This window comes from Parvimonas oralis (assembly GCF_047608425.1).
GTDB lineage: Bacteria > Bacillota > Clostridia > Tissierellales > Peptoniphilaceae > Parvimonas.
In genome coordinates, this window is the sequence record NZ_JBLKRS010000001.1 from 518,498 (window position 1) to 576,168 (window position 57,671).

Annotated in this window: 51 protein-coding genes and 1 pseudogene (2 of these 52 running past the window's edge); 3 read left to right on the forward strand and 49 right to left on the reverse strand. The window is 26.6% G+C overall.

Annotation, left to right across the window (positions count from 1 at the left end; translation table 11 throughout):
• The 6 genes from ACMX2D_RS02550 to ACMX2D_RS02575 all read right to left on the reverse strand — a co-directional run.
• Positions 1-542, reverse strand: the 5' portion of a protein-coding gene (locus ACMX2D_RS02550; RefSeq protein WP_009448577.1) for a hemolysin family protein. Its footprint begins 817 nt before the window's first position; the window shows 542 of its 1,359 coding nt (coding positions 1-542); it begins with the start codon at positions 540-542; the stop codon falls past the left edge of the window.
• Positions 543-693: 151 nt separating this feature from the next.
• Positions 694-2,703: a sodium-translocating pyrophosphatase gene (locus ACMX2D_RS02555; protein ID WP_009448975.1), complete on the reverse strand. Its 2,010-nt coding sequence runs from the start codon at positions 2,701-2,703 to the stop codon at positions 694-696.
• Positions 2,704-2,722: 19 nt separating this feature from the next.
• The gene (gene secG / locus ACMX2D_RS02560) at positions 2,723-2,947 is read right to left on the reverse strand and encodes a preprotein translocase subunit SecG (RefSeq protein WP_009448672.1); all 225 of its coding nucleotides are present in this window, start codon (positions 2,945-2,947) and stop codon (positions 2,723-2,725) included.
• Between the two features lie 92 nt (positions 2,948-3,039).
• The gene (locus tag ACMX2D_RS02565; RefSeq protein ID WP_414972588.1) at positions 3,040-3,474 is read right to left on the reverse strand and encodes a hypothetical protein; all 435 of its coding nucleotides are present in this window, start codon (positions 3,472-3,474) and stop codon (positions 3,040-3,042) included.
• Between the two features lie 202 nt (positions 3,475-3,676).
• Positions 3,677-4,420: a peptidylprolyl isomerase gene (locus ACMX2D_RS02570; protein ID WP_414972589.1), complete on the reverse strand. Its 744-nt coding sequence runs from the start codon at positions 4,418-4,420 to the stop codon at positions 3,677-3,679.
• Between the two features lie 13 nt (positions 4,421-4,433).
• Positions 4,434-5,273: a CvfB family protein gene (locus ACMX2D_RS02575; RefSeq protein ID WP_009448810.1), complete on the reverse strand. Its 840-nt coding sequence runs from the start codon at positions 5,271-5,273 to the stop codon at positions 4,434-4,436.
• Between the two features lie 436 nt (positions 5,274-5,709).
• Here ACMX2D_RS02575 and ACMX2D_RS02580 point away from each other — a divergent pair, with 436 nt between their 5' ends.
• Positions 5,710-6,546, forward strand: coding sequence for a hypothetical protein (locus ACMX2D_RS02580; RefSeq protein ID WP_009448940.1), 837 nt, complete (start codon positions 5,710-5,712; stop codon positions 6,544-6,546).
• Between the two features lie 94 nt (positions 6,547-6,640).
• Here the strand turns inward: ACMX2D_RS02580 and ACMX2D_RS02585 are convergent, their stop codons facing one another.
• From ACMX2D_RS02585 to ACMX2D_RS02595, 3 genes are all read right to left on the reverse strand, one after another.
• Positions 6,641-7,156, reverse strand: a complete 516-nt coding sequence (locus tag ACMX2D_RS02585) for a hypothetical protein (RefSeq protein WP_414970686.1) — start codon at positions 7,154-7,156, stop codon at positions 6,641-6,643.
• A gap of 12 nt (positions 7,157-7,168) precedes the next feature.
• On the reverse strand, positions 7,169-8,152 hold the full coding sequence (floA, locus tag ACMX2D_RS02590; protein WP_009448555.1) for a flotillin-like protein FloA: 984 nt from the start codon (positions 8,150-8,152) through the stop codon (positions 7,169-7,171).
• 103 nt (positions 8,153-8,255) lie between these two features.
• Positions 8,256-8,657: an ATP-binding protein gene (locus ACMX2D_RS02595; protein ID WP_009448570.1), complete on the reverse strand. Its 402-nt coding sequence runs from the start codon at positions 8,655-8,657 to the stop codon at positions 8,256-8,258.
• Between the two features lie 124 nt (positions 8,658-8,781).
• Here ACMX2D_RS02595 and rodA point away from each other — a divergent pair, with 124 nt between their 5' ends.
• The gene (gene rodA / locus ACMX2D_RS02600; protein WP_414970684.1) at positions 8,782-9,882 is read left to right on the forward strand and encodes a rod shape-determining protein RodA; all 1,101 of its coding nucleotides are present in this window, start codon (positions 8,782-8,784) and stop codon (positions 9,880-9,882) included.
• Positions 9,883-9,958: 76 nt separating this feature from the next.
• Here the strand turns inward: rodA and alr are convergent, their stop codons facing one another.
• From alr to ACMX2D_RS02780, 36 genes are all read right to left on the reverse strand, one after another.
• Positions 9,959-11,140, reverse strand: coding sequence for an alanine racemase (alr, locus tag ACMX2D_RS02605; RefSeq protein WP_009449039.1), 1,182 nt, complete (start codon positions 11,138-11,140; stop codon positions 9,959-9,961).
• 4 nt (positions 11,141-11,144) lie between these two features.
• Positions 11,145-12,368, reverse strand: a complete 1,224-nt coding sequence (locus ACMX2D_RS02610; RefSeq protein ID WP_414972591.1) for an NAD(P)H-hydrate dehydratase — start codon at positions 12,366-12,368, stop codon at positions 11,145-11,147.
• On the reverse strand, positions 12,368-13,747 hold the full coding sequence (locus ACMX2D_RS02615; protein WP_414970680.1) for a GTP pyrophosphokinase: 1,380 nt from the start codon (positions 13,745-13,747) through the stop codon (positions 12,368-12,370). The genes ACMX2D_RS02610 and ACMX2D_RS02615 overlap by 1 nt, the downstream gene beginning before the upstream one ends.
• A 97-nt stretch (positions 13,748-13,844) precedes the next feature.
• Positions 13,845-15,035 (reverse strand): MalY/PatB family protein, encoded by a 1,191-nt coding sequence (locus ACMX2D_RS02620; RefSeq protein WP_414972592.1) that lies wholly within the window; start codon positions 15,033-15,035, stop codon positions 13,845-13,847.
• 29 nt (positions 15,036-15,064) lie between these two features.
• Entirely contained in the window at positions 15,065-16,243 is a 1,179-nt protein-coding gene (metK, locus tag ACMX2D_RS02625; RefSeq protein WP_414972593.1) for a methionine adenosyltransferase, read from the reverse strand.
• A 10-nt stretch (positions 16,244-16,253) separates the two neighbouring features.
• A complete protein-coding gene (ispF, locus tag ACMX2D_RS02630; RefSeq protein WP_414972594.1) occupies positions 16,254-16,727 on the reverse strand; it encodes a 2-C-methyl-D-erythritol 2,4-cyclodiphosphate synthase in 474 nt (157 codons plus the stop codon).
• Position 16,728: 1 nt separating this feature from the next.
• Positions 16,729-17,415 (reverse strand): 2-C-methyl-D-erythritol 4-phosphate cytidylyltransferase, encoded by a 687-nt coding sequence (gene ispD / locus ACMX2D_RS02635; RefSeq protein ID WP_009448657.1) that lies wholly within the window; start codon positions 17,413-17,415, stop codon positions 16,729-16,731.
• Positions 17,416-17,668: 253 nt separating this feature from the next.
• Positions 17,669-18,094, reverse strand: coding sequence for a rhodanese-like domain-containing protein (locus ACMX2D_RS02640; protein WP_414970674.1), 426 nt, complete (start codon positions 18,092-18,094; stop codon positions 17,669-17,671).
• Between the two features lie 100 nt (positions 18,095-18,194).
• Positions 18,195-19,406: a glycosyltransferase family 4 protein gene (locus ACMX2D_RS02645; protein WP_414972595.1), complete on the reverse strand. Its 1,212-nt coding sequence runs from the start codon at positions 19,404-19,406 to the stop codon at positions 18,195-18,197.
• Between the two features lie 156 nt (positions 19,407-19,562).
• Complete coding sequence (gene rpsT / locus ACMX2D_RS02650) at positions 19,563-19,835, reverse strand: 30S ribosomal protein S20 (protein WP_414972596.1); 273 nt, start codon at positions 19,833-19,835, stop codon at positions 19,563-19,565.
• A 177-nt stretch (positions 19,836-20,012) separates the two neighbouring features.
• On the reverse strand, positions 20,013-24,308 hold the full coding sequence (locus ACMX2D_RS02655; protein WP_414972597.1) for a PolC-type DNA polymerase III: 4,296 nt from the start codon (positions 24,306-24,308) through the stop codon (positions 20,013-20,015).
• 1 nt (position 24,309) lies between these two features.
• A complete protein-coding gene (ispG, locus tag ACMX2D_RS02660; protein WP_414972598.1) occupies positions 24,310-25,365 on the reverse strand; it encodes a flavodoxin-dependent (E)-4-hydroxy-3-methylbut-2-enyl-diphosphate synthase in 1,056 nt (351 codons plus the stop codon).
• Positions 25,365-26,396, reverse strand: coding sequence for an RIP metalloprotease RseP (gene rseP / locus ACMX2D_RS02665; protein ID WP_414972599.1), 1,032 nt, complete (start codon positions 26,394-26,396; stop codon positions 25,365-25,367). Before rseP ends, ispG begins: the two co-directional genes overlap by 1 nt.
• Positions 26,396-27,178, reverse strand: a complete 783-nt coding sequence (locus tag ACMX2D_RS02670; protein WP_009448641.1) for a phosphatidate cytidylyltransferase — start codon at positions 27,176-27,178, stop codon at positions 26,396-26,398. Before ACMX2D_RS02670 ends, rseP begins: the two co-directional genes overlap by 1 nt.
• Positions 27,178-27,894, reverse strand: coding sequence for an undecaprenyl pyrophosphate synthase (uppS, locus tag ACMX2D_RS02675; protein WP_414972601.1), 717 nt, complete (start codon positions 27,892-27,894; stop codon positions 27,178-27,180). The genes ACMX2D_RS02670 and uppS overlap by 1 nt, the downstream gene beginning before the upstream one ends.
• Positions 27,894-28,451 carry a ribosome recycling factor gene (frr, locus tag ACMX2D_RS02680; RefSeq protein WP_414972602.1) on the reverse strand — a complete coding sequence of 186 codons (558 nt, stop codon included), beginning with the start codon at positions 28,449-28,451 and terminating at the stop codon, positions 27,894-27,896. The genes uppS and frr overlap by 1 nt, the downstream gene beginning before the upstream one ends.
• A gap of 1 nt (position 28,452) precedes the next feature.
• Positions 28,453-29,166 (reverse strand): UMP kinase, encoded by a 714-nt coding sequence (gene pyrH / locus ACMX2D_RS02685; RefSeq protein ID WP_009448659.1) that lies wholly within the window; start codon positions 29,164-29,166, stop codon positions 28,453-28,455.
• Between the two features lie 193 nt (positions 29,167-29,359).
• Complete coding sequence (locus ACMX2D_RS02690; RefSeq protein ID WP_414972604.1) at positions 29,360-29,938, reverse strand: hypothetical protein; 579 nt, start codon at positions 29,936-29,938, stop codon at positions 29,360-29,362.
• On the reverse strand, positions 29,919-30,230 hold the full coding sequence (locus ACMX2D_RS02695) for a hypothetical protein (protein ID WP_414972605.1): 312 nt from the start codon (positions 30,228-30,230) through the stop codon (positions 29,919-29,921). The genes ACMX2D_RS02690 and ACMX2D_RS02695 overlap by 20 nt, the downstream gene beginning before the upstream one ends.
• Before the next feature lie 175 nt (positions 30,231-30,405).
• Positions 30,406-32,433, reverse strand: a complete 2,028-nt coding sequence (recG, locus tag ACMX2D_RS02700; protein WP_414972607.1) for an ATP-dependent DNA helicase RecG — start codon at positions 32,431-32,433, stop codon at positions 30,406-30,408.
• Between the two features lie 37 nt (positions 32,434-32,470).
• A complete protein-coding gene (locus tag ACMX2D_RS02705) occupies positions 32,471-34,093 on the reverse strand; it encodes a DAK2 domain-containing protein (RefSeq protein WP_414972608.1) in 1,623 nt (540 codons plus the stop codon).
• 9 nt (positions 34,094-34,102) lie between these two features.
• On the reverse strand, positions 34,103-34,456 hold the full coding sequence (locus tag ACMX2D_RS02710; RefSeq protein ID WP_009448525.1) for an Asp23/Gls24 family envelope stress response protein: 354 nt from the start codon (positions 34,454-34,456) through the stop codon (positions 34,103-34,105).
• Positions 34,457-34,526: 70 nt separating this feature from the next.
• Positions 34,527-35,891 (reverse strand): MATE family efflux transporter, encoded by a 1,365-nt coding sequence (locus tag ACMX2D_RS02715; protein ID WP_414972609.1) that lies wholly within the window; start codon positions 35,889-35,891, stop codon positions 34,527-34,529.
• A gap of 147 nt (positions 35,892-36,038) precedes the next feature.
• Entirely contained in the window at positions 36,039-38,063 is a 2,025-nt protein-coding gene (locus ACMX2D_RS02720; protein WP_414972610.1) for a bifunctional 4-hydroxy-3-methylbut-2-enyl diphosphate reductase/30S ribosomal protein S1, read from the reverse strand.
• Entirely contained in the window at positions 38,041-38,631 is a 591-nt protein-coding gene (locus ACMX2D_RS02725; protein ID WP_009449118.1) for a lysophospholipid acyltransferase family protein, read from the reverse strand. Before ACMX2D_RS02725 ends, ACMX2D_RS02720 begins: the two co-directional genes overlap by 23 nt.
• A complete protein-coding gene (gene cmk / locus ACMX2D_RS02730) occupies positions 38,624-39,280 on the reverse strand; it encodes a (d)CMP kinase (RefSeq protein ID WP_009449003.1) in 657 nt (218 codons plus the stop codon). Before cmk ends, ACMX2D_RS02725 begins: the two co-directional genes overlap by 8 nt.
• 2 nt (positions 39,281-39,282) lie before the next feature.
• A complete protein-coding gene (locus ACMX2D_RS02735; protein ID WP_414972704.1) occupies positions 39,283-40,503 on the reverse strand; it encodes a BaiN/RdsA family NAD(P)/FAD-dependent oxidoreductase in 1,221 nt (406 codons plus the stop codon).
• A 228-nt stretch (positions 40,504-40,731) separates the two neighbouring features.
• Positions 40,732-40,938, reverse strand: a complete 207-nt coding sequence (gene rpmB, locus ACMX2D_RS02740; RefSeq protein WP_009372827.1) for a 50S ribosomal protein L28 — start codon at positions 40,936-40,938, stop codon at positions 40,732-40,734.
• Positions 40,939-41,022: 84 nt separating this feature from the next.
• Positions 41,023-42,081 carry a hypothetical protein gene (locus ACMX2D_RS02745; protein WP_414972611.1) on the reverse strand — a complete coding sequence of 353 codons (1,059 nt, stop codon included), beginning with the start codon at positions 42,079-42,081 and terminating at the stop codon, positions 41,023-41,025.
• Positions 42,082-42,098: 17 nt separating this feature from the next.
• Positions 42,099-44,081 (reverse strand): NAD-dependent DNA ligase LigA, encoded by a 1,983-nt coding sequence (gene ligA, locus ACMX2D_RS02750; protein WP_414972612.1) that lies wholly within the window; start codon positions 44,079-44,081, stop codon positions 42,099-42,101.
• Between the two features lie 2 nt (positions 44,082-44,083).
• Entirely contained in the window at positions 44,084-46,336 is a 2,253-nt protein-coding gene (locus ACMX2D_RS02755) for an ATP-dependent helicase (protein WP_414970657.1), read from the reverse strand.
• Between the two features lie 58 nt (positions 46,337-46,394).
• Complete coding sequence (locus ACMX2D_RS02760; protein WP_414972705.1) at positions 46,395-47,639, reverse strand: CdaR family protein; 1,245 nt, start codon at positions 47,637-47,639, stop codon at positions 46,395-46,397.
• The gene (cdaA, locus tag ACMX2D_RS02765) at positions 47,614-48,576 is read right to left on the reverse strand and encodes a diadenylate cyclase CdaA (RefSeq protein ID WP_414972613.1); all 963 of its coding nucleotides are present in this window, start codon (positions 48,574-48,576) and stop codon (positions 47,614-47,616) included. Before cdaA ends, ACMX2D_RS02760 begins: the two co-directional genes overlap by 26 nt.
• A 188-nt stretch (positions 48,577-48,764) precedes the next feature.
• A complete protein-coding gene (locus ACMX2D_RS02770; protein WP_414972615.1) occupies positions 48,765-49,712 on the reverse strand; it encodes an ABC transporter ATP-binding protein in 948 nt (315 codons plus the stop codon).
• The gene (locus ACMX2D_RS02775; RefSeq protein ID WP_414972617.1) at positions 49,684-51,330 is read right to left on the reverse strand and encodes an ABC transporter permease; all 1,647 of its coding nucleotides are present in this window, start codon (positions 51,328-51,330) and stop codon (positions 49,684-49,686) included. Before ACMX2D_RS02775 ends, ACMX2D_RS02770 begins: the two co-directional genes overlap by 29 nt.
• 95 nt (positions 51,331-51,425) lie before the next feature.
• Complete coding sequence (locus tag ACMX2D_RS02780) at positions 51,426-52,472, reverse strand: ABC transporter substrate-binding protein (RefSeq protein ID WP_414972618.1); 1,047 nt, start codon at positions 52,470-52,472, stop codon at positions 51,426-51,428.
• 433 nt (positions 52,473-52,905) lie between these two features.
• Here ACMX2D_RS02780 and ACMX2D_RS02785 point away from each other — a divergent pair.
• Positions 52,906-54,279: pseudogene (locus tag ACMX2D_RS02785) on the forward strand (MATE family efflux transporter).
• A gap of 107 nt (positions 54,280-54,386) precedes the next feature.
• Here ACMX2D_RS02785 and tsf read toward each other — a convergent pair.
• The 4 genes from tsf to ACMX2D_RS02805 all read right to left on the reverse strand — a co-directional run.
• Positions 54,387-55,457 (reverse strand): translation elongation factor Ts, encoded by a 1,071-nt coding sequence (gene tsf / locus ACMX2D_RS02790; protein WP_414972619.1) that lies wholly within the window; start codon positions 55,455-55,457, stop codon positions 54,387-54,389.
• Positions 55,458-55,549: 92 nt separating this feature from the next.
• Positions 55,550-56,314, reverse strand: coding sequence for a 30S ribosomal protein S2 (rpsB, locus tag ACMX2D_RS02795; protein ID WP_009448745.1), 765 nt, complete (start codon positions 56,312-56,314; stop codon positions 55,550-55,552).
• 196 nt (positions 56,315-56,510) lie between these two features.
• Positions 56,511-56,789 carry an HU family DNA-binding protein gene (locus ACMX2D_RS02800; RefSeq protein WP_004833235.1) on the reverse strand — a complete coding sequence of 93 codons (279 nt, stop codon included), beginning with the start codon at positions 56,787-56,789 and terminating at the stop codon, positions 56,511-56,513.
• A 118-nt stretch (positions 56,790-56,907) separates the two neighbouring features.
• Positions 56,908-57,671, reverse strand: the 3' portion of a protein-coding gene (locus ACMX2D_RS02805; protein WP_414972620.1) for a peptidylprolyl isomerase. The gene runs 223 nt beyond the window's last position; only the last 764 of its 987 coding nucleotides appear in the window; its start codon lies off the right edge, out of view; it ends in the stop codon at positions 56,908-56,910.

A 57,671-nucleotide genomic window follows, 5' to 3' on the forward strand; every position in this document is an offset into this window, starting at 1 on the left:
ACCTTAGCTTCAACTCCAGTTGTAGGAACTGAAAAAATCTTTAATATGATATTTGTAGATAAAGATAGCAAATAAACAAATGGACTCATAACTTTATAAACTAAATTTATAGTTCCAACTGAAAATAATGCAAACTTTTCAGCATTTTGTAAAGCTATTCTCTTAGGTACAAGTTCTCCAAAAACTAAACTAAAATACGCTAAAATTATTGTTATTAAAATAAGAGAAACTCTATTTGCAAAAGGAATTGATAAACTTTCTAAAACGCTTCCAAATTTATCTGAAAGTCCTACTGCAGCAGAAGCTGATGTAAAAAATCCTGCAAAAGTGATACCAACCTGAATTGTTGATAAAAACTTTGAAGGTTCTTTTAAAAGTTTCTCAACTTTAATAGCCCTCTTATCTCCTTGTTCTGACAAAGCTAATAACTTCTTTTTATCCATAGAAACTATTGCCATTTCTGATGCAGCAAAGAAAGCATTAGCTAAAGTTAATAAAATTAAAATAATAATTTGAAAATAGACCTCGGGTCCACTATCCATAATAACCTCCTAAAAATTATTTATTTAGAAAAATTATACCAAAAAAATTTAAATTTTGCAAATTTACATATAAATTATTATATCTATCTAAATTTTTAAAAAAATAAAAAGTGTATAAAAATACACTTTTTATTAAAGTAATATATTAAATTTATTTTAATAACATTCCACCATAATTTAGAATAACTTGAGCAAATACTAATGCTACAACTGTCATTAACTTAATTAAAATGTTTAATGATGGTCCTGAAGTATCCTTGAAAGGATCACCTACAGTATCTCCAACAACTGCTGCTTTGTGTGGTTCTGAACCTTTTCCGCCATGATGTCCTTCTTCTATATACTTTTTAGCATTATCCCAAGCACCACCAGCATTTGACATAAATATAGCCATTAAAACACCTGTTACTAATGAACCTGCCAATAATCCACCAAGAGCTTCTGCTCCGATTAAAAGACCAACTAGCACAGGAACAACTACAGCTAATAATCCAGGAATAACCATTTGTTTTAAAGCTGCCATAGTAGAAATATCAACACATTTTCTATAGTCAGGTGTTCCAGTTCCTTCCATAATTCCAGGAATTGTTTTAAATTGTCTTCTAACTTCTTGAATCATTTCATTAGCAGCATTTCCTACAGCTTCCATAGTTAATGCTGAGAATAAGAACGGTAACATACCACCGATAAACATACCTGCTACTACTTGAGGTTTTGTAACATCTATTGAAGTTAATTTTACAGCTTGAGTATATGAAGCAAATAATGCCAATGCAGTTAAAGCTGCAGAACCAATAGCAAATCCTTTACCAATAGCTGCTGTTGTATTTCCAACTGAATCCAGTTTGTCAGTAATATTTCTAACTTCATGAGGTAATTCACACATTTCTGCAATACCACCTGCATTATCAGCAATTGGGCCATAAGCATCTACTGCGATTGTCATACCACATGTAGAAAGCATACCAATAGCTGCTACAGAAATACCATATAATCCTTGACCAGCATTTGAAAATCCATTTGAAGCCATATAAGATACTAAAATACCTATAGCTATTACTATAATTGGACCAGCTGTTGATTTCATTCCAACAGCTAAACCGGAAATGATATTTGTTGATGAACCAGTTTCTGATTCTTCTGCTATATGTTGAACTGGTTTTTTATCTCCTGAAGTATAATATTCAGTAAATTGTGAAATAATCAAACCAACTAAAATACCTGCAACTGATGAAACAAATGCAGAATTATTTCCTAAAATTTTATTACTTAAAAAGTAAGTTACTATAATAGTTAAAATTGAACTTACAATAGTTCCCATATTTAATGATTTTTGTGGATCTTTATCTCCTCTTACACAGAACAATCCAACTAATGATGCTAAAATACCAGCTGCAGCAAGTGCTAAAGCAAATATAATACCTTCTTTACCAAAAGCAATTGAACCAAGTGTGATACCAGATAAAATAGACCCTACATATGATTCAAAAAGGTCAGCACCCATACCAGCTACGTCTCCTACGTTATCACCAACATTATCAGCAATAACTGCAGGGTTTCTAGGATCATCTTCAGGAATTCCTGCTTCAACCTTACCTACAAGGTCAGCACCAACGTCAGCAGCTTTTGTATAGATACCACCACCAACTCTTCCGAATAAGGCAATAGATGATGCTCCAAAACTGAATCCTGTAACAATATTAACATCTCCAACTAAAAAGTAGCAAACTGTCATTCCTAAAATACCTAATCCAACTACAGAAAGACCCATTACAGCTCCACCTGAAAAGGCAGTTTGAAGTGCTTTCCCCATTCCATATTCTTTGGCGGCATTTGCAGTTCTAACATTTGCTTTTGTAGCAGCTTTCATTCCAAAAAAACCTGCTAAAATTGAACAAATTGAACCGGCTAAGAAGCAAACTGCAGTAAGTAGATTAATGGCAACCCCCAAAATAATTGCTACAACAATAACGAATATAACTAAATATTTATATTCACGAACTAAGAAAGCCATTGCACCTTCTTCAATATAACCTGAAATTTGTTTCATTCTTTCATTACCAGGTTCAATTTTTGTAATGCTTAAATATTTAATATAAGCAAATACAAGTGCAATAGCACCTACGGCAATTGCACTATAAAAAATTAAATTAGTATCCATTTTTTCCTCCTAAAATTTTTTATTTAATCGCAGCCATAGCAATAGCTACTATAAAAAACACAACTGATGCTATAATAGTAATTTGACTTAAAACAGCGTCTCTAGATTTTTTTCCACCTTTTCCTGAAATATTAGTTTCTGCAGTCAAAGATGCAACACCATCTGACTTAGATTCTTGCATAAGAACAGCAACTATTATTACAATACTAGTAATAAATAAAATTATTTCCATTAAAACTTGCATAACACACCTCCGTATATCTTAATTAACCTGCTAATAATAATATCATATTTGCATACAAAAATCAACTTAAAATATTGAATTTTGAGTTGATTTTAAAAATAAATTATAATTAAATAACTTATTAATATAAATGGAACCAATGGTATTTCATAATGTTTCAATTTTTTTAAATTTCTAACTATTAAAATTTTTACTAAATAAAAAATTCCTGCAACTATAAAAGTAAATAACCCTATATAAATAACTGTGTACCAATCTGATGAAAAACCAATAAAAGATAGCACATAAATATCTCCCGTTCCAAAAACTTCCGTTCCATAAATTAATTTAGAAATACCATATATACTCCCAAATAAAATCATTCCAGAAATCAATCCCCAAAAAGAAATAACAGAATAATTTCCATAGATATTTAATAATAAAATAGGTAAAGCAAATATCATAATTATATTTAAAAAAATATTTTTACAAATCATATCAGTAAATGCACAAATATATATACATAAAAAACAAAGTAAATTTATCATATATAATATGTCATTATTTAAAAACAAGTATATAAAGTATAAATTTACAAGAAATATAATTATAAAATTTAATATATTATAATATCTTTTTAAATAAGAAATTGATACCTTTATAACATCCTTTTTATTTAAAAGTTTAATATCGATTGATGAAACAAATAAAAAAACAAAAAAACTTAATATTCCACCTATAAAATACATATTAGTATTTTCTTTCTATTTTACTATCTTTCATCAATGCATCCATTTTTTTTACATAGGCTACTTGTTCTTTAGCTTTTATTATATTTTTCTCAATTTCATCCTTAACTGATTCTAAAGCTAATTGTTCAGGATTTCTTTTTGATTCTAATTTTATTAAATGATATCCAAATTGTGTTTTAACCGGGTTAGTAACTTTCCCTACTTCAGCATCTATACATGCATTTTCAAATTCTAAAACCATTTGACCTTGAGTAAATTCTCCTAAATCTCCACCTACCTCTTTAGAAGGACACATAGAATGTTCTTTTGCTAAGTTTTCAAATTTTTCTCCATTTTCACAAAGTGCTTTTAATTCTTTCGCTTTGTCTTCACTCTCTACTAAAATATGTTTGGCATTAAAAGTATATTTACTCATAAATAAATTTTTATTTTCTTCATAATATTTTTTTATTTCTTCATCACTGGCATGAATATTATCAAATAATTCATTTAAGAAATGTTTTGCTAAAATAGAACGTTTAATTTCATTAATCTCTTTAACAAAAGCTTCACTTTCATCTAACTTTCTATTATAACAATCTTGAATTATAAGTTCTTGTTTTACTAATTCTTCACATAATTGTTTTTTTCCTTCAGGATTTTTATAAGGTAATGCTCTGTTTCCCATTAATTCTATAAATCTGTCAACATCACTTTCTAAAATTTCCACTCCATTTACAATCGCCATTACTTTGCTTTCCATAAAAAATTCCTCCTTAAATTAATTTGATTCCATTTCCTTCAAATTTAATTTTTTTAGTCTTTAAAAGTCTTCCCACAGCCTTTTTAAAAGATGACTTGCTCATACCACAAATATCCTTAATTCTGTCAGGATCACTTTTATCATTCAAGTCTAAAAATCCACCTCTAACTTTAATAATATCAAAAAGAATATCAGCATTATCATTTATTTCAATATGAGATAAGTTTTTCAAAACTAAATTTAAACGTCCATCTTTTTTTACCTTTGAAATTCTAAAATTAATCGGCTCTCCAATTTCTAAAACTCCAACAATATCTTTATTCTCAATCATTGCATCATATTTTTTATCTACAGCAACAAAAGCACCATAATCTTTATGAATTGAATAGATAATTCCTTCAACCCAGTCACCTTCTTTGTAAGGTGAATCAGAAGTTAAATAATCTCTTATTTTCATTGTTGCACAAAGTCTCTCAGACTTGTCTATATATAAAGCAACTAAATATTTTCTTCCCTTTTCAAGTTTCATAGATTGTTCTTTGAAAGGTAAAAATAATTCTTTTTCAAGTCCCCAATCTAAAAAAGCACCAATTTTTGAAATATCCATTACTTCTAATGTTTCAAGCCTTCCCATAGAAATTTTTGGAATTTTCCTTGTAGCAACAAATCTAGCTTGATTATCTTTGTAAATGAAAACTTCAAGTTCATCGCCTATTTTATCTGTTTCTAAAACTTCTTTTTTTGGCAATAATATATCAAGTTTTTCATTTTTCACATCTTTTATACCGATATAAGCACCATTATTTTTAAAGCGTTTTATAATCAATTTTTGAAATTCTCCTAGATTATACATATTTTCTCCTTTATTTTATATTTTCTTAAAAAATTGTTATACAACTAATTATATTATAATTCCATTTTGATTATTAAATCAAAATTATTATAATGAAACATTTATAGCTTTACAATAGGTCGTAAAACTATAGATATTATACCATAATTTCTTTTTTATTGCTAAGATTAATGTTATTATGGTGAAATTACTTTATCTTTACCACTTGGCGTAAAGCTAAAGTAATTATACCTTAATTTCTTTTTTATACCTTAACTATTGTTATTATGGTGAAATTACTTTATCTTTGCCACTTGGCGTAAAGCTAAAGTAATTATACCATAATTGTCTAATTAATGTAACTATGAGAAATTAAAAAATTAATAGTTCATTTTGAAATATTATAAAAATGTAGTATAATATTTATATAAATACTTACTAAATAAGGAGTTTAAATATGTTTTATATAAAAAGAAGATACATTTTGATTTTATTTTCTGCTTTTTTACTAACATCTTGCAGTAAGACAGGGACTAAAAATGTTGATAAAGTAAATAATGAAATAAAAAATTCAACATCACAATTTTCTCTAAATACAGAAGAATTAACCGTATTGGAAAAACCCTATGGTGATTTTTCAGATGAAGACAAAAAATTATTTAATAAAATATTAGAAAAATATAATAAATTTAAAAATGAATCATCTAATGATATAGCATTTGAAACAAAAATATTGGAAAAACTTCAAGAAATTGAAAATTTTTATGGTAAAAAATATATAAATTTTAAAAATGAATCTTCTATTGATGTTAAAGTTGAAGAAAAACTACTTAATCAAAATTCAAAAACAGAATTAAATAAAAAAGATTTTCCTTACGACAACTATTTAATAAAACTTACTGGAAAAGGTAATTTTAGGTATATAGTAAATAATAGAACAATTTCTGATGAAGTTTTAAAAGAAAATGAAAAACCAAGATATATTAGAATCAAAATATTAGATAATTCAAGTGTAGAATTTAATGGTGATATAATAGGAATTATATTCAAAGATAACATACAGTACAATAAATTTAAAAATTTTCCAAGTGGAATTTTCGATGTAGATACTGATATTAAACATGGTAATTATAAACTGTCAAATACAACGAAAGATACTATTATAAAAACAATTTCAAAAAACAATGAAGTGAAAGTTATAAAATTAAAAGAATCGCACGAAATAAGATTGGAAGTCGGAATGAAATTTATAATTTCAGGAGTTGATTATATTACACTAGAAAAGATTGATTAAAAAGGAGACCTTAAATGGTCTCCTTTTAAATTATTGTTAAATAACAAACTCCAGATATCTAACCTAACACAAAGTGTCATTGAAAGGTGAGTTGTTATTTTAATGATTTAGGTTTTCCGATAATCTCTGAATAAAGTACAGCTTTCGATAAACTTTCCTTACCCTTTAGAACAAACTTTTTTGTTTTTCTTTCAATCAAATCGTCTAAAGTTAAAATATCCTTTCTCAGTGATACTCTCTCAGTTTTTCGAGAATTGTACATTTGACCAATTCCTTCAAAAGAAGTATTCATAATACTTTTACCTTCGATAGAAGTTGTCATAGCTGTCTTACCTTCATAAGAAAAATTTTCAATAGAATTTCCTTCAATACTAGAAGTCATAATAGTTGTTCCCTCAGGACTTTCATAATCTTCAAAATTATTAGTCTTATAAGTCTTGCTTTTTGAACTATTATTATTCTTATTTTTTTTAGTCTTAGACTTATTTGAAGTTTTTACAGTATTATTCTGATGTTTATCGTTTCCTACTTCATCAATTTGAGCTTTTATATTATTAATCTCAGATTTTAAATCGTCAATAAAAGACAAAAAGCTTTTTTCATTTTTCATAGAAATTCACCTCTATTCTGAAAGTGATTCTCTCATCTTAGTATCAGATTTTAAATTCTTTAACTTTTCGTATTCATATACAGAAATATTTCCTTCTTCAAATGCTTTTGCAATAGCAAGTGGAATTTTACTTTCTGATTCGACAACTTTTGCCTTCATTTCTTCAATCTTAGCTTTGTTTTCTTGTTCAACCGCAACTGCCATAGCACGTCTTTCTTCTGCTTTTGCTTGTGCTATTTTCTTATCAGCTTCAGCTTGATCTGCTTGTAATTGTGCTCCTATATTTCTACCAATATCAACATCAGCGATATCGATAGATAAAATTTCAAATGCTGTTCCTAAATCCAGTCCTTTTGCCAAAACCGTTTCTGAAATAGCATCAGGATTTTCAAGCACTAAACTATGTCTTTCTGCACTACCTACAGTAGTAACTATACCTTCTCCAACTCTGGCAATGATAGTTTCTTCACCGGCACCACCGATAAGTCTTGAAATATCGGCTCTAACTGTTACTTTTGCAATAACTATCACTTCAATACCATTCATAGCAACTGCTGCTATTTTTGGAGTATTGATAACTTTAGGATTTACACTGACTTGAACAGCTTCCAACACATCACGTCCGGCAAGGTCAATTGCTGTTGCCATTTCAAAAGTCAATTCAATATTTGCCTTTTGAGCTGCAATCAAAGCATCAACTACATTATTTACATTACCTCCTGCCAAATAATGTGCTTCTAATTCTGAAATGTTAATTCTAACATTAGCCTTTGTTGCTTTAATCAATGGATAAATAATTTTTGACGCTCTAACTCTTCTTAGTTTCATTCCTATAAGATTCGAAATCTTAACCTTAACTCCACTGAATAAAGCTGTAACCCAAAGACCTACGGGAACGAAATAAAAGAATCCGAACACCAAAACCACTGCTAAAATAACAATAATACTATTAGTTTTTGGTAACAATTTCATAACTGTTTGTGGTAACATTCTCATAATTAAACCCTCCATTTTTTATTTACACTAACGTGTATGCTTATATTATATCACTTTTTATAAAAAATTCAACAAAAAAGAAACCAATTTATAAAATTGATTTCTAAAAATCATTTCCCTCACATTTTATTTTTGCACTAATTTCATTATTATTTATCTCTAATTCATCAACTAAATGTTTAACAATTCTAAGTCCACGTCCTGAAGTTGTCATATTAATATCTCTATTTTCATTGAAAATATAATTTATTCCGTCTCCCTCATCTTTAACATTTATATGTATACAATCCATATTAACACAGACTTTTAAATTTATACCTTTTTCTTTATTACATTTATTACCATGTTCATAACTATTTATAACTATTTCATTTATAACAATTCGGATATTGAACATCAGTTCTTCATCTCTGATAACACTTGATAATTTTTCCAAAACAAAAGAAACAGCCTCATCAATATCATCCAAATCACTTTTAATAACCTTAATATATTCAAAGTCCATAATTTTCTCCTAATTATTAATATTTTTTATATACCCAATCAAAAATAATTGTTAACATTTTTTTATTTTTATTTGCATATTTAAAAAATTTCTAATATAATATATACATTATGAGGTGATTAAAATGTTTTTTAAAAATAAAAATTTATATAAAATAGACTTATTTATTCTTATTTCTTTAGTTTTAATAATTCTAATTGGATTGCTAAATTTATATAGTGCAACATTAAGTTTAAAGAGAAACTTTATGCTATCACAATCTATTGCAACTATACTTGGTTTTATCTTAATGTTTATATTAATTGCGGTAAATATACAATTTTTAAAAAGACTATATTTACCTATTTATATAATTTCAATAGCACTTTTAATTTTGGTACTTATTATTGGTACAGGAGATTCTGTTGGTGCAAGAAGTTGGATAAAATTAGGTCCTATTTCTTTTCAACCATCTGAATTTGTAAAACTTGGTATGATTATTTGTTTAGCAACTGTTATTGAAAATAACAGTGCAAAATTGAATGAACCTAAAACTTTAATTAAAGTTTTGATTTTCGCTTTTATTCCAGTTGGATTAGTCCTTATGCAACCGGATTTTGGAACTGCTTTTGTATTTATACTAGTAATAGGATCTATGCTTTTTGTGGCTGGAATTAGCTTAAGACTTGTAGTATATACATTAATTACTGCTATTGCAAGTTTACCTGTTTTTTATTTTAGCTTGTCTCCTTATCAAAAGAATAGAATCTTAAACTTTTTAAATCCTGAAAGAGACATAACAAATACCGGATATCAAGCAGTACAAGGAAAAATAGCCGCAGGTTCCGGAAAATTTATTGGAAGAGGACTTTTTAAAGGTCCCCAAAATCAATTTAACTTTATTCCAGAAAAACAAACAGATTATATATTTCCTGTCTTTGTTGAAGAAATGGGATTTGTTGGAGGAACAATTTTAATTGGTTTATACACAATTATGTTATACAGATTTGTAAGACTTTCCAAAAAAACAGCTAATAAATTTAATCAAATGTTAATTATAGGGATATGTGCAATGTTTTTAGCACATATTTTTGAAAATATTGGAATGACTATTGGACTTATGCCTATAACCGGTATTCCTCTACCATTTTTAAGTTATGGTGGAACTTTCCAATTAGTAAATTTAATAGCAATGGGAATTGTATTATCCATATCTTGTGAAAAAACTCCACTAGACTTTATGTAGTATATTTTTATTTTTTTCAATAATAATCTAATAGTTAAAATATATTTAAAAACTCAGTGCTAAAATGCACTGAGTTTTATAATTCATAGTAATTTTTTTCAGTTGATAGATAGTCTACTACTCTTACGACTTTATTTCCCTCAAGATAAACTCTTGGAATTCTCATATTTATTCTACAGATTATATCATAGACATTTGTGTTTGCCATTTCTGCAATTTCAAAGATATCAAGTTTCATATTTTTATATTCACCATAAAGTAAAACTGTATCTCCAATTTTTACATCTTCAATTTCAGAAACATCTATCATTGTTTGATCCATACATACTTTTCCTAAAATTTTAGCCTTTTTATTATTTATCATTACGTAACCCTTATTACTTAGTTCATAAGGATATCCATCTGCATAACCTACAGAAATTGTTGCAACTTTAATAGTCTTATCTGCACAGAAAGTTCTTCCATATCCAACTGTATCTCCTTTGTGGATATATTTTACATTACTAATAGTACTTACAAAACTTACAACTGTATCCATTTTTGTTTTAGAATTTTCTTTTACATATTTTGATGGATAATGTCCATATATTCCAATTCCAACTCTAACCATATCATAATAATAATCATGAAGCAAAGAGCCACCATCATTTGCTATATGTAACATAGGTATTTTAAGATTTTCTTCTTCTAATAATCTTTTAACTTTCTCAAATTTTTCTACCTGTAATTTGGTAAATGAAAAATCATCAATATCTGAAACACATAAATGAGAGTACATTCCTTTAACAACAATATGTTTCATAGAATAAATCTCTTTTAAATAATCTTTTAACTTATCATCAATTAGAAATCCAAGTCTATTCATACCAGTATCTATTTTAATATGAATTTTACATTTTTTTCTACACTTTTCTGAAATTTCATTTAATTCTCGTATCATTCCGATATTGTATACAGTTAATTCTACATTATTCTTTATTAGTTTCTCAAATAAAGCATTTGGAACATAACCTAAAATTAAAATAGGTAATTTAATTTTCTTTTTTCTTAGTTCCATAGCTTCTGAAAAGTTTGCTACACAAAAATAATCTGCACCTTGTTTTTGTAAAAATTCAGCGACAGTACAAGCTCCAAGTCCATATGCATTTGCCTTTAAAACTATTCCAACTTTTGCACCATTGCATTTTTCTTTTATTTTCAAAAAATTGTTTTTTAAATTATCTAAATCAACAAAAATCAATGACTGATTTTCATACATAATATCACTTCCTAATATATTTAATTGCTTTTGGTAAAAATTTAATTATATCTGAAGCTATTATAGAATCTTCACCAATTTCTTCTTTAGCAAAATCCCCTGCTAATCCATGTATAAAAACACCAAGTTTTGCAGAATTAAAAACACTTAATCCTTGTCCAAGTAAAGATAATATAATACCTGTTAAACAGTCTCCACTTCCTGCAGTAGCCATTCCACAGTTTCCAGTGTTATTTATGCATAATTCTTTATTCGACTTAACTATGGTATTTTTTCCCTTTAAAACAATAGTAAATTTATAATTTTTTTCAAAAAACTTATTTACAATCCCTAATCTATTTTTCTTAATATCTTCTAAATCATATAATGACATCCTGGAAAATTCAACTTCATGAGGAGTTATAATAATATTATCTCTATTCAAAATATCTGATTTAATATCTTTCAGGAAAAAAATAGCATCTGCATCAATAACTATAGGCTTTTGAAAATTTTTTATAATCATTTCTAAAATTTTTCTATTTTCTTCATTTCTTCCTAATCCACATCCAATAGCTATGGCATCTAAATTTTTTATTTTTTCAATTATTTCGTCTACATATCTAAGAATAAAACAGCCTCTATTGTCATCAGGAATAGATAAAACTATATTTTCAACAGCTTTTATTTGTAGAATATTAGAAATAGAATTAGGACAAATATTATATACAAGTCCACTACCGGTTCGAAGTGAAGCTTTAGCACACAAATCAACACTTCCACACATTCCTACACTACCACCAATTATTCCAACTTTACCAAAATCACCCTTATGTCCATCAACTTTTCTATTTGACATAAGATTTTTATAAGCTAAAATGTTTTTAGTATCTAATTCTATACTTAAAAATTTAACATCCACTACTGCAATTGCATATTCAGAATCATGGGAAACAGAGCAAGAAATTTGTTCTATTATTTTAAATATTTCATTATGAATTATTAAATCAGGTTTACCGGAAAAATTATGTATAACTTCCACATCAATAGGTGAAATATTTCCAAATCCTGTACCTATTGCCTTAACAAATGCTTCTTTTAAGCAAAAAATACCAGCTATTGTCTCATCCCTTTTCCCAGTAGATAAAATATAATCAATTTCTTCACTTGTAAAATATCTTTTTATAAATTTTTCCAAATTTTTCATTTTTGAAAATCTGGTAATACTACAAATATCTATTCCTATCATTATTCAAATTCATCCACTTCTTTTTTAACAAAATTATTTTCTAAAGAATTATATAAATCTTCATAATTCAAAGCCAATATTTCCTCTGGTCTCTCAACATCTTTTAGGAAATTTCTAATCTTATTCTCTATTTCTTTCATACTCTTGAAAGTAATTAAATTTGGAGAATATGAATTACAAATAAATTCCATCACAACATAAGAAATATCCCATTTTAATTTTGACTTATCATCATTTGAAATATCTAATTCATCAACTGCACGTTTTACCCTTTTAACAACAGCATATACGATAAATTCTGAAAATAGTACAAATTCTTCACAAAAATCATTTTCTTCTATATCTTGAATAACTGAAAAAATCAAATTCCATTTAAAATCCTTATTTACCAATTCTAAAAGACCTGTTCCAAATTTCTTACATAAATCATTTTTAAATTCAATTGTATCACAAATTTCGAACGTTTCTCCAATAGTAATAGTTCTGTTATTTGCCCCGCTAAGTCTATTTAATAATTTAACAAAATAATCTTCATAGCGCATAGAATTATGAAATTTGTTTTTAGAAAAAATATAATCTACAATAATATTAGCACAATCTTTAAAATCAACTACAAAACCTGTACTTTCTTTAATTTTAACAGAATACAAATCATGCAACATCTTAGAAACAATTGTTTTTAACTGAATTTTTGATGAATCATAATTACTTTTATCTTCCACATTCTTTAAATGATTATACACACTTTGTAGTTGATTATCTATCATTGTTAAATTAGCTTTAATTGAAAACATTATAGAACGAATAAAATCTTCAGTTATCATATAATTATAGTTTTTATACAATACACTATGATCTATTTCTCCCCAAAATATATTTACTAAAGATTTTATTTGTAATTCAAAATTTACAAAATATCCACCTTCAACAACATATCTTCCATCAACTTTGTATATCTCAAAACCATTTTTTTGAAATGTAGGTTGTTTTTCACTTAGTTTTAATTCTATATTTGAATTTAGTTCACTTCTATAAAATCCATTATCTAACTCAACGGTAAAATTTTTTGAAATTTCATCAAAAATTTTCTTTTCATCATCAATAAATCTACATTCAACTCTTATCCCAATTAAGTCTGGAAGATTTTCTATTGCTAATTTATGATTAGGATATCTATAATAATAATTATTTCTTAATAATTTTTCTCTTATACTATCTTCACTTTTTATTCTAGCATTTGTATTTATAAAAAAATCACAATTCAAAAAAATATCATTAAAAAATTTTTTTAATGCATCAGATGAACTGGAAATAAACTCCATATTATTGTCCATATGCACAATTGATTTTTCTAAAAATTGAAAAATTTCAAGTTTCAAAAAAACACCTCCAATCACAGAAATATTTTACCATAGATTGAAAATATTTACAATGTAAAATATTTATAAAAAAAGACTGCTCTCGCAGTCTTAAAATTTATAAACTATCTACAACTTTCTTTAATCTGTTTAATCCATCAGTAAGCATTTCTCTATTACAAGCGATATTCATTCTGAAGAATAATTTTGCATTTTCTCCATATGTTATTCCTGAATTTAGTAATAATTTTCCTTCATTAATAAGTTTTTGATGTAACTCATCATGATCAATATCAAATGCTCTAAGATCTAACCATAATAAGAAACTGGCTTGTGGTCTTTTTACTTTAACTTTTGGAATTTCTCTATTTATAAAATCAATTGCAAAATCAATATTCTCTTCAATATAACTCATACATTCTTCAAACCATTCTTTACCATAAGTATAAGCTGCTACAAATCCAACAGCTGCAAAACTTGCCATGTGGAAAATCCCATATCCTACTAATCCGTTTATAAATCTATTTCTTAAATCTTCATTTGGAATTATGGCAACAGATTGAGCTAAACCGGCAATATTAAAAGTTTTACTAGGAGCAGTTAAAGTAACAGTATTATATAAAAAATCATCGTTGATTGATGCAATTGGTGTATGTTTATAATCCTTAAGAATTAAATCACCATGAATTTCATCTGCAATCATCAATACATTGTGTTTTCTACAAATTCTTCCATATTCTTCTAATTCTTCCTTAGTCCAAACTCTACCAACTGGATTATGTGGACTACACAATACACTTAATTTTACATCATTTTCTATAATTTTCTTTTCAAAATCATCAAAATCTATTACATATTTGTCTTCTAATTCAATTAATGGATTTTCAACAACAACTCTGTTATTTAAAGTTATAGCATTAAAGAAAGGAGGATATACAGGAGTATTTATAATAACAGAATCTCCCTCTTTTGTATTGTGCAAAATTGTATTAGCAATTCCGGGTACTACACCGGGAACAGGAACTATCCATTCTTTCTTTATATCCCAATTATTTTTTTCTTTTTGCCACTTTATAAATGATGTAAAGAACTTTTCACAAGGACAGTCATATCCTATTACTCCATTTGATATTGGCTCTTTTAGTGCTTCTAATATTTCATCACAACACTTAAATTCCATATCTGCAATAGACATAGACAAAATTGAATGATCATTCTTTGGTGCACCTGCAGAAACCATATTATTCCATTTTTCAGCATGTGAATTTTTTCTGTCTACATATTCATTAAAATCATAACATTTTCCCATAATAACATCTCCTAAAAATTTACATTAATCTATATTAACTCTTTGATTTCGTCCACCTTATCTAATTTTTCCCAAGGTAAATCTAAATCATTTCTTCCAAAATGTCCATAAGCGGCAATTTGACGATATATTGGTCTTCTTAAATCTAAAATATCAATAATTGCAGCAGGTCTTAAATCAAATACTTTATTTATTATTTCAATTATTTTATCATCAGAAATTTTTCCTGTTCCAAAAGTATCAACATAAATAGAAAGAGGCTTAGCCACCCCAATAGCATAAGAAATTCCTATTTCTAATTTTTCACATATTCCACTTGCAACAATATTTTTAGCAATATATCTTGCCATATATGCTCCTGATCTATCAACCTTTGTTGGATCCTTTCCAGAGAATGCTCCTCCACCATGTCTTCCAAATCCACCATAAGTATCAACAATTAATTTTCTTCCAGTTAAACCGGAATCACCCATAGGTCCACCGATTTCAAATCTTCCTGTAGGGTTCACATATATTTTAGTATTCTCATCAATTAAATGTTCTGGTATTACTTCATCAATAACCAATTCTTTAATATCTTTTTCAATTTGTTCAGTTTTAACAGAAGGTCCATGTTGTGTAGAAACTACTATAGCTTCTATTCTTGTAGGAGTACCATCAATATATTCAACTGTTACTTGGCTCTTTCCATCAGGTCTTAAATAAGCTAATATATCATTTTTTCTAACATAAGCTAATCTTTTTGTCAATTTATGAGCCAAAGTAATTGGTAAAGGCATAAATTCATCTGTTTCTGTACAAGCATAACCGAACATCATACCTTGATCTCCTGCTCCAACTGAATTATATTTATCTTCATTTCCTTTTTTATATTCTAAAGCACTGTCAACTCCTAATGCAATATCTCTTGACTGTTCATTTATACTTGTTAAAACTGAACAAGTTGATGCATCAAAACCAAATTTTGCTCTAGTATATCCTATTTCCTTTAAAACATTTCTTACAATACTTTGTATATCAACATACTTAGAAGTTGTTATTTCTCCAACAACCATAACAATTCCTGTAGTAGTTAAAGTTTCACATGCAACTCTTGCAACTGGATCAACCTTTAAAATCTCATCTAAAATAGCATCAGATACCTGATCACAAATTTTATCTGGATGACCTTCAGTTACAGATTCAGATGTAAATAATACTTTTTTCATCTTTACCTCCTTAAATTTTTTCAAGTAACACAACTGCATGAGATGAAATTCCTTCCTCTCTACCTTCAAATCCTAGATGTTCAGTTGTAGTTGCTTTTACACTTATATTTTCAATATCAGTTTCTAAAACTTTAGCTATATTTTTTCTCATTTCTAAAATATAACCTGAAAGTTTAGGTTTTTGAGCACATATAACACTATCAACATTTCCAATTTTATATCCCTTTTCTTTCATAAGACTAACAACTTCTTTAGTCATTATTAGAGAGCTTATATCTTTATATTTAGGGTCATTATCAGGAAATAATTTTCCAATATCACCTAAACATAATGCTCCAATTATAGCATCATTTATTGCATGAACTAAAACATCTGCATCACTATGTCCTAAAAGACCTTTAGAATGCTCTATTTTAACTCCACCAATTATCAAATCTCTACCAACAACTAACTCATGAACATCAAATCCAAGTCCAATTCTCATATTAAATGCCTCTTTCTAATAATATTCTTGCATAATTAATATCTTCTATTGTTGTTATTTTTATATTTGAATATTCACCTTCAACAAGTTTTATTCTTACATTTAATTTTTCAACTATAGAAGCATCATCAGTAACAAAACCATTTTCTTCAAAAAATTTCTTATATCCCTCTAAAATTATATTCTTTTCAAAAGCTTGAGGAGTTTGAATATTATATAATGAACGCCTATCAGGAGTAGAAACTACTTCTAAATCAGAGGAAATAATCTTCACAGTATCCTTAGCTTTTACACCGGTGATAACAGCTTTATAATTACTCAATTCATTTATAACATTTAAAATAGTTTTCTTACTTATAAGTGGTCTAGCTCCATCATGACAGATAACAAAATTTGAATCATTTGATACTTCTTGTAATCCATTAAAAGTAGACTCTTCTCTTGAAGAGCCTCCTTCAACTAATTTAATATTTAAAGAAACACTTTTTATAATATTATTAAAATAATTAAAAAATTCTTTTTTTGTCACTAAAACAATCTCATAAATTTCAGGTATATCAACAAAAGCATTAATAGTTCTCTCAATAACAGATTGTCCACATAAATCTAAAAATATTTTATTTGTCCTTAATCCCATCCTATTTGAGGAACCAGCTGCAACAATTACAACAGAAATTTGTTTTGCCATAATTTCACCTCGACTTATATTGTACCATATTTGAAAGTAATTTTCTATAATTTATCGTAAAATTTATGAGTTTAGTATATATTTCATATATAGTTTATTTTAAATAATTAAAGTACATACATATTTTTTCAAAAATTTTTTTATTAAAATAAATATATCTAACACTTCATCTTAACTTAATTCATTAAATTATTTTTTATTTTTCAACAAAAAAGCGATGAATAATCATCGCCTTTAAAATTGTCTTATTGTCTTATTTTACAAGATCATATTTATATTGTTTTACACCTTGTGCATTACTTACATTAGTGTATCCTAATTTTTTTAATTTTTCAAAAGCTTGTGAACTTCTGTTTGCAGTGTTACAATAAACAATAATTTTTGCATCTTTTTTAGGAACTTTAGCTTCAATATCTTTTTCAATAGTTTCTAATGGAATATTTATAGCATCTTTAATATGTCCTTCATTATATTGTTCAGCAACTCTAACATCTATTACAGTAGCACCTTTCTTTTGTTCTTCTAAAACTGTTTCACCTTTCATTAAATCAGATGCTTTTTTATCATCTTTCTTTTCAGTTTGCTTTTCAGCTGGTTTATTTTCAGACTTTGCTCCACAACCAACTAAAGTTGTTGCTGTTACTAATGATAAAAGTAACATTTTTGATAATTTTTTCATTAATTTACCTCCTAAATTTTAGTCAATAAGATAATACCATACATTCTAAAATATGTAAAATAGTTTTTTCTTATCAATTCAGTTTATTAATAAGTTTTTTCTATATAACAATGTTTTTTATGTTATTAGTTATATTTTCCCAACTAAATTGAATAATTTTACTAGAAAAATCTCTTTCAAAATTATTATCATATAAGTTAATTATCTGATTTTCTAAACCTATACTCAGTCTTTGAATATAGTCATCTACCTCACTATCAGCTACTTTATCTGTATCAAACAATTTAGGCATTTTTACAAACTCAATATTTTTAGACTTTACTATATCTTCCCCAACAAAATCAATAAAATTTTCAAGTTCATTCATAACAACTTTTAATCCGCATGCAATTGCTTCTATCGTAACAAGTGAAAGACCTTCATAAAAAGATGGCATAACAAAAATATCACAATCTCTAAACAAATTAGATATTTCTTTCTTACTCATATAACCATATAATTTAACTTTATCAGATAATTTTTTTGAAAACTCAATTATTTCTTTACATTCTTCTCCTGTTCCGTTTCCTGCTAAAATTAATTCTACATTATATTTATTTTTTATTTTTTCAAAAGCTTTAAGTAGATATATAACACCCTTAGCTCTACTAAATTTTCCTGCATATATTAGCTTTATTTTAGAATTTCTATCATATATTTTTTCTTTATCATCATAGTAGAAATCAGTATCATATCCACCACCAATAACATAAACTTTATCTTTATTAAAATTAAAGACTTTTTCTATTTCATACTTTTGTTTTTCCGATAAGGCAAAAATACCATCAAGTTTTGGAATATTAGCTATTATAAAGTCTTTATGAATATCATTTTTATAAAGTTGTCTTAAATCTGTTCCATGACAAAAAGCAAAAATTTTACAGTTCAAATTAAGACTTGCTACAATAGATGTCATTATGTATAAATGATTTGTAAAAATAATATCCGGATTAAATTCCTCAACAATTTTTATTATTTTATTTTTAAAAACTTCAATATATTTCTCTAATTTTTCTCCCACTAAATCAGAGAATAGAAAAGACTCATATGGCATTACATCACTCATACCAACTACTGGAAAAGGTAATTCGTCACTTTTAAATTTTATTATTTCAACATCATTAAAATTTACATCAATAACATCATCTGAATTCATTGCACAAACAACTTTTTGAATATAATTCATAGACTTAAAATTTTTATATACTTCTGTTAAATATATACCACTCCCAGTCTTTGATGGATACTGACTAATTAAATGTAAAATTTTCAATTTAATAACTCTCCTTAAATACAACTATACAATACAATTAAAAGACATAATATTAGTTTGTGACTTTGTTTTAATTATATCATATTATTATTAAATTGTAAAAAAAAAAAGCTCCACACGGAGCAAATATAATGTGTTGGATCCATACACACTATATTATGCTTGTGTTGAAGCATCATGTAATTTTTTACTTAATTTGCTAACTTTTTTCGCAGCAGCATTTTTATAAAATACGCTGTTTGTTGTAGCTTGTTTAAGTCTCTTATCAATTTTTCTTAGTAATTCATTAGCTATTTCTAAATTATTTTCTTCTACAGCTAATTCGAATTTTTTAATATAAGTTTTAATTTCAGATTTTCTACTTTTATTTTTAAGAGTTTGTTTTTTTGTAACATCAATTCTCTTAAGTGCTGATTTAATATTTGCCATTTTTTTCACCTCCTCAAAAATAACAGTAATATTATACTATAAATGTGTTAACTTTTCAAGTCTTTTTAATAAATATTTTTAGGTTTATCTACATACAAACTAATTTGTAGATATTTTTACAATACCTATATAAATAAATAAAAAAAGAACTGTGAATATACATCCACAGTTCAAATATTACATTAAATCAAATAAACTTACTTGATTTGTTTGCTGTAAGTTATTTAAAACTCCATGTTCTTTTAAAGATTCTAAAGCATTTTTATTAATTTTTGTTCTCTCTTGAAAATCTTCAATAGATATAAATGGTAATTTTCTAACTTCTTCATATATTGATGCTGAGTTAACATCACTTACGAAGTCCAAAGCTCTAAAAGGAGGTAATATTTTTCCTTTTCCATCAAGTAAAAATCTTGATGCATCAGACCTTTCTAAATCTACCTTACTAGCAACAATGCCTCTTAAATACATTTCTTCAGCAACTTCAAGAATATCATATACATCCTGTTCTTTTTGTGATGCTAATTTCCCTAATTCCTTTATCTCTTTCATTTTAGTTTGAATCGCTGTAAGCCCTTTAAAAATTAAATTACCAGGATAATTATCTATTTTAGTTGTAAAATAAGTTGCATAAAAAGCTTCAGGATAATGAACTTTAAAATATGCAATTCTATAACTCATCATTACATATGCAACAGCATGTGCTTTTGGGAAAAGATACTTTATTTTTTTACAGGATTCTATATACCATTCAGGTATTTTATTTTCTCTCATATAAGACTCTGTTTCCTCATCAAGACTTTTTCCTTTTCTAACTGTTTCCATTATCTTAAATGAACGTTTATTATCAAGACCATTAAATATTAAATAAGTCATTATATCATCTCTTGTACAAATAGTTTGTTTTAACGGTATTCCTTTTTTTATAAGCTCCTGTGCATTTCCAAGCCATACATCTGTTCCATGTGATAAACCAGAAATTCTTATTAATTCTGTTAATGTCTTTGGCCTAGTATCGAGTAACATCTGTCTTACAAAGTTTGTCCCATATTCCGGTATTCCAAGAGTACCAACTCCATCTTTAGAGATGTTGTCAATAAATTTCAAACTGTCAGTAGAATAAAATATATTCAAAGTTTCCTTATCATCCATAGGAATATTTAAAGGATCAACTCCTGTTAAATCTCCCAAATGTTTTATTATAGTAGGAACATCATGACCAAGTAAATCGAGTTTTAAAATTCTACCACTTATAGATTTATAACTAAAATGTGTTGTTTTTGTTTCAGAAGTTGGATCATCTGCAGGAAATTGTATAGGTGTAAAATCATAAATTTCTTTATTATGTGGTACAATCATTACTCCCCCAGGATGTTGTCCGCTTGTTCTTTTAACACCAACTATTTTTCTAACATATCTTCTTATATTTCCGGCAGTAAGAGAGAGCTCATTTTCTTCTACGTATTTTTTAACATATCCAAAAGCAGTTTTGTCAGAAACTGTTCCAATAGTTCCCGCTCTATAAACTTTATCAGCTCCAAATAATTCTTCTGTATATTTATGACAAGTAGATTGATATTCTCCCGCGAAATTTAAGTCAATATCAGGTTCTTTATCTCCATCAAATCCTAAGAAAACTTCAAAAGGAATATCATGTCCATCTTTAATCATATTAATTTTACATTCAGGACATTCTTTATCAGGCATATCAACTCCAGATTGTCCACTATATTCTTCATGAAACTCTGAATGTTTACATTTCGGACAAATATAATGTGGAATAAGTGGATTTACCTCTGTTATTCCAGCCATAGTAGCTGCAAAAGAAGACCCTACTGATCCTCTTGAACCTACCAAATATCCATCATCATTTGAACGCCAAACTAATTTTTGTGCAATTATATATAAAACTGCATATCCATTTTTTATAATAGAACCTAATTCTCTTTCAAGTCTATCTTCAACTATTTTAGGTAAATGCTCTCCATATATAGATTTAGCTTTATCATAACATATTTTTCTTAACTCTTCATCAGCACCTTCAATAAAAGGTGGAAATGTCCCATTTGGAATAGGCAAAATGTCATCAAGCATGTCTTTAAAAATATTAGTATTTTTTACTACAACTTCATAAGCTTCTTCTTTTCCAAGATATGAAAACTCTTCAAGCATCTCATTTGTAGTTCTATAATAAAAAGAACCTTCTTTTTCAAGGTTTTTTCTACCTTGACCATATAAAATAACATTTCTAAAAATATAATCATTTTTATCCAGATATTTTACATTTCCAGTTGCAACTACTAACTTTCCTAAATTTTTGCCAATTTCATAAATTTTTTTATTTATCTCTTTTAAATTATCAAAATTTAAAACTTTACCTCTAAAAAATAGATGCTTTAAATTAGATAAAGGTTGAATTTCAAAAAAATCATAAAATTTTGCAATTTCTAAAATTTCCTCTTCACTTTTTTCTTCTATAAAAGCTCTGAAAAGTTCTCCATCCCAATTTCCTGAACCGATTAAAAGACCTTCTCTATACTCTTTTAATCTCGACTTTGGAAAACCTGCAACTCTTCTAAAATATTTCATCAATCCTTCGGAAACCATTTTATAAAATCCACTTAATGCTTCCATTTTCTTTACATATATTATTGAATTATAAGAAATATTTTTTGCAACAGGCCATTTAGTTTCTAATGTATTTATATTTTCATCAAAAACTTTACCTTCTTTTTCAATAATCTTTATAAGTTCCAAAAGAATTCCTGAACAAGCCTCAGCATCAAAACTTGCTCTGTGATGATTTAATAATTTTACTCCTAATTCCTTACATAATGTATTAAGTTTATGATTTTTTAAATGTGGTAATACTGACCTTGCAAAACCCATTGTGTCTATAAAAGTTGGATTAAATTCAAGATTTAATCTCTTACAATTTGTTTTTATAAAAGAAATATCAAATTCCGCATTATGCGCAACAAAAACTGCATTTTTAGAAAATTCTAAAAACTTAGGCATAATCTCACTAATCAACGGCTTATCTGCTACCATCTCATTAGTAATCCCTGTAATCTCAGTAATCTCTTGAGTTATCTCTTGCTCCGGATTTATTAATTCATTAAAATATTCAACTACTTTCCCATTTTCAACACGAACAGCACCAATTTCTGTAATATTATTTTTCAAATGTGAAAGACCTGTTGTTTCAATATCAAATACTACAAAAGTATCAAAATTAACCCCTTTTTTATAATTATATAAAATTCTAGGATTATCTTCTAATAAATTTAATTCCAGACCATATAATGCCTTTATATCTTCTTTTCCAAATAAATCCATCATCTGAGGATAAGCTTGAACAACGCCTATATCAGTTACACCAACAGCAGTATGTCCCATTTCTTGTAATCTTGACTTTAATACTTCCAAATTAACACATCCATCAAGACCACTCATCTGCGAATTCAAATGTAATTCAACTCTTTTTTCTGAAGCATTATCGACAAATACATAACGAGGAGTTTCTTCCATACCATCTATCATCATGGAAATTCCTTTTGCATATTGGTCATATTCAACCCTTCCTACCGCTGTTATATAAATTCCATTTGCAATAGATTTAGAGTTAATTTTCTCATTAAAAATTTGTAATTTTTTATCATCCAAAAACAATTTACAACTCATTGCAGATGTTTCATCTTCAATATCAAATAATGCTAATTTTTTGCCATTTTTTAATTCTCTTATCTCTAAATCATATACTCTACCTTGAATTTTAGAAAAACCTGAATTTTGATCTAAATCTGAAATCTTTAATAGTATATCTTTATCTGAAATCTTTTTACCAATTTTAAAAATAGCTTTTTCATCAGATACTTCTCTGATATTTTTAGCCTTATCAACTTTATTATCATTTTCTTTTTGAATTTCTTTTCTTTTGTTTTCTAATTTGTTTTCAAGCTTTTCAGAACATTTTTCTTCTCTAGGAAATAAAGTATTAAGAATAAGTATTTCAATATCTTCACTAAATTTTCCAGAAACAAATTCTTTTACATCATTTAAAAAAGAATTTGAAAGAAGTTTAAATCTGCATAAAGAATTTGAAATATATATTTCAATATAATCTTCTAAAAAATTTATTCTATCATTATTAGTTAATGAAAATCCGTGATTTTTTAATAATTTTTGAACTTCACTTACAAATTCATCATAGTTTAAATAATAAAAGTATTTATATGGACAATCATTTTTTGAAAAAGTTTGAACTGAAAATTTTACTTCTCTTCCATTAAAAATCTCGTGAAGTTCTTTATCTAAAACAACAAGTTCTTCTATCCCAACATTTTCGGAGTTTGTAAGCAATCTAAAATCTATTTTTTCATCACCAAAAACAAACTCATCAATTATAAAATCATCTGACAAGCTATAATTTTTTCGTTGTGAAAAATAAAAACTTTTTAAACTCCTATACATATTATTCCTCCAATTTATTTATTTCATTAATAAGCTCTTTAAGTAAATCTTTTTCTTCTACTTTCTTTATGATTTGCCCCTTTTTGAAAATAAGTCCTTTCCCATTTCCTCCAGCTATCCCTAAATCAGCCTCTTTTGCTTCTCCGGGACCATTAACAGGACATCCCATTATTGCAATCTTTAAATTTTTATTTATATGCTTTAACTCTTTTTCAGCTTGTTCAACAATATTAATTAAATCTATTTTGGTTCTTGAACAAGTTGGACATGAAATTAAGTCTATACCATCTTTTAAAAGTCCTAAAGAACGTAAAATTTCCTTTCCAACTTTAACTTCCTCTACAGGATTACCTGTTAAAGAAACTCTAATAGTATCACCAATTCCTTTAGATAAAATGATACCAAGTCCTACAGAAGATTTTATCGTTCCTCTAAAACTTGGACCTGCCTCAGTAATTCCCAAATGTAATGGATAATCACATAAACTGCTTAAAAGTTCATATGATTCAACACATATAGGGACATTACTTGATTTTATTGAAATTTTAATTTGGTCAAAATTCAATGATTCCAAAAATTCTACTTGGTCTAAAGCACTATAAACTATAGACTCTTTATTAACTCCATTAAATTTATCAATAAATTTTTGATTAACAGATCCGGAGTTTACTCCAACTCTAATTGGTATATTATGATACTTACAACATTCCACAACTTCTTTAACTTTTTTTCTTCCACCAATATTTCCAGGGTTAATTCTTAAACAATCTGCACCATTTTCTGCAGCTAATATTGCAAGTTTATAATCATATTGTATATCAGCAATAAAAGGTATTGTAGTCAAAGCTTTTATTTTCTTTATTGCTAAGGCATCATCTAAATCATTTACTGCTGAACGACTAATATTACAACCCTCTTTTACAAATTCATTAATTTGATTTACAGTAGATACAACATCTTTAGTAATTGTATTAGTCATTGATTGTATAGAAATAGGAGAACCCCCTCCAACAGGTACGTTCCCCACATAAATTTTCTTTGTTATTTTTCTTTCCATTAATTTACTCCAAAAAATCCAAGTCTTATTACATCTTTAAATGAAACAAATAAAATAAGACCCATTAAAAATATAAATCCTATAGTATGAATAAGTCCCTCTTTAGATCTTGAAACAGGTCTACCTATAATTAACTCTATGAACAAGAAAATCAATCTTCCTCCATCTAAAGCAGGTATAGGTAATAAATTTATGAAACCTAAATTCACACTTAAAAACGCTGTAATGTATAATAACGAATACAATCCGTTACTTGCTGCACTACTTATTGCCCCAACAACTCCTATAGGTCCAGATAATTGACCTACGCCAACTTTTCCAGTAAATAATTGTCTTAAGATATCAAACATTGAGCCTATGAAGTAAAAAAATGTGTTCAAACTTTCCTTTACTGAAACTAATAAATTTCTTTCCAATTTTGAAGTAATACCTAAAACTTTTTCTTTAGAATTTTTAAATTTTACTTCAATTTCCTTTTCCTGTCCATTTCTTATTACTTTTATAATAGTTTCCTGTTTTTCCAATTTAGATAAACTTGTTTGAATATCTTTCCAAGAATCTATTTTATTTTCTCCGATATTTACAATTTTATCTCCTGCTTGTATTCCATACTTTTGAGCAATAGAATTTTCCTTAATACTTTCTATTGTTGTCGTTTGATGTCCTCTAATGCCAAACAATGCAAAAAGAATAACAAATGCTAAAATAAAATTAAATAGTGGTCCTGCAAAAATAGTTAAAATTCTTCCTCCTATCGTTGCACCGTTAAAATGTCCTCTTTTTGAAAAATCAAGTTCTTCTTCTCCATCTTCTTCATCCTCGCCTTCCATAGCACAAAATCCCCCTAGTGGTAAGGCTCTGATAGAATATAATGTCTCTCCTCTTTGTTTTCCAAAAAGTTTAGGTCCCATCCCAACAGAAAATTCATTTACTTTAATTTTAGCCCTTTTAGCAAAAATAAAATGTCCAAACTCGTGTACTACGACTACAACCATAAATACTAAAAGTGCTACTATTACTTTTATAATCATTAAATACTACCTCCAAATATATAAAAAAGAATATACACTAAAGGAGTTACAAAAATTATACTGTCAAATCTATCTAAAAATCCGCCATGTCCTTTTATAATATTACTAAAATCTTTTATTCCTATTTCTCTCTTTATTTTAGAAGCAAATAGATCTCCTAATTGAGCTACAATGGAAAGTACAATCCCAGAAAATATTATAAAAACAATATTAAACTTCAAAATATAAAAATTAAATAAATTTAATAATATTAATGATCCAAAAATTCCTCCTAAAGATCCTTCAACAGTCTTTTTTGGACTTATACTTGGATATAATTTGTGTTTTCCAAAAATCATACCAAATAGATAAGCAAATGTATCAGTTCCCCAAGAAATAAAAAACACAACCCATAAAAGATTAGTTTCTCCCAATCTTAAAAAAACTCCCATAGGTACTGTAATATAAATAAAAGAAAACAATAATTTTCCTAAATTTTCAATATTAATTTTATTAAAAAATAAATAATATATGGAAACAACAAGAAAATATAATGCAAAAAAAGTTAATACTAAATCTTTATTTGAAGTTCCTATAGAATATAACATAGCCATAGAAAACAACATACTATGACATATCAAAAATATATTATTTAATTTAAAAGTTCTAAACAATTCAATTAAACATAAAACTGCAATAGCCATAGTGTAACCCACAAGTGCATAGCCTTTAAAATAGATGCAAATAAAAGATATTATTAACATCAAAGCCCCACTTATAGTTCTATTGATAAAACTATTCATTAAATTCCCCCAAACCTTCTATTTCTATTTTGAAAGTCATATATTGCATCATACAAATCATCAGCATAAAATTCCGGCCACAATACATCAGTAAAATAAAATTCTGAGTATGCTAATTGGTAAATTAAGAAATTACTTATCCTTTTTTCATTTCCTGTTCTTATAATTAAATCAACTTCTGAATTTTCTTTTGTATATAAATACTTTTTAAAACTTTCTTCATTTAAATCATCTATTGAAAATTTCCCTTGTGAGATATCATTATATAAATTTTTTATTGAAGAAATAATTTCAGCTCTTCCACCATAATTCAATGCGATATTTAATACCATGCCAGTATTATTTTTTGATACATTTATACTGTTATCGAGTAGTTTAACTATAGAACTTGGTAATTTACTATAATCTCCTATAACCCTAAAAATTATATTATTATCTAGAATTCTTTTTAATTGAGAATTTATATAAAAGACTAAAATATTCATGAGACCATTTACTTCTTCTTCAGGTCTTTTCCAATTTTCAGTCGAAAAAGCATATAAAGTTAGAGTTTTAACCCCTATTTTACAGCACTCCTCAACAATATCAACAACTCTATTCATTCCCTCTTTATGTCCGGCAATTCTGGGAAAAAATCTATTTTTTGCCCATCTTCCATTACCATCCATAATTATACCAATATGTTTAGGTATATTTGTAAAATCTATATCTTTCATTAAATTTCCATTAATTCTTTTTCTTTTGATTTTGTAATTTCTTCAACTTCTTTAACAAATTTATCCGTAACTTTTTGAACTTCTTCCTCAGCTTGTCTTAATTCATCTTCACTGATTTCTTTATCTTTTTCCATTTTTTTTAATTTATCAATTCCATCACGTCTTAAATTTCTAATAGCAATTTTTGCATTTTCAGCATATCCCTTAACAACTTTAACTAACTCTTTTCTTCTATCTTCAGTTAATGCAGGGAAAGGTAATCTTATTACTTTTCCATCATTTGATGGAGTTATGCCTAGATTTGATGCTAAAAGAACTTTTTCTATTGGAGCTATCAAAGAAGCATCCCATGGTTGAATAACTAATAATCTTGCTTCCGGAACAGAAATTGATGCAACTTGTTTAATTGGTGTATCCGTTCCATAATAATTAACAGAAAATTGATCTAATATAGCTGGATTTGCTCTACCAGCTCTTACTGTTGTTAATTCTGTCTCATAAGATTCTATTGATTTTGTCATTTTTCTTTCTAATTCTTTAATTATCTCTTTATACATTTTATTTCCCCCTTACAATTGTTCCTACTTTTTCTCCTCTTGCAACTGCAACTAAATTTTCAGGATTATCAATTCCAAATACAATAAGTGGAATATCATTATCCATACAAAGAGAAGTAGCAGTAGCATCCATTATACCTAATCCTCTATTTAAAATTTCTATATAAGATAACTCTTCAAATTTCTTGGCATCTTTAAACTTATTAGGATCTTTATCATAAATACCATCTGTTCCCGTTTTTCCAAGTAAAATTACATCTGCATGCATTTCAGCGGCTCTTAAAGCTGCTGTTGTATCTGTTGAAAAATATGGCATACCAGTACCTGCTCCAAAAATAACTATTCGACCTTTTTCAAGATGACGTTCAGCCTTTCTCTTTATAAAAGGTTCTGCAACTTCATGAACATTAATTGCAGTTTGAACTCTCGTTGGAATACCCATATTTTCAAGTGTAGCTTGTAATCTTAAGGAATTTATTATAGTTGCAAGCATACCCATATGGTCAGAAGTTGAACGTTCTATCTTTTCACTTGAACGACCTCTCCAAAAATTACCACCACCAACTACAATACAAATTTGAATACCTAAATCATATACATCTTTAACTGATTTACAAATTTTTTCAATTGTTTCATCATCAAGTCCATGTCCGATTCCACCTGATAAAGCTTCTCCACTTAGTTTAATAACTACTCTTTTTAAATTTAAATCCATAAGATAGTCTTTCTCCTTTAATTTTATACACAATAAGTGTATCATTTTTTTAAAAATTTTTCAATATTTAAAATATATTTATAAATATATACACTTCAAAAAATATATTAAAATTAAATTTTGAATTTAAGTAATATAAAAAAGATTGAAATATAATTCCAATCTTATCTTATTTTTTTATCAATAAAATATTTTATTTTTTATCTTTTTTCATTTCTCGCTCTATTTCATCTTTAACTTTTGGAGAAAGTTCATCTTTATTATTCTCCATACCTTTAACTGTATTTTTATATTGATTAACTAAATCCTTAGCTTCTTTATAAGCATTTATATATTCGTTGTCATCACTCTCTATTCCATATTTACTCAAATTATCAACATATTCTATCCCCAAAAGTGTATCTAAAATCGTAAATTCATCTTTGATTTCAAATCTATAATTTGGATAAAACTTACTATCAGAATTTATATATTTTTTCCCGTTCCTTACTTCTATTTTTAGGTTAAAGGCTTCAAAGAAGGCTTCTTCTCTGTTTGGTTTTTTAAAAACTTCTCCATTCTTATCAACTATAACACCTGAATTTTTGTTCCAACAATAGTCAGGATATTTTATATTAACTTTATCCATATGAAATACAATACGTCCATTGTCATTTGCTAAAAATACTTTATTTCTAAATTTTTCTATACTAACATTAGAACTTTTACAAGAAGAAAAAAGAATTAAAAAGCAAAAATTAAAAATTAAAATTTTAAAAAATCTTTTCATCATTTTTATATCTCCATAATTTTCTCCTAAAAGTTGGTGCAACTCTACCATAAAGTTTTCCCTTATAAAGAGCATATTTCTTTCCCCTTTTATTTATTATTTTTATAAAATACAAATATCCACTATAGGAAATTCCATTTCTGTATTCGGTTTTCCAAAATTTATCTACCGGATTCTTAATATATAAACTATATCTGATAGTAGCAGAAGATATTATATCGACATCATTAAATTCAGCAATTTGATTTTGAAAAACTAGATTTTCCTCAATAGCACTAGTTCTAATAGAATTCATACTAAAAAGCAAAAAAGAAAATGTTGCCAATAATACTTTAAAATTAAAAAAGTTTAATTTTTTTACTCATAATAACCACCACCATATTTTTTCTTTTATTATATCACATTAAATAAATGAATTCAATAATCATTACTATAAATTATATAAAAAAAGACAAACAATAATGTTTATCTTAATTCATAATTATATTTTTACTTAGATTTTGGATAAACTCGTCAACATTTCTTTTTACAACTTGATTTTCTTCTTTGTCAAAATTAAAATCATCCTTCAAAATCTCATCAACATATTTTATAGCAGATTTTAAAAGCTCATAATCTTTTTGGATATTTAAAATTTTAAATCTGGCTTCTCCTGATTGACGATATCCAAGTATATCGCCATATCCTCTTAGTAAAAAATCTTGTTCAGAAATATAAAAACCATCATTTGATGAACACATTATATCCATTCTCTTTTTTACATTTGTACTTTTATTATTACTAACTAAAATGCAAAAACTTTCATAATTTCCTCTTCCTATTCTTCCTCTTAGTTGATGTAATTGACTAAGACCAAATCTTTCTGCATTGTAAATTACCATTATATTTGAATTAGGAACATTAATTCCAACTTCTATTACAGTAGTTGCAACTAGAACTTTTATTTTTCGGTTTTCAAAATTTTTCATTATCCTATCTTTGTCAACGGGTTTTATCTTCCCATGTATAAACTCAATTCCAACGTCTTGAAAATATCTTTCTTTTAGACGTTCATATAAATTTATAACTGACTGTAATTCCAATGTATCGCTCTCATCGACAAGTGGACAAATAATATATGCCTGACGTCCTTCTGATATATGTTTTTTTATAAAATTCATATATCTTTCTTCATAATTTTCATCCACAAAATAAGTATTTACCTTTCCTCTACCACTAGGCAATTCATCAATAGTAGAAATATCCAAATCACAGAACATAACAAGACCAACAGTCCTAGGTATAGGAGTTGCACTCATTACTAATATATCCGGATTTTTTGATTTTTTAGAAAGTAAAAGTCTTTGTTTAACACCAAATCTATGTTGTTCATCCGTAATAACAAAACCTAAATTCTTGTAAACAACTTTTTCTTGAAAAACAGCATGTGTACCAATTATAATATCAACTGCTCCATTTTCAATCTTTTCTCTAATAACTTTCTTTTCCGATTCTTTTAAACTTCCAACTAACAACTCAACTTTTATATTATATTTTGAAAAAAGTTTTTTGGCACTTTCATAATGCTGTCTAGCTAAAATTTCAGTCGGAGCCATTAAAACTGATTGAAATCCATTTTTTATAACATTAAACATAGCAATAAAAGATATAATTGTTTTTCCACAACCTACATCTCCTTGAACTAATCTATTCATTTGCTTATCGCTAGTCATATCTCTAAAAATATCATCTAAAACTTTATTTTGTGAATTTGTCAATTTAAAACTCAATGATTTTATAAAACCAAATGTTTCATCTTTTATCTCAAATTTAATAGCATCCTCATTATTTCTCTTTAATTTTTTCATAGAGAGTTGAAAGTAAAAAATCTCATCAAATGAAAGCCTTCTTTTTGCTCTAATAAAACTTTCATTATCTTTTGGAAAATGAATATTTCTAATTGCAGTATCATAACTTTCCAATTTCAATTCTTTTAAAATATTATTCGGTAACTTTTCTTCAAAAAAAGAATTACTATTTAATAAATTTTTTATAATCTTTACAATGTCTAAGTTAGAAATTCCTTTACACAGATGATATTGAGGAATTATACTTCCAACAACATTCGTTTTATTTTGCATTGTAGGAGCTTGAATTTCCACATTTTTTCCAAGCAACTTTACTCTACCATACATTTCATATACATTATTAATCTTTAAATTTTTTGAAATAAAAATATTATTAAAATATACAATTGTGCAATAATTCATTTCTTCATCCATTGCTAAAAATTTTGTAACTCTAATATTTCTTTTCTTTCTATTTTCCATTAAAGAAATAATTTTTAATCTAAATGAGTAACTTCCTTCATCTGTAATTTCAGAAATTTTTTTAAATCTTGTAGTATCAATATAAGAATATGGATAATACTCTAATAAATTATTTACTGTAAAAATTCCAAGTTTATTTAAAAGAGATAATTTTTTCTCTCCTATACCTTTAATATCTTTTAATTCCATAATTATCCTTACAAAAAAAGTCCTTACGGACTTTTCTTTATTCAACTGAAATTAAATAATAATACAATGGCTGACCACCATATACCAATTCAACTTCAACATCTTCATATTTTTCTTCAACAATTTTTGCTAATTTATTAGCATCTTCTTCTTTTACATCTTCCCCATAATAAATACTTACTATAGAAGAATCTTCATCAACAAGTTGATCAATAAGTTTTTCAAAAGTATCTTCTATTTTCTTTTCAGAAATTGTAATTTTATTTTCATTCAATCCCATGAAATCATCTTTTTCAATCCTAACACCTTCAATTTCAGTATCTCTAAGAGCATAAGTAATTTGTCCTACTTTTACATTTGAAATTGCTTCAGTCATAAGTTCAATATTTTCTTCAACAGATAAAGATTCATCAAAATTAAATAATGAACTAAATGCTTGAGGGATTTGTTTTGTCTTTATCACATGAAGTCTTTTTGTAGAGATTTTTGCAGCTTGTTCAGAAACAAGTATTATATTACTATTATTTGGAAAAACAAAAATATCATCAGCATTAATCTTTTCAACTGCATTTAAAATATCTTCAGTTGAAGGATTCATAGTTTGTCCACCTGTAATAATTTCATCTACACCCATACTCTTAAATATTTCATCAATTCCTTCTCCTGTTGAAATAGAAATAAAACCATATTTTTTATGTTCTTTAACTTCTTCAGAATGTTTAGCTTCTGCAACTTCCTTATCAGTATGATGTAAATGATTATGTTGTCTTCTCATATTATCAATTTTTAAGTCATGTAAAGGTCCAAATTCTAAAGCCCATTCAATAGCTTGACCAGGATGATTTGTGTGAACATGAACTTTTATAATATTATCACCTTTAACAACAATTAAAGAATCTCCAATACTTGCTAGTTTATCTCTTAAAATTTCATATTCTTCTGAATCACTAGTAACCATAAATTCAGTACAATATCCAAATTTTATATCTTCATCTTGTTGAGCAGCTAAATGTTCAATTCTTGCAGGCTTATTGAATTCATAATTATTTTTAATTTCAACAATTTCATCACCTAAAGCACCTTCTAAAAGATACATTAATCCACGACCACCAGCATCAACTACTTCTGCCTCTTTTAAAATAGGTAGTATTTCAGGAGTTTTTTCTAAACTTCTAAAACCCTCTTTTAAAATTTCTCTGCAAAATTCAATTTCATCGTCATAATTTGTATAATTAGCCTCAGCAAATTCTCCCATTTCTCTTATAACAGTAAGAATTGTTCCTTCAGTAGGTTTAATAACTGATTTATATGCTACTTTATACGCATTTACAAAACAATCTTTAATTGTTTCTACATCAAAGGTAACACTTTCTTTGCTTCCTAAATAAAAGCCTCTCAAAATTTGAGATAAGATTACTCCTGAATTTCCTCTTGCACCCATCAATGCTCCATCACTAATTGCTTTTGTAACATCAGCACAAGTATTAATTTTTGAATTTTCTAAATTTTTTATTGCTGATTTCATAGTCAAAGACATATTAGTACCTGTATCTCCATCTGGAACCGGAAATACATTTAAGCTATTAACTATCTCTTTATTTGATTCAAGATAATTACGAGCTCTTACAAATGTCATTTGTAACTGTTCACTATTTATCATAAATTCCTCCTAATTATCTTCTAATTTAATTCCATGTACATTAACATTAACTTTTTTAACTGTTAGTCCTGTCAAATTTTCAACATTATATTTTACATTTTCTATTATATTTTCACAAACTGTTGATATTTTTATTCCGTATTGAATAACAATATGTAAATCTATAAAAATATTATTTTCTTTAATTACAACATTAACACCCTTACCTAAATTATCCCAACCTAAAAGTTGATAAATTCCATCTTTAGGAGAAACATTAGCCAATCCGCTAACTCCATAACTTTCTCTTAACACATTAGCTACGATTGTTTTAATCACAGTGGGATTAATAGAAACTTTACCTAATTCATTATTAAATTCCATAAAATACCTCCTAATTTATACATAAGTATATAGATTACTATATCAAATTTTATCAAAAAAATCAAGATTTTTATATATCTTTAATTGCAGATTCCCATTTTACTTTCATAACAAAAAAGAAAAATATAAATGCTGCCATACAGTTTGAAAATAAATTTCCCCAAAAAATAGAATATACTCCTAAATACTTTTCAGTAAAAATAATAAAAACATATCTTAGTAACCAAACTCTCATTATTCCAGTTAATAATGGCATTTTTGTTCGTCCAAGACCAATAAAAACTCCTTGTTCAACTGTAAATATCCCAAAACCTATTACTGAATACATATAAATTGTTAATGCCTTATTAGTTATAGTAGTAATTTCCGGATTTTTTTGGAATAATTCTACAATATAAGGATTTAAAGGTGTAAAAATAATAATTATTGCAAAAACAATTATTAAAGAAAATAAAATACCATAATAAAATATCTTTTTTGCATTCTTTGAATTTCCATTTCCTATATTCATACTTATCATTGTAGTAACTGTAGTTCCTACACTTGTTGGTAATACGAAGTATATTGAATTTATATTTGATGCAATTGTAGAAGCATTAAGTGCAATAGATCCATATTTTACAACTTCTTTATTAATTAAAAAGAATCCTATATAAACTAAAATATATGATAAAACACTTGGAATAGCTAAATTCATCGTCTTTTTAATAAAATTTAAATCAAATTTAAAATTTTTCATAGAAAGTTGCATATCCGACTTTTTTATAAATAAATCATAATACATCCAAATACCAATTAAAAAGTAAGACATAAAAGATGCAGAAACTGCTCCAAAAACTCCCAAATTCAAAATTGATAAAAAGACAGTATTAAAAATTATCTTAAAAACTAATAAAATTATCATACGTAAAAATGGAGCTTCAGGATGTCCAGTTCCATTTTTTATAGAATTAAAAATAGATGCCATAAATAAAAAAGGTAAAACAAAAGAATAAAGTCCCAAATATTGAAAAACATGTGCAGAAAGTTCCGCATTAACTCCTCTTGATATTACATACGATAAAATAATACATAAAGGTGAAAGTAATAGTCCTATCACAAAAGATAAAACTAAAATTTGGACTGATGCTTGTTTAGTTTTCTCAATATCTCCTTTTCCATACATTTGCCCTATTATTGCCGAAGCAGCAACACTTAATCCTTGTGAAAAAGCATTTAATATATTTATTACAGACTGTGAAAAACCAATTGCTCCTGCAATAACATAACCAGCTTTATTATTTAAAAATAATCCGTCTGTAATTGGAATTAAAGATTGCACTACTCCCATCATAAATATAGGAATAGTCAAAATAAAAATTGTTTTCATAACATTTTCACTTAAAATCATATTTCGACGTTCTTCAGAACTTTTATTTAAAAATTTTATATTCATAATAATCACTCCAATTAGATTATATACCTTAATATATATTTTTTCAATCCACAATGCTTATCATCCAATAGGAAATACAAAAAAATTTTTTTCATTAAAAATAGCTGTCGATTTTTCGACAGCTATTGAAAATTAATATTCAAATTTTTATAATTCGATATCAAGTAAAGCACCAATTGAGTTATCTAATTCTTGATTTTCAAATTTTGTTTCTTCTTGTTCTTCTTCAACAACAGCTTCTTGTTCTTGTTGTTCTTCTTCAACAGTTTCTACAACCGGCTTTTCAAGAAGTTCTTTTATAGATAAAGATATTTTTTGATTTTCTTCATCAATGTTGATGATTTTTACTTCAACTTCATCTCCAATATTTAATACATCTGATGCTTTTTCAATATGATCATGAGAGATTTGTGAAATATGAACTAAACCCTCAACATTTTCTTTCAATTTAACAAACGCACCAAAATCAACAAGATTTATAACTGTTCCAGTTACAACATCTCCAACAGAATTATTTTCTAAGAATAATTCAAATGGTTTCTTTGTCAATTGTTTTAAACCTAAAGAAATTCTATTTCTTTCTCTATTAAGTTTTAAAATAACAACTTCAACTTCATCTCCAACAGATAAAATATCAGAAGGTTTTTTAATTCTATTCCAAGAAATATCTGAAACATGAATTAAACCGTCAACATCACCTAAGTTAACGAATGCTCCAAAGTCAGTTAATTTTCTAACAGTTCCTGTTAAAACATCATCAACTGATAATTTACTCCAAGCCAAGTCTAATTTTTCTTGTAATTCTTTTTCTTCAACTTCTCTTCTTGAAAGAACAACTTTTTTCTTTCTTTCATCAATATTTATTATTGCACATTCTAATTTCTTACCAATATATGGTGTAAAATCTTTTACGAAGCTAGTTGTAATATGACTTGCAGGAATAAAAGCATTAATACCATCAACAGTAGCTAATAGGCCTCCTTTAACTTCTTTTACTACTTCAGCTTCTACCAACTCTTTATTATTGAATTTTTCAACAAGATTTTGCCAATCTTTCAGTGATTCTACTCTTCTAGTTGATAAAACTACATTACCTTCTCCGTCATCAAGTTTAATTACATAAACGTCAATTTCTTGTCCTTCATGAAATAAATCTTTAGGTTTTTTAGTAATGTCAGAAGATAACTCATCAAGTTTAATAATCCCATCACTTCTATAACCGATATTTACCATAACTTCAGTTTCAGTAACATAAATTATAGTTCCTTTAACTACGTCTCTTGGATAAATTTTCTTAATACTCCCTTCTATTTGTTCCATAAATTCATCCTTGCTTAAAATTTCCATACCTTCAACTACCTCCTCTATTAACCAATCCGGAGTTGAAGCGCCGGCGGTTAATCCTATTTTCTTATATTTTACCATATCTTTCAATGGTAAATCTAAAAATGTTTCAATCCTATATACATATTTACAATGCTTTTTAGCTACATCATAAAGTTTATTTGTATTTGAGCTACTGTATCCCCCAATAACAATCATACAATCTACTTTTTTAGAAATTTCTTCGCAAGAATTTTGTCTTTTTGAAGTTGCATCACAAATTGTATTTTCAATTATAACATTTTCATTCCTATCCTTTATTATATCAGAAAATTGAAAAAATTTCTCTACTAAATTGGTCGTTTGTGAAATAATATATAAATTTTTTTTGTTTTTTATCATTTCTGCTTCTTCTTTTGTGTTTATTACACAATATTTTTCACCACAATACCCAACCATAGCTTTAATTTCCGGATGATTTTTATCTCCGATAATTATAATTTCATATCCATTTTCAACTTTTTTTTCAATTTTTCTATATATATTCAACAGAACAGGACAAGTACAATCAATACATTTATGTCCATATTCTATCATTTTTTTCTTAATACTTGGATGTATTCCATGAGAACGCAAAACAATAGTTCCTTTTGTTTCTTTCTCAAAATCATCTATTACCTTAAGCCCCTTTTTATCAAATCTTTCCACAACTTGTGGATTGTGAATTAATTCTCCATAGGAATACACTTTTTCATCATTTTGTTTTTCATTTAAAGTATTTTCAGCCAATTTTACAGCCCTTTTAACTCCAAAACAAAAACCCGCATTATTTGCTACATAAATCTCCATATCTTCCTTGATAAATCTTATAGAATAATTCCTCCGTTAATTTATCAATAGCCTCCGAATCCTCCATATTTTCAAAATTACTAATTTCAATCATAGGATAAATATCAACAGTTATTTTAGAAAAAATTTTGTATGTTCCCTCAATATGAATTGGCAAAATATTTACTTTATTTTTTAAAGCAATTAAGGCAACCCCTTTTTTCATATTTTTTATATCAATAGTTTTAACTCTTGTTCCTTCAGGAAAAATTCCTAAAATATTTCCTGATCTAATAACTCTAAAACAAGATTTTATAGCTTTTAAATCAGTATTTTCTCTATCTATAGGTATAACTCCTAATTTAGTAAAAAATTTTGCTGATAATTTTTTTTCAAAAATTTCTTTTTTCGAAAGAAAAAATATTTGTTTCTTAGTTAATGTTGCTAGAATAACAGGATCAAAAATATGAGTATGATTCGCACTTATTATAATCGGCTTATCATCTTTTAAATTTTCAATTCCATTTACTCTTACTCTATAAATTATTTTTATTAGAACAGAAACAATAGCAAGTAAAAATTTATACATTATTTTCTCCTCTAATATATGATAAAAATTCTAAAATTGTTTCTTTAAGTGTCTTATCTGTAGAATCTATTTCAATAGCATCCTTTGCCTTTTTTAAAGGAGAAGCTTCCCTATTCATATCATCAAAATCTCTTTTTTCGATACTTTCTCTAACTTGTTCCAAATTAAGACCTTTTTTTCTTTCACTTTGCAAAAATCTTCTTTTTGCTCTCTCTTTTGAAGATGCTGTCAAATAAAATTTAAAATCTGCCTTTGGAAATATTATAGTTCCAACATCCCTACCATCAAGAACACAACTACCTTCCATTCCTATTTTTCTTTGTATAGCTACCAAATGATTTCTAACATAATCATAACTTGAAACTAAAGAAGCCCCTTTTGAAATTTCATCAGTTCTAATTTCTTTTCCTAATTTTACACCATCTACATAAAGATAATTTGATTTGTAAGTAAAGTCTGTATTTTCAAGAATTTCTTTAATTTTTTCATGATTATCTAAAGGAATATTATTAGAAATTAGTTTATAAGCAATTGCTCTATACATTGCTCCAGTATCTATATAATTAATCTTTAAAATCTTAGAAAGTTTTTTTGCGATGGTACTCTTTCCAACTCCTGAAGGTCCATCTATTGCTATAATATAATCCATAATTACTCTCCTTCTATACAAGAAACTCCGGCTAAATGCCCGGTTGAAAATGCAATGGTTAAGTTATATCCTCCAGTATTAGCATCAACATCTAAAAGTTCCCCTACAATATATAAATTTTTTATTAGCTTACTTTCCATAGTAGAAGCATTAACTTCCTTTACTGAAACTCCCCCAATAGTAATAATAGCTTCACTTAGCGGTCTTAAGCTCTTAAAATTAAACTCTAAATTTTTAATTGTTTCAACCAGTTTTTTTCTATCTTCTTTACTTAATTGATTAACTTGAATTTCACCATTAACTTCGGATTTTTCTAAAACAAGTTCAACCATTGAGCCAATTAACACATTTAAAAGTACATTTTTTAAATTTTTATTTTTATTTTGATCAAATTCTCTTAATAATCTAAGATCTAAGGTATGTTGATCAAGTTTTGGTTTTAAATCAATAGAAACTATATAATCTTTTGAATTATCAAAATACTTACTTGATTTTAAAACAATTGGTCCACTAAAACCTGTATGTGTAAAAAGCATTTCTCCAAACTCAGAATGTATCAATTTTCTATTAGTATTATTAATCTTGAAATCTACAAATTTTAAACTTACTCCTGAATATTTTCTAATATTATCTTTTACATCAATTCCTACAAGACCGGCTTTTAAATCTGTAATTGTATGCCCTAATTTTTTTAAAATCTCATGTCCTTTCCCTCTTGAACCTGTAAAAGGATATGATTTTCCTCCTGTCGCAAATACAACTTTATCAAAAAGACCATAATCTTTATTGCAAACTAATTGAAATTTATCACCAATAAGTTTAACGTCTTCTATTTCAGTATTTAAAATAATCTTAACACCTTTAACATTTAGTGCTTTTTCTAATGCTTTTATAACATCACTTGATTTATCCGAAAGAGGAAAAACTCTTCCTCCACGTTCAACTTTTGTCTTTAACCCATATTCGTCAAAAAATTTTAGTATATCTTCATTAGTATATGAATATAAACTGCTATATAAAAAGTTTTTATTTCTATTTATTTCATCAAAAAATTCATAAATTTCTTTTGAATTTGTAATATTACATCTTCCTTTTCCAGAAATATAAATTTTTTTCCCAATTTTTTCATTTCCATCAAATAAGAATACATCGTTATTCTCATTTTTTGAAAAAATGGCACTCATAATGCCAGATGCACCTGCACCAATAACTGCTATTTTTATAAAATCACTACCTCAAACTTAATAATTTACCTCATATAAGTATAAAATATTTTTTGCAATTAGTCAAATATTTTTATTAATATTTTTGAGTTTGTTTATTTAAAACAATATTATTTAAATGTAATAATAAGTTATATATATTATATTAAATTTCTCATATAAAATCTTTTAGTAAAATAATACAAAAAAATAGGAAGATAAATATCTTCCTAAAAATTTTATAAATAATTATTCAGCTGAAGTAAATGAAGGTCTTTCAACAAAACCACTCTTCAAACATGTAGTACAAACATTAATTCTCTTTACAGAACCGTCAACAACAACTCTAACTTTTCTAATATTTGCTCCCCATGATCTACTGCTCTTTCTATGTGAGAAAGTTACTTTATTTCCAAATAATTTAGTTTTATCGCAAATTGCACATCTTTTTGACATTTTCATACCTCCTTTTACAAACTCAAATTTAGCATAAGTATTATACCATAGATGACTTGCATTTGCAAGTCTTAAAAAAATTATTTAGTCATAATATTTGTTTTCAATATACAAATTATTATCCTTATAAACAAGTTCTATTGGCTCATTATACATTTTTGCTATTTTTCTAAGTCTATCTGAAAAAACTTCTATTCCACTAAACCTATTTACATTTATAAAATTATCAACCATATATTGTACTTTTTTATCATCTGATATATTAAAAAAATCTATCGAACTGTTAATTTTTTTACCAAATCCATTGAAAATTTCCGAAACTTTTTTACCTATATAGTTATCTTTATCAATAATATTCTTTACATCATCATAATGTTCACCATATATATTTTTATATTCTCTAGATTCAAATTCTATATTTTTAATATGTTCATTAAAATATTCTAAATTAACATTTTCAATAAATAAAATTTTTAAAAATAAAGAAAAAGAATAATTATATAGCGCTAACCTATATGCTCCAAAAATTCTATTAATTTCAAAAATTTTTTCATTTAGACTCATTTTTTTATTATTTACAAAAAAATCTTTTATTTTCCATTTATAAAATGAAATATCTTTAATCGAATTTCTATAAATTTCATTAATCATTATAACTTCAGAATTTCTAAATATTTGGTTATCATAATTATAATAAAAATCTTTTAAACTTTTTAATAGAATATCTGAATCTGCTTTAAGTTGTGATATTTTATCCTGTTCTAAAAAATTTAATATTTCTTTTTGAGTCCTTTGAATAGTATCCAATTTTTTATCAATACACTTTAAAACAATTGCTACTATTATCATTGTATAATTTATATTTGATGGAATTAATCTAGCCTGTTCTACAATTTTACCATCCTTTAAAACAGACCCATAAAATCCGCCTTCTTTTGCTTTCATCAATTCCCCACCAGATTTCATAGTAACTCTAAATAGCCCTTTTTCTCTTATTGAAGAAGCAATAATACCGGCTATTGATACATCACTTAGAGAAATCTTTGAGTATTTCCCAACATCAAAATATTTGTTTTCTTCTTCTGAAAACTTTTTAATATCTAGCAAAACTTTTGTAATTTCGTTTTTGTTATTTTCATCCATAATAACCCTCCCTATTTTTATCTTATCTTCTCCAAAAATATTTCAAGTTCATCTTCTGATATTATATTAATTCCAAGCTCTTGAGCTTTTTTTAATTTTGAACCAGCCTTTTCTCCAACAACTAAAAAGTCTGTCGATTTGGCTACTGCAGATTGAACTATGAGTCCATTTTGAGAAAAGATATCTTCCAAATCTTTTCTCTTGTAATTTTCAAAAGTTCCTGTTATTACTATTTTCTTATCAGTAAATTCACTTTTTGAAATTTCTTCATAAGGAATTACTTCTATTCCTTTTTCAAGTAATATATCCAAAGCATCTTTGCTATATTCATCATTAAAAAATTCAAAAATAGAATTTGCCACAATTTCTCCTACATCATTAATCTGTAGTAGTTCTTCAATAGTTGCTTTTCTTAAATTATCTAAATTTTTATACTTTTTAGCTAAATCTTTTGCAGTTTTAATACCAACATTTTTAATTCCAAGTGCATAAATAAAATTTTCAATATTAACTTTTTTACTATGTTCTATTGAATTTAACAAATTATTTGCCTTTTTTTCTTTGAATTTATCTAATGTTAGAAGTTCATCATATTTTAAGTCATATATTTTATAGACTTTATCTACTCCTAATTTATCAAACAATGATTCAATAGTCTTTTCACTTAGTCCTTCTATATTCATTGCATTTTTGCTTGAAAAATGAACAAGTGAAGAAGTTAATTGTGGCGTACAGGCAAGTGTATTTGTGCAGAAAAAATGTACTCCATCTCTAATTAATTCACTATTACAATAAGGACAATGTGTTGGCATTTTTATTTCCATCTCATTTTCATTATTCTCATCCATTGTTCCAAGAATTTCAGGAATAACATCATTTGAACGTCTTATCAAAACTCTCGAATTAATTTTTACTCTTTTTCTTAAAATATCATCATAATTATTTAAAGTTGCCCTTTGAACAGTTACATCACCTATTTCAACTGGTTCTAAAATTGCCGTTGGAGTGACTTTTCCCGTTCTACCTACATTCCATATAACTTCTTTTAAAATTGTACTATATTCTTCGGCTTCAAATTTATAAGCTATTGCAAATCTAGGAAATTTATTTGTATATCCAAAATACTCTCTAAGTTCAAAATCATTAACTTTAATTACAACCCCATCAGTTAAGTAATCAACTTTTTTTCTTAATATATCTATTTCGTTTATTTTATCTTTAATTTCATTCATATTATGACATTTTTTTTCATATCCATTAACTTTAAATTTATTATCTTTTAAAAATGAAATCATTTCTTCTTGAGTTTTGAATTGTTCATCAGACTTAAATCCAACATTATAGATAAAAGCATCTAAATTTCTACTTGCAGTTTTTTTAGGGTCCAAATTTCTAATCGCTCCTGCTGCAGCGTTTCTAGCATTCTTTAAAGGTACTTCTGCAGTCTCATTATATTTTGATAGAGCAGAAAGAGGCATAATAGCTTCTCCTTGAATTTCAACTAAACCTTTATAGTCAATTTCAAGGGGGATACTTTTTATTGTCTTTACTTGTTCAAAAACTTCTTCTCCATATACTCCATTACCTCTAGTAGATGCAGAAACTAAAATTCCTTTATCATAAGTCAAATTTATAGTTAATCCATCAAATTTAAATTCAACATAATACTCCAAAGTCTTTTTCGTGTTATTTATAGAATTGTATTCATTCAAAAGTTTTTTGCATCTATTATGAAACTCTTCAAGCTCTTCAAAACTTTGAGCCTTTTGTAAACTATAAAGTTCTTTTAAATGTGTATGTTTTTCAAATTTTTCTAAAACTTCTCCACCTACTCTTTGAGTTGGAGAATTTGGTAAAATTACGCCTGCTTCTTTTTCTAATTTTAGAAGTTCATCATAGAGTTTATCATACTCAGCATCACTTACAATAGGTTCGTCTAAAGTGTAATACTGATATGCCCAAAGATTTAATTTTTCTACAATTTCTTTCATTTTATCCATAATTAAGCCCTCTTTATACGCTTGTCTTTCTTTAAATCAAACAATTTAATTCCTTCTCCATCAAACGCAACCATAAGCATTACTTTTGTTCCAGCCTTTTCACATTTTATAACAGTTCCCATACCATATTTTTCGTGTATAATCTTTTCTCCAACTTTATAAATATCTTTAGATGAAGTTTTAGTTGGTTTTTGATAATGATTTAATGGTTTGTCCAGTTTTGTTCTGCCTAAATCTGAATTAGAAACATAAGTTCTGGAATAATCTGTATAAGCATCATTTCTAATTTTTGAAGTAGCAACTCTTTCTTCGTCAAAATTGAATTCAAGATTAATACTTTTGTCATCAACATAATTTATTATTTCATCAACAAAACTTGAAACTCTATAAAGATTTAATTTTCCATACATAGTCATACTCTTTGTAGATGAAATAAAAAGTTTTTCCTTTGCTCTAGTTATAGCAACATAAAATAAACGTCTTTCCTCTTCAAGTCCATCATCTCTCTCTTTAACCGACCTTTCACTCGGAAATATTCCTTCATTCATTCCGATAATAAATACAACCTTATATTCAAGTCCCTTTGCAGAATGAATTGTAGTTAAAGTAACAGTTTCATCTACATCTTCTGTCTTATCTATATCTGATAAAAGGCTATTTGTTTCAAGATATTCTAGTAATTTAACTCCTTTATAGTTATTAGAAATTTCTTCTAAAAACAAATTTATATTTTCTGACTTTTTTTCAAAGTCTTTTTTTTCATTATCTCTTAAATAATCTAAAAACTTAATAGTATCTAAAAGCTCTTTAACTAAGATTTCTATATCTGTATCTTCAACACAGGTGATAAAACCAAAAATCATATCTCTAAAATCTTCGAATTCTGTTCTTAATTTTTTACTTATAGATTCTAAAAATTCATTTCTAAAAAGTCCATCAAAAAGACTTATATTTTCTAAATTGCAATAATCCTCCAATTTTTGTAAACTCACATTCCCTATAGAACGCTTAGGATAATTGATTATCCTTCTAAAAGCATTATCATCTTTGGGATTTGCAATTAGCTTTAAATAAGCTAAAATATCTTTTATTTCTTTTCTGTCATAAAACTTAAGTCCACCGACCATTTTATATGCAATTGAATTTTTTCTTAGAGCATTTTCAATGGCAAAAGATTGAAAATTTGCACGATATAAAACTGCGATATCTGATAAATTATAACCTTCAAAAATCAAATTTGAAATATTTTGCGCAACTTCTATTGCCTCATAATTTTCGTTTTGATAGCTTTTATAAATTATTTCATCTCCGCCCTCTTTTTTAGTCCAAAGATTTTTTTCTTTTCTATTCACATTATTCTTTATAAGTTCATTAGCACAATCTAGAATCTTCTGTGTTGAACGATAATTTTCTTCAAGTAAAATTATTTTTGAATTAGGAAAGTCATTTTCGAAATTCAAAATATTTGAAATATTTGCACCTCTCCAACCATAAATTGATTGATCAATATCTCCAACAGCACAAACATTTTTATATTTTGATGCTAAAAGTTTTATAATTTCATATTGAGCATCATTTGTATCTTGATATTCATCAACATAAATATGTTTAAACTTCTCAGAATAGTAATCTAAAACTTCAGGACATTTTTTGAAAAGTTCAATTGTTTTAAAAATAAGATCATCAAAATCCAAAGCATTATTTTTAATTAAAATCTCTTCATATTTTTTATAAATCTTTTCCACTACATCAGTACTATTTCCAAAAGAAAAATACTTTGTAAAATCACCAGGTTTAACATTTTTCCCTTTAGCATCGCTTATAATTCCAATAACAGCATTTTTAAATTCTCCAAGAACATTTTCCCAAATAGGATTTTGTTTAAAAATTTCCTTCAAAACTAATTTTTGATCATCTCTATCATAAATTGTAAAATTATTTGAATATCCAATTTTTTCTATATTAAACCTTAAAATTTTAGAGCAAATTGAGTGAAATGTTCCAATCCACATGTTTGAAATATCTCTTTGAAAGATATTTTCTATTCTCTCTTTCATTTCTTTTCCCGCTTTATTTGTAAATGTAATTGCTAAAATTTCATATTCACTTACATTTTTTTCCAAAACCGCATAAGCAATTTTCGTAGTCAGCACTTTTGTCTTTCCACTTCCAGCACCTGCAAGTACCAATAACGGAGAACCGAAATGCTCTACTGCTTCTAATTGCCTATTATTTAAACCTTTTAATAAATCCATACATAACCTCATTAATATCTTTAAAAAAGCAATGGAATTACCATTGCTTTTTTAAAATTTATTTTTCAATAGCTTGAACAATATCATTTGAAATTTTTACAATTTCTATATTTTCAATATTTTTAGCTTTTATTTGAACATTTTTTCCAATATCATCTTTTTTTATCGAAACATAAAGTTCTATTAAATCTGCACTAAGATTTGCTAAATCTGATTCATAACCTTTTACAGTAACTTTAACTTTATCTTGTAAACCTTTTAAAATAACAGCTTTTCCAGTTTCATTTTCTATTACTATATTTGAAGTATCTACTTCTATTGTCTTTTCAATCTTTTTGTCTACATCAATATTAATAACTACTCGAAGATCATTATTTACTAATGTAACATCTGAAGGCAATTCCAAATTAAGACTATATGAACCAGATTCCTTTATTTGTGATAAATCAAAAGGTTTAGTATTTATCTCTGAAATTTGTTCTAAACTTGTTAAATTTCCAACTATGGAAACTACATTAGGAACAATATTCTTTTTTAAAATTTTGACATCACTAGGTGCTGAATTTATCTCAACTAATTTTATTGGCACTTCTTTAAAGTTCTTAAATCCAATAGAGACATTTGTGTCGGTTTTACTAATATGAACTTTTTTAACTTCCTGATTTGACTCATCTACAGGAATAATTTTAGATTGAACGACTTCATCACTATCCTTATTGGTAACATCAACGACACAAACAACTTTTTTTACTTTATTTACATAACTTACAGGTCCACTAACAGTAACTTCAGAATCCGCAGGTTCTTTTATAGCAACTACTTGATTTTTATTTTTTATCTGCCCTACAGTTTCAACCTCAACTTTATAAGTCTTATTTATTTCTTCGTCCAATGTTACAAGTAAATCATTCTCTGAAGCAGATTTAAACTGAACATTATACGGAACTTTATAATTAATTGAAAGTCTATGAGATCCTGAATAAATTGCATTTTGCATATTAACTTCAGCAACAATATCACTTTTATTTACAGAATAAACATCACTTCTTTTTCCTGTTATTGTAACTGTAACTGTCGGATTTTCAGGACTAATTCTAACAAGTTTTTTGGAATCCGGGACAGATTGATTTTTAAAACTTATAGGAACATCATTAAATTGTCTCGTAACCACAGGATTAACTCCTCCAATAACGAGAAACCACATAACAACTCCAACCGCCAATGAAATCAATTTTAACTTAAAATCTTTTTTTATTGATTCTGCTATACTCTTTATATTAATCTTTTTTAACAATTTTATCACCTTGATTTTCAACAATTTCACTAACTTCTTCTTTTATATCTTCAATAATTTCTTTTTTAACTTCTTCTTTAAGTTCTTCCTTATTTACTACATCTTCTGTTATTTCTTTGTTTTCAAATAAATTTTGGAAGATTTCTTTAAAAGTACTAGTATTTTTTTCTTCAATAACAAAATTTTCAACTAAATAGTTCATCAAATACTCTTTTGAAACATCTCTTTTAATCTTAGCTTTTTCACAGATAGAAACATATCCAGTTTCTTCACTTACAACTATTACAATAGCATCAGATTTTTCAGAAATACCAATTCCAGCTCTATGCCTAGTTCCAAGCTCCATTGAAATTTCTTTATTATCTGTTAATGGTAAAAAACAAGAAGCTGCAATAATATGATCATGACTAATAACTACGGCTCCATCGTGTAATGGAGTATTAGGAATAAATATGTTCATAAGTAATTCATAAGAAATATCAGAATTAATAGAAATACCTGTTTCAATTATATCTCTAAGTCCTGTTTTTCTCTCCAATACCATCAATGCACCAATTTTCTTATCCGATAAAGAATAAGTAGCCTTGACAATTTCTTCAATTACATTGACATTACTACTTGAAACTTCAAAATTTACCGGTTTTAATAACTTATTATTTCCAATATGTTCCAAAACTCTTCTAAGTTCAGGTTGAAATACTATTAAAATAGCTATAAAACCAACAGTAACGGCATTATTCAAAATCCAACTTATTGTATAAAGTTTAAAAAACTCACTAAGTTTTGATGCTATAAAAATAAATAAAATTCCTCTTATAAGTTGAGTTGCCCTTGTTCCTCTTATCAAAGAGAATAACTTATAAAACATAAAACTTACTAAAAATATATCAATAATATCTGTTATCCTTATAGTTGATAACAAAAAAAACATTTTGTCTAAACCCATAAAATCACATCTTTCTAATTTTTATAATTTCCATATTAATTATAATATAATATTAACTAAAATTCAACTTTTCAATAATATTAAAAAATTAGCTAAAGAAACTTCTAATAAGAACCCCTCCATTCCACGATGCTTCGCATCGGGTGGGATCCGGGAACCTTGTTGTTTCACAATAAAAAAACTTTCAATTAATTTGAAAGTTTTTGTAATTCATATTCTATAAAAACATAATCTCCAATATTTTTCTCTTTTCCTGTATTTAATTCTATGACTTTTAAAATTTTTTCATTATTTCCCTTTAATTTTAATTGATATTCTATAAATGCTCCTCTAAATTGTTTTGCAAAAATCTCAGCAGGATTTTCAGTTTCATATTCAACTATTTTTATTTTTTCAGGTCTTATGAAATTATCATCGTCTATTTTATTTGAATTTCCAATAAAGGAGAGTGAAAACTCACTATTAGGAGAATTGTATAATTCAGTAGCTGTTGAATTTTGAATTATTTGTCCATCATTCATTAAAATAACTTTATCAGCCATTGTAAAAGCATCTTCTTGGTCATGGGTTACCAATATTGTGGTCATTTTAAAATATTTTACAAGTTTCTTTATCTCATTTCTCATTGTAATTCTTAAGTTTTTATCAAGATTTGAAAATGGTTCATCAAGCAAAATTAATCTTGGACTTATTACTAAACTTCTAGCAAGTGCAACTCTTTGCCTTTGCCCACCAGAAAGTTCATGAATTTTTCTGAATTCATATCCTTCAAGTCCAACTATTTTTAAAATTTCCATAGACTGTTTTACTCTATCATATTTTTTTACATTTCTAAATTTTAAACCATAAGCTACATTTTCTAAAACATTTTTATTACTAAAAAGTCCATAGGACTGAAAAACAGTTGAAACATTTCTCACTTCAGGATTTAATGAACTTATATCTTCTCCATTTAAAATTATTTGACCGGAATCATTTTTAATAAATCCTCCAATTGAATTTAAAATTGTAGTTTTCCCACAACCCGAAGGACCTAATATACATAGAATACTACCTTCATCAAGTGAAAAGTTTACATCTTTTAAAACTTGTTTTTCCCCATATGTTTTACATAAATTTTTTACTTCTAAAAACATAAAAATCTCCTATTTTATTTAAAATATAATTAATCAACACAAATAGCAAACTAAAGCTTAAACAAATCATAATTATCAATAGAGCCATTACTGAGGCTATATTATATTTACCACTGTTTATAACATCAAACATAACAAGAGTTAAAACCTTTTGTGCTGGATAAACTATAAAAATAATAGAACCTACAGTAGTCATTGTGCTGTTAAATCCATTTATCATACTTATAACAAAATTATTTCTAGTATGAGGTAAAATAACATCTTTAAAAATAAAGAACTCATTTGCACCTAAATCTTTTGCACTTAAAATTTGATTTTTATCTATTATTTCCAAACTTGAACTAAATACTTTTGTAGAAAAAGGAAGTTGTTTAAATGTAACATTTAATATTACAATTAAAGCGGTTCCCGTAATATAAATTGGATAATTATTAAAAGCTAATATATATCCTATACCAAAAAATGTTCCAGGTAACATATATGGCATTGTTGCTATAAAATCAAATATTTTTAAAAATCTTACTTCTCTAATATGAATATAATATTGAAGTAATAATCCAATTAAACTTCCAAAAAATGCAGATATTAAAGAATAATAAATACTTCTAAAAACTGTTTTATCTATATGATTCTTTATTTCAAAAAAATGTTCAAAAGTAAAATATATTTTTCCTTTTGAATAATCTGTAAAAGCAGATAATATTATTGAACCATACTGTAAAATTAATAAAGCCAAGAATAGTGTTGATAATAAAATAGTAAAAGAATATATAACTCCTTTTTTATCAATATTTACTTCAGATATATTTGAGCCAAAATTCGTATTTGAAATTATTTTTGAATTTTTAATGTAAAATATAAATGTAAATATAACCGGAATACAAAGTATTATATTCATAGCTCCTGCCTGAACAATATTTCCATCAGAAATAAAAACATTATAGGATTTCGAAGCTAAAGTTTCAAAAGAACCACCTATAATTAAAGGTGTTGAAAAATCCGCAATACTTCTTATAAAACTTAAAATTGCAACAACTTTAATACTTGGTAATAGTTGAGGTAAAATTATATCCAAAATTATACTATTTGTCTTTGCTCCAAGTGACCTTGCACTATTTATCTGTTCCTTATCAATGTTATCAAGTGTAGAAATAATCATTAGAGCACTTAAAGAAATAAGCCCAATACTTTGCATTAGAATAATTCCAAAAGGTCCATATGCATTCAATGACAAATTAAAAATATCATGTGTTATAAATCCTCTACGTCCAAATAGTTTTATATAAGCTAGAGATGAAACAAAAGGTGGTGATATCATTGTAATCATTAAAATAAATGAAATCAATCTTTTAATACTCTTTTTTATGCTAAAACAAAATACTCCTATAGAAACTGATACAATTGTTGTAAGTATAGTAGCAAAAAATGCTACAAATAATGAATTATATAAAAGTTTACTCTGTGTTCTTAAAAAAATAAATCCTTCTAAAGAAAATTTTCCACCAATAAAAAAAGTAGAAATAAAAACTTTTAAAAAAGGAAACAAAATAAAAGTAAATAAACAAAAAACCAAAGTAAGAATAATAAATATATCTATAAATTTAAAATATTTTTTCATAACTATAATTAATTAAAAAGGGAGATTTCTCTCCCATTTTTATTGTAAAATAACATGCCTCCTTATACTAATAAGATGTAAAGTATATTAGAATCTTATTTTCCTTGTGTTAACTCTGCCCATCTCTTAAGAATAGCATCTCTTTGTTTACCAAAACTTTCAATATCTTCTTTAATAAATTTATCCTTTGGTAAACCAAGTTCATATCCTTTAGTTCCATCAATAACCATTTGTCCACCATCTTTACCATCAAGCTCAGCAATCATTTGTTGAATTTCAGGTCTCAAAATAAAGTCTTCAAAAGCTTTTGCAACTTCAAGATTTGGACTGTTTTTAAATATTGCAACTCCTTCAGGAACCCAGCATAAACCATCTTCAGGATAAATTGCTGTTAAATTATTTTTTTCAGCAACATCAAATGATGATTTATCAATTGGAATTATACCAATTCCAAATTCTCCGGCAACAGTTTTTTCTTGAGGATCTTTTCCTCTTTTTCCATAAAACTTAACATTATCATTTAATTTTTTGAAATAATCCCATGCTTTTTCTTCGCCATATAGGTCAATGAGTCCTTTTACATTAGCAAAACTTGTTCCTGAAACTGCAGGGTTTGCCATTATTATTTCATCTTTATATTTAGGATCTACAATTTCAGCCCAAGTTTTTGGAACTGTAAGTCCTTTTTCTTGTAAAATTTTATTATTTACTAAAAATCCAACAACTGTAACTCCCTTTGAAATCCAATATCCTTCATTATCCTTAAAGCCTTCTTTAATCTTATCAAATCCTTCAGGTTTATACATTTCTAAAAGCCCATCTGTTTTTGCTTTCATAAAAGCATCTATTCCACCACCGAACCATACGTCAGCACTTGGTTTTCCACCTTCAGCTTTTATCTTAGCAATAACTTGCCCACTTGACATTGAAAGAAATTCAACTTTAGCTTTTGTTTCTTCTGAAAACTTATCAAAAAGTTTTTTATACTTTTCAGATGTCGCAACTACATTTAATGTTTTTCCTTCAAAGTTCTTAGTAGTTTCTACTTTTGTTTGTTCTTTTTTATCTTCTGGTTTTTTAGCTTGACAACCAACTAATACTAATCCAGCAAGCATTAAAGATAAAATTCTTGATTTTTTCATATCTTCCTCCTAAATTTATAGTCACCATAATTTACAAAAATTATGGAATAAATAAATGCAACTTTATAACAAAGTATAAAGCTATATATATTATAGCATATATTTTAAATTTATCATAATTTTTTAACAATAAAATTTAAACTTATTATAATAAAAATAATACTACTTTTTAAAGATTATTCAGAAAGATATTAATTATGTAAAAAATTGTTTTAGATAACAAAACTTTATAAAATTATAAATTTTATCTATATTATATAATAATCATTGTTAAAATATAATATAACAATACTATTTAATTGATAATATTTTTAAAGCCTTTATTTATTAATATTTTTTTAATATTTATGTTTTAATTTAGTGTTTTTGTGGAATAAAATAAAAGTATGTATTTCATTACGGGAGGTGTTGTATGAAAAAAGAAAGAAGTGAAATGATTTTACATGGAAATATTTACAAAATTATTGCAATTATATCTATCCCAATTATTTTAAATAATTTTATTCAGCAATTATACTCTCTTGCAGATGCATTTTGGCTTGGAAAATTAGGAACTGCTGAATTTGCTTCAACAAGTTTTACTTGGCCTGTTATATTTTTATTTAATTCAATTGGTATCGGTCTTTCAATAGCTGCAATATCATTAATTTCATAATTATTGGGAAGAAAAGATTTTTTACACGCACAAAAATATGCAGATACTTTGATAAATATTTCTTTATTATTCTCAATCGTATTTATGTTATTGGGATATTTTAGTGCTAATTTAATAGTAAATCTTATGGGTGCTAGTGGAGATCTTGCAAAATACAGTATAATATATTTAAAATATAGCTATTTTGGAATTCCATTTATATTTTTATATTATATATATTCATCAATTTTATCCGCTCAAGGAAAAAATACCATTCCTACTATGATTAGTACAGTCTGTGTTATATTAAATATGATTTTAAATCCATTTTTTATTTTTGATGTAATTCCATTTACTTCTCTTACAGGACTTGGTCTTGGAGTAAAAGGTGCAGCTTTAGCAACTGTATTAACACAAGGAATTATGTGTTTAGTTGGTTTACTTCACTTAAGAATAAATAAAGATTTAATAAAATTAAATTTAAATAGCTTAGTTTACATAAAATGGGAAAAATCAATTTTAAAAAGAATCTACAGAATTACATTACCTTCAGTAATTGGACAAGTTGGTTCAGCTATAGGTTTCATGATAATGAACTCATTTATTCAAAGCTATGGAACTGAAACTGTAGCTGCTTATGGAATGGTTAATAGAATTAGTGGATTACTAAATATTCCACCTGGTGGAGTTGGTACTGCCATAACTTCAATAATTGGACAAAATATTGGAAATAATAATATAAAAAGAGTAAAAGAAACATTTAAAAAAGCATCCATCATAATAATTATAATGTCATTGATTATTGCATTTATAAGCTTTATATTTAGATATGAAATATTGTCATTCTTTATAAGTGCCCCAAAAGATTCAGTTCTTATGGTTCAAGCAAATAGCTATATGTTCTATACATTAATAACACTTGTAATGCTAAATATGTTTTTCGTATATCAAGGACTTTTCCAAGGTTCAGGAAACAGCAAATATTCAATGGCAATTGATATGATAAGACTTTGGATAATAAGACTTCCTTTAATACTTTTCTTCAAGTATTTAACAGGATATGGAGCAACCGGAATTTGGCTTGCAATGGCAATTTCTAATGTTTTGGTTAGCATAATTGCTCATTTTATATATTTAAAAGGTGGATGGCAACAAGGCTCATTCTACAGATAAAAAAATTAGGTTGGAAAATTTCCAACCTAATTTTTTTATCATAATTTTTATTAAAATTTCTAAATTACAAAAAAGACAGCGATTAATCACTGTCTTAAAAAATATTTTTATAATCCCATTTGTTTTGCAACTTCTTCAGCAAAGTTTTCTTCTTTCTTTTCTAATCCTTCGCCTACTTCGAATCTAGTGTATTCTACTATTTCAATATTTCCACCTAATTCTTTTGCTTTATCATTAACAGCTTCTAAAACTGTTTTACTATCATCTAATACATATTGTTGACTGAATAAAGCATATTGTTGATCAATCAAAGTATTATCTTGAATAAATCTTTCGATTTGTCCAGGTAAAATTTTATCCCAAATTTTTTCAGGTTTTCCTTGTTTCTTCAATTCTTCTTTTAATAATTCTTCTTCAGCTCTTAAAACTTCATCAGTTATTTGAGACATTGAAGCAAACTTCGGAATTCTCTTTAATTGTTTTCCAAGTCTAACTAATTCTTCATTTTCTTTTTCAATTGAACCTTTAAGAGCTAGATATTCTTTTTCAACAAATTCTGAATCTAAATCTTTATAACTTAAAAATTGTGGTTTCATTGCTGAAATATGCATACAAATGTTTTGTAATAAATCTTTTGCGCCTGCTTTTGTAGCTTCACTATCACATTTAGCTTTAAGGATAACACCTACTTTTTTATTAAAGTGAACATATCCACAAACTATACTATTTTCACAGCATGCTTTAGCAAATGCTAATCTTCTAACAACAATATTTTCTCCAATTGAAGAAATTTGTAATTTTAAAAATTCTTCAAAATTAGTTCCATCAATATTTGATGCATTTAATTCTTCTATATTTTTTAATTCATTATCAAATACATGTTCAGTAACTTTTTTAGTTAATGCTACAAAGTTTTCGTTTTTAGCAACGAAATCTGTTTGTGAATTTACTTCTGTAAGAGCAGCTTTAGTATTATTTTCATCAATAACTAAAGTAATTAAACCTTCAGCAGCAACTTTGCTAGCTTTTTTAGCAGCTTTAGCTAACCCTTTTTCTCTTAAAAATTCAATAGCCTTTTCCATATCTCCATTAACTTCTTGTAATGCCTTTTTACATTCCATCATTCCGGCACCGGTAGTTTCTCTTAACTCTTTTACCAATTTTGCAGTAATTTCCATAAAACCCTCCTATAATATATAATCTATAAAAAACAAGGTAAGGATAAATATTAAAAATTTGAATCCTTACCCCTTTAAATTCCACTTTCTAATTATTCAGCTACTTCTTCAGAAACTTCTTCTACTTCTACTGTAACTTCTTCAACTACAACTTCTTCTGCTTCAACTTGTTCTCCTTGTTTAGCTTCAACAATAGCATTAGCAATTGTACCTGTTAATAATTTTACAGCTCTAATAGCATCGTCATTTCCTGGAATAGCTATATCAACTTCATCTGGATCACAGTTAGTATCAACAACTCCTATAACAGGAATACCTAATATTTTTGCTTCATTTACAGCAATTTTTTCGTTCTTTGGATCTATAACGAAAAGAACATCTGGAAGTTTTTCCATTTCTTTAATTCCGCCTAAGAATTTTTCTAACTTTTCAGCTTCTCTTCTTAATTTAATTACTTCTTTCTTAGGTAATCTTTGGAAAGTTCCATCTTCTTCCATAAGTTCTAATTTCTTTAATCTTTCAATTCTCTTTCTTATAGTCTTATAGTTAGTTAACATTCCACCTAACCATCTATGACTAACATAGAATTGTCCACTTCTTTTTGCTTCTGTTTCAACAGCTTCTTGAGCTTGTTTTTTAGTTCCAACAAAAAGAACTCTTCCACCATCAGCAACAATTTCTCTTACGAAATCATATGCTTGTTCAATTTGTTTTACAGTTTTTTGCAAATCTATAATATAGATTCCATTTCTTTCTGTAAAAATAAATCTTGACATTTTTGGATTCCATCTTCTAGTTTGATGTCCAAAATGTACCCCTGCTTCTAATAAATTTTTCATCAAAATTACTTGTGACATTTTCTTACCTCCTGTTTTTTAGCCACCCATATTCATCAACTTGACAAGAACCTCTTTAGGCAACACTTGTTCAATCCGAATATGTGATTTTTCACCAAGATATTATAACATATTATATATTATTTTTCAATACATATATATATTTTTTTACAAAAAAATCAGACTCAAGGTCTGATTTTTTCATTCATCATCAAAATTATTTATTTACAATTTCTTTAAGTGATTTTCCAGCTTTGAATACTGGTGCTTTTGATGCTGGAATTTTAATAACTTCTTTAGGGTTTCTTGGGTTTCTTCCACTTCTTGCTTTTCTTTCTCTAGCTTCGAAAGTTCCAAATCCAACTAATTGAACTTTTTCCCCTTTAACTAATGTTTCTTCAACAGTTTGAATAAAAGCGTTTAATGCTCTTTCAGCATCAACTTTTGTAATTTTTCCTTTTTCAGCCATACTAGCTAATAATTCAGATTTGTTCATTAAAATTTCCTCCTAAATACACTATTATATTTAATAATTGCCTATAAAAATGGTATCTTAACCATTGTGCAATATTATTATATATTAATTTTCAAAAAATATCAAGCAATTTAGCCGATTATTTGAAATTTTTTATTGGTAAATAGCTAACTTCTTTTTGAATCTTTTCAAATTCAGTCTTAAATTTTTCTGACATGATAGTTTTTTTCAATCCTTGCTTAATACGTGACTTACTTTCATCAGAAAATTTATCATATTCTTCAACTATTTCATTTAATTTTATTATATGGTATCCAAATTTACTCTTAACAGGTTCACTAATTTCTCCAACTTTCAATTTAGCTGCAGCATCATAAAATTCTTGTACCATAACTCCCTTAGTGAAAGTTCCCAAAAGACCTTTATTTTTCTTAGCAGATGGATCTTTTGAAACTTCAACGGCTACATCTTCAAATTTTTCTCCGGCTTCTAAACGGCTCTTAACTTTTTTAGCATCTTCTTCATTTTCAACTAAAATATGACTTGCATTAATTTGTGGACCGTCAAAGTTACTTCCCTTATATTTTTCCATAATTTCTTCATCAGTTGGTTCGAAATTTTCAGAAAACCAAGTTTGGAATTTTGTAGAATATAGATTATCTTCAATCTTATATTTTAATTCATCTTCAGTAAGTTTAGCCTTTTCAAGTTGTTCATTAAACTTGTCGCCTAATTGCTCTTTAACTTTATTAAAATTATCTTCAATTTCTTCTTTTGTTACAGTTACTTTAGCAATTTCTTCTTCAGATTTTCCCTCATCTTTATATTCTTTTTCTAATTTAGCAAATTTTTGTTTAACAACTTCAATATTAGAGAACATTTCTAAGATGTTTTGTTTTAGAT

Coding starts and splice junctions, on each gene's coding strand:
- ACMX2D_RS02575 (WP_009448810.1), bottom strand. CDS start 5,273: ATGTATAATCTAGGAGAATTTCAAAAATTGATTATAAAACGCTTTAAA.
- ACMX2D_RS02595 (WP_009448570.1), bottom strand. CDS start 8,657: ATGGACTTTGAATATATTAAGGTTATTAAAAGTGATTTGGATGATATT.
- ACMX2D_RS02800 (WP_004833235.1), bottom strand. CDS start 56,789: ATGAACAAATCTGAATTATTAGCTAGTATGGCTGAAAAAGGAAAAATT.
- ACMX2D_RS02570 (WP_414972589.1), bottom strand. CDS start 4,420: ATGGAAAGCAAAGTAATGGCGATTGTAAATGGAGTGGAAATTTTAGAA.
- ACMX2D_RS02585 (WP_414970686.1), bottom strand. CDS start 7,156: ATGAAAAATGAAAAAAGCTTTTTGTCTTTTATTGACGATTTAAAATCT.
- rpsB (WP_009448745.1), bottom strand. CDS start 56,314: ATGTCACAAGTAATTTTGATGAAAAATTTATTAGAAGCAGGGGTACAT.
- ACMX2D_RS02710 (WP_009448525.1), bottom strand. CDS start 34,456: ATGGAATTTAATAATGAATTAGGTAAAGTTTCTATTAATCCCACTGTG.
- alr (WP_009449039.1), bottom strand. CDS start 11,140: ATGTATGAAAATCAGTCATTGATTTTTGTTGATTTAGATAATTTAAAA.
- ispD (WP_009448657.1), bottom strand. CDS start 17,415: ATGGCAAAACAAATTTCTGTTGTAATTGTTGCAGCTGGTTCCTCAAAT.
- ACMX2D_RS02565 (WP_414972588.1), bottom strand. CDS start 3,474: ATGATAAATTTACTTTGTTTTTTATGTATATATATTTGTGCATTTACT.
- rodA (WP_414970684.1), top strand. CDS start 8,782: ATGTTTTTTAAAAATAAAAATTTATATAAAATAGACTTATTTATTCTT.
- ACMX2D_RS02720 (WP_414972610.1), bottom strand. CDS start 38,063: ATGGAGATTTATGTAGCAAATAATGCGGGTTTTTGTTTTGGAGTTAAA.
- tsf (WP_414972619.1), bottom strand. CDS start 55,457: ATGGAAATTACTGCAAAATTGGTAAAAGAGTTAAGAGAAACTACCGGT.
- ACMX2D_RS02580 (WP_009448940.1), top strand. CDS start 5,710: ATGTTTTATATAAAAAGAAGATACATTTTGATTTTATTTTCTGCTTTT.
- ACMX2D_RS02655 (WP_414972597.1), bottom strand. CDS start 24,308: ATGTATAGGAGTTTAAAAAGTTTTTATTTTTCACAACGAAAAAATTAT.
- rseP (WP_414972599.1), bottom strand. CDS start 26,396: ATGATTATAAAAGTAATAGTAGCACTTTTAGTATTTATGGTTGTAGTC.
- ACMX2D_RS02670 (WP_009448641.1), bottom strand. CDS start 27,178: ATGAATAGTTTTATCAATAGAACTATAAGTGGGGCTTTGATGTTAATA.
- ACMX2D_RS02755 (WP_414970657.1), bottom strand. CDS start 46,336: ATGGATTTATTAAAAGGTTTAAATAATAGGCAATTAGAAGCAGTAGAG.
- ACMX2D_RS02620 (WP_414972592.1), bottom strand. CDS start 15,035: ATGGGAAAATGTTATGATTTTAATGAATATGTAGACAGAAAAAATTCA.
- uppS (WP_414972601.1), bottom strand. CDS start 27,894: ATGAAAGATATAGATTTTACAAATATACCTAAACATATTGGTATAATT.
- recG (WP_414972607.1), bottom strand. CDS start 32,433: ATGGAATTAAAAGATATTAAAGGTATAGGAGAGAAAAAATTATCTCTT.
- ACMX2D_RS02640 (WP_414970674.1), bottom strand. CDS start 18,094: ATGAAAAAATTATCAAAAATGTTACTTTTATCATTAGTAACAGCAACA.
- cdaA (WP_414972613.1), bottom strand. CDS start 48,576: ATGGGTTTAGACAAAATGTTTTTTTTGTTATCAACTATAAGGATAACA.
- floA (WP_009448555.1), bottom strand. CDS start 8,152: ATGAGAATGTTACCACAAACAGTTATGAAATTGTTACCAAAAACTAAT.
- cmk (WP_009449003.1), bottom strand. CDS start 39,280: ATGGATTATATTATAGCAATAGATGGACCTTCAGGAGTTGGAAAGAGT.
- ispG (WP_414972598.1), bottom strand. CDS start 25,365: ATGGAAAGAAAAATAACAAAGAAAATTTATGTGGGGAACGTACCTGTT.
- ACMX2D_RS02555 (WP_009448975.1), bottom strand. CDS start 2,703: ATGGATACTAATTTAATTTTTTATAGTGCAATTGCCGTAGGTGCTATT.
- ACMX2D_RS02725 (WP_009449118.1), bottom strand. CDS start 38,631: ATGTATAAATTTTTACTTGCTATTGTTTCTGTTCTAATAAAAATAATT.
- ACMX2D_RS02610 (WP_414972591.1), bottom strand. CDS start 12,368: ATGATAGGAATAGATATTTGTAGTATTACCAGATTTTCAAAAATGAAA.
- ACMX2D_RS02715 (WP_414972609.1), bottom strand. CDS start 35,891: ATGAATATAAAATTTTTAAATAAAAGTTCTGAAGAACGTCGAAATATG.
- rpsT (WP_414972596.1), bottom strand. CDS start 19,835: ATGGCAAATATTAAATCAGCACTTAAGAGAATTGATGTTACAAAAAAA.
- ACMX2D_RS02695 (WP_414972605.1), bottom strand. CDS start 30,230: ATGAATTCTATTAGAACTAGTGCTATTGAGGAAAATCTAGTTTTTCAA.
- ACMX2D_RS02770 (WP_414972615.1), bottom strand. CDS start 49,712: ATGTTTTTAGAAGTAAAAAATTTATGTAAAACATATGGGGAAAAACAA.
- metK (WP_414972593.1), bottom strand. CDS start 16,243: ATGAAAAAAGTATTATTTACATCTGAATCTGTAACTGAAGGTCATCCA.
- ACMX2D_RS02690 (WP_414972604.1), bottom strand. CDS start 29,938: ATGATGAAAAGATTTTTTAAAATTTTAATTTTTAATTTTTGCTTTTTA.
- ACMX2D_RS02780 (WP_414972618.1), bottom strand. CDS start 52,472: ATGAAAAAATCAAGAATTTTATCTTTAATGCTTGCTGGATTAGTATTA.
- frr (WP_414972602.1), bottom strand. CDS start 28,451: ATGTATAAAGAGATAATTAAAGAATTAGAAAGAAAAATGACAAAATCA.
- rpmB (WP_009372827.1), bottom strand. CDS start 40,938: ATGTCAAAAAGATGTGCAATTTGCGATAAAACTAAATTATTTGGAAAT.
- ACMX2D_RS02745 (WP_414972611.1), bottom strand. CDS start 42,081: ATGGATGAAAATAACAAAAACGAAATTACAAAAGTTTTGCTAGATATT.
- ispF (WP_414972594.1), bottom strand. CDS start 16,727: ATGAGAATTGGACTTGGATTTGATGTTCATGAGTTAGTTGTTGGTAGA.
- ACMX2D_RS02705 (WP_414972608.1), bottom strand. CDS start 34,093: ATGATAAATAGTGAACAGTTACAAATGACATTTGTAAGAGCTCGTAAT.
- ACMX2D_RS02775 (WP_414972617.1), bottom strand. CDS start 51,330: ATGAAAAAATATTTTAAATTTATAGATATATTTATTATTCTTACTTTG.
- secG (WP_009448672.1), bottom strand. CDS start 2,947: ATGCAAGTTTTAATGGAAATAATTTTATTTATTACTAGTATTGTAATA.
- pyrH (WP_009448659.1), bottom strand. CDS start 29,166: ATGGATTTAAATTTAAAAAGAGTAGTTATTAAACTAAGTGGAGAAGCT.
- ligA (WP_414972612.1), bottom strand. CDS start 44,081: ATGGATAAAATGAAAGAAATTGTAGAAAAATTAAATCTTTGGGCATAT.